Origin of the sequence: Phenylobacterium sp., assembly GCF_025934275.1 — a bacterium.
In the GTDB taxonomy this organism is placed as follows: domain Bacteria; phylum Pseudomonadota; class Alphaproteobacteria; order Caulobacterales; family Caulobacteraceae; genus Phenylobacterium.
This window is the reverse complement of sequence record NZ_JAICYI010000025.1, coordinates 1-45732: the sequence shown is the minus strand read 5'-3', so window position 1 is coordinate 45732 and position 45732 is coordinate 1. Positions and strand designations below refer to the sequence as shown.

Genomic DNA, 45732 nt, shown 5'->3' with positions numbered 1-45732 from the left:
TCGCCGCCGGAGCCGGCGTGCAGGGTGTCGTTCCCGAGGTTGCCGTAGAGGATGTTCTGGCTGGCGTGCGCGGTGATCAGGTCGTCGCCCTGGCCGCCCACCAGCCAGTCGCCGCCGCCCGCGCCCCCGTCGATCGTGTCGCCGCCCTTGTTGCCGTTGATGTCGTCGAAGCCGGAGCCGCCCTGGATGGAGTCGTTTCCGTCCCCGCCGCGCAGGTAGTTGCTGCCGGAGAGCGCGGCGATGACATCGTCCTCGGCCCCGCCGGCCACGGTCTCGTTCGAGCCCTGCAGATCGCCGCTGGTCAGCAGGTTCGCGCCCGCGTCATCGGCGGCCTGCAGCCGGAAGCCGCCGCTCATCACGCCCACGCCTGAGACCTGGATCGAGAAGGGGCCGCTCGCCGGGGCGGTGAACTGAAGGTGGGAATCCAGCCCAAGGCCGCTGTCGTCGTCCTGCGCCACGACCGCGCCCGAGGCGTCGAGGACGCGCAGCAGCGGATCGGCCAGCGAGCCCGCGCCGTTGCTCAGCGCCAGGACGTCGATGACGTAGCTGCGCCCCGCCACCAGCGAGGCGCTGAAGGCATCCGTGGCGCCGAGCGCCACCGTGGCCATCGCCTGCGGCCCGACGGCCGGCGCGAGGTTGTCGACGACCGGGCCGCCGCGCAGCGCATCGAGGATCTCGCCGGCGATCTGCGCGTGCGCCTGGGCGGAGGGATGCACCTCGTCGAAGAACAGGAACCCGCTGCCTATGGGATCGAGATGGCCGGCCTGAACGTCCATCCGCGCCTGGGTCACGTTGGAGAAACCGTGCGCCGCGGGGTCGGCGATGACGTCATGGGTGTAGCCCTGGAAGTCGTAGTCCAGGACCGTCGCCCCGGTGGGCAGCGTCAGGTTCGCGAGGTCCGCCTGCAGCCGCGCATCGGCGGTCTGGACGTACTGCGAGGCGAGCGCCCGCCGCGTCGCTTCGTCGGGGACGCCCGTATACTCCGGCGTCAGGCCGACGTCGGGGATGTCGGCGACCACGATGTGCCGCGCGCCGCGCGCCAGAAGGTGCGAGACCTCCTGGGTGATCTCGCCGGCGATCGCGGTCAGCTGCGCATCGGCCGCGGCGCCGGTCACGACAGCGCCGCCTGTCGGCACGAGCGCGCGGATGTCGTTCGCGCCGATGACGATCAGGTAGAGCGCGTTCGGATCGGCGGTGAAGTTGTCGTAGATGGCGACCTGGTCGTGCAGGTCCGGCGGCAGGCTGTCGGGCTGGATGGCCATCGCCCCGCCATAGGCGAAGCTCAGGTTGACGCCGTCGGGCTTGCTGAGGAACGGGACCGAGAGGCCGAGCAGCGGGTCCTTGATCCCGAACGCGAAGGTCGGCTGCGTCGGCTCGTGCAGCAGCTTGTTGGCGATCAGGTCGGCGCCGTTGTAGCCGTCGGTGAAGCGGCCCTCGAAGTAGCCCTTGTCGGCGGTCGGCGCGCCGTCCGGCACGCCCACGAACGGCAGGTCGCCGATGAGGTCGGCGGCCCTGAGGTCGTTGCCTGGATCGACGAGGCTGTCGCCGAACACATAGACGCCTGTGTAGGCCGGCAGGGCGGCGCTGGACGCGATCACTGAAGGCAAGCTGACACCCCGGCACGCGAACTGACCGGCCAAGAAGGCCTCATCGCCCGGCCGCCGGGAAGCGCGGTCTGCGGCCAAGCTTGATGAACATTTCTTGAGGGGTCGCCCGACCCTCCCTACCTTCGTCACATGGTCGAGACGGCGGGAAGCTCGAAGCTGGAGGGCGTGGCGGCGGCGGCGGCCAGGCAGGCGCCGGGCCGCGGGCTGCCGCCGGTGCACCTGTGGAACCCGGCGCACTCCGGCGAGATCGACATCGTCATCCGGCGCGACGGGAGCTGGTGGCACGAGGGCGCCCGGATCGGCCGCGAGCGGCTGGTGCGGCTGTTCTCGACGGTGTTGCGCAAGGATCCGGACGGGATCTGGCTGGTCACCCCCGTGGAGAAGATGAAGATCGCCGTCGAGGACGCGCCCTTCGTCGCGGTGCGCGTGGATCGGATCGAGGGCGACGACGGCGAGCCGGCGCTCAGGTTCCTCACCAACGTCGGCGACGAGGTGGAGGCCGGGGCGGAGAATCCCATCCGCGTGGCGACCGACGCGGCCGGCGAGCCCAGACCCTATGTGCACGTGCGGCGCGGCCTCGAGGCGCTGATCAGCCGGCCGGTGTTCTACGAGCTCGTCGAGATGGCCGAGGACCGCGGCGGGCGCCTCGGCGTGGCCTCGCACGGCGCCTGGTTCGACCTGGGCGCGGCGGAGGGCCGGTGAACGCGCACACGCCCTCGGAGGAGCTGCGCGCCTGGATCGGCCGCCACCTCGACCCGCTGGAGGACGCCGAGGCGGCCGACGGGGTCGCCGGCCGCTCCGACTTCGACCTCAATCCGGAGCAGTGGCCGGCCCCCGATGAGCCGCTGACCCCGGCCGCGGTCCTGGTGCCGCTGGTCGAACGGCCGGAAGGCGTCTCGGTGCTCCTGACGCGGCGGGCCGACACGCTGCGGCGGCACACCGGCCAGGTCGCCCTGCCGGGCGGCCGGCGCGATCCCGGCGAGACCGCCTGGCAGACGGCGCTCAGGGAGGCCGAGGAGGAGATCGGTCTGCACCCGAGCCATGTGACCCTGGCGGGCCAGTCGACGCCCTATCGGACCGGCACCGGCTACCTGATCACGCCGGTCGTCGGGTTCGTGCGGCCGACGCTCTCGCTCAGGCCCAATCCGGACGAGGTGGCGGAGATCTTCGAGACGCCGTTCGGCTTCCTGATGAACCCGGCGAACTACGAGCAGCACGAGCGCACCCTGCCCACCGGCGAGGTCAGGCGGTTCTACGCCATGACGCACGAGAACCAGTACATCTGGGGCGCAACCGCCGGGATGCTCAGGGCGCTCTACGACCGCCTCTATGGAGCGGCGCTTGCTTAGGGTGCTGATCGAGCGCGGCGGGCTGTTCGCGATCCCCTTCGTGATCTGGCTGGTCTGGGCGATGTGGGCGAGGCGCACGGGGCGGCCGATGGGCGCGACGCCCTGGCCCTGGCTGTTCGCGGCCGGCGCCTTTTTGTTCGGCCTCTCCTTGATGGCCGGCGCCATCTTCCATAGGGACAACCGCGACGAGACCTACGTGCCCGCCCAGACGCTGGCGTCCGGCCAGGTGAGCCCGGGGCGCTTCGAGAAGCGGGCGCCGGCGCCGAGGTGATGGGCGGACGATGAGCGATTCGATCGGCCAGCGCCCATGGATGACCCAGCCGGAGACGGCGGCGGTGATGGACGCCCTCGAGGCCGCCGGCGGCGCGGACTGCGCCCGTTTCGTGGGCGGCTGCGTGCGCAACACCCTGGTCGGCCGGCCGGTGGACGACATCGATATCGCAACCGTGCTGCGGCCCGAGGCGGTGAGCGAGGCGCTCGAGGCCGCCGGTCTGCGCGCGGTCCCGACCGGCGTCGAGCACGGCACGATCACGGCCATCTGCAAGGGCCGGCCGTTCGAGATCACCACGCTGCGGCGCGATGTGACCACCGATGGGCGCCGGGCGGTGGTGGCGTTCACTGAGGATTGGTTGGAGGACGCCCAGCGGCGCGACTTCACGCTGAACGCCCTCTATGCGCAGCGCGACGGGACTCTCCTCGATCCGACGGGGCGCGGCGCAGCCGACGCCGAAGCGGGACGCATCGCCTTCGTCGGCGACCCGGAGCAGCGCATCGGCGAGGACTACCTGCGCATCCTGCGCTTCTTCCGGTTCCTCGCCTGGTACGGCAAGGGCGCGCCGGACGGGCCGGCGCTCGCGGCCTGCACGCGGCTGAAGGACCAGGTGGCGACGCTCGCCGCCGAGCGGATCTCCAAGGAGCTGCTGAAGCTGCTGGCCGCCGACGATCCGCGTCAGGCGACGGCGCTGATGCTCGAGGCCGGCGTGCTGGAGATGGTGCTGCCGGAACCGATCAACCTGGATCGCTTCAAGGGCCTGGTGGAGATCGAGACCGACCTCCTGTTCGAGGCGGACGCGATGCTGCGGCTCGCGGCGCTGCTGCCGGACGACCAGCTGACGGCGACCCGGCTGGCGGAGACCCTGCGGCTCTCGAACGCGGAGCGCGACCGGATCACGGCCGCGCTCGCCCCCACGCCCAGGCTGAAGAGCTGGATGAGCCCGCGGGAGATCCGGCAGGCCGTCTACCGCGAGGGCAAGGCCGCCTTCCGCGACCGCGCGAAGCTCGCCTGGGCGGCGGCGAACCGCACCGCCGTGACGCCGCAGTGGCGCGGCATGATCGCGCTCGCCGAGGGCTGGACCGTGCCGCAGTTCCCGCTCACCGGCGAGGAGGTGCTGGCCGCCGGAGTGCCGAAAGGTCCGATGGTCGGGCAGGTCATGCGCGAGGTGGAAGCCTGGTGGATCGACCACGACTTCATCGACGACAAGCTCTCGGCGATCGAGAAGCTGAAGGCCGTGGCCCAGGGGATGGCGTATTGAAGCTCGGCATCCTGAAGACGGGGCGGCCGCCGAAGCCGGCGATCGAGCGGTTCGGGACCTATCCGGACATGTTCATGAACCTGCTGGGCCGCGACGCCTACGCCTGGCGGACCTATGCCGTCGACGAGGGCGAGCTGCCTTCGCGTCCGGAGGACTGCGACGCCTATCTGATCACCGGCTCGTCAGCCGGCGTCTACGACCCGCTGCCCTGGATCGAAGAGGCGGCGGCGTTCCTGAGATCGGCCAAGGGCAAGGCGGCGCTGGTCGGCGTCTGCTTCGGCCACCAGCTGATGGCGCAAGCGTTCGGCGGGAAGGTGATCCAGTCGCCGAAGGGCTGGGGCGTGGGCGAGCAGGTCTATGAGATCCTCGAGGCCGAGCCGTGGATGGACGCGCCGCCCTTGCGCATCCGCCTGCCCGCCTCGCACCAGGACCAGGTGATCGAGAAGCCGCCGGCTGCGGACGTGTTCGCCGGCTCGGAGTTCACGCCCTACGCGGGCCTGGTCTGGCGCGACCAGCCGGCGATCTCCATCCAGCCGCACCCGGAGTTCGAGCCGGCGTACGCCATCTCACTGATCGAGCACCGCCGCGGCGACCGCTATGCGGACGAGCAGGCGAACGCCGCCATCGCCTCCTATTCCGGCCCCGACGACCGGTTGCGGGTGGCCGGCTGGATCGAACGCTTCCTGGCGCACGCAACCTCTTGACCCGCAACCCGGTTGGGGCTCGAAACGCACGGGGCGAATCGTCGGAGACGGGCATGAATCGCTGGAGGCTGCTGATCGTCGCGATGAGCGCTGCGGCCGCGCTGGCGGTGGGGCTGGGCGCCCAGGCCATGCCGCACGTCGACGACATCGACATCGCCGCCATCCTGCCGTTCGGGATGGGGATCTAGCTCACGGCCAGGCGACCAACGGCGGCATGGAGGAGAGGATGGTGGCGATGTTGCCGCCGGCCTTGAGGCCGAACATGGTTCCGCGGTCGTAGAGCAGGTTGAACTCCACATAGCGGCCGCGGCGGACGAGCTGTTCGCCGCGATCGGCCTCCGTCCAGGGCTCGTCCATCCGGTGGCGGACGATCTTCGGATAGACGTCCAGGAAGGCCTCGCCGACCGCGCGGGTGAAGGCGAAGTCGCGCTCGAAGTCGCCGGTGTCGTGGCGGTCGTAGAAAATGCCGCCGATCCCGCGCGGCTCGCCGCGGTGCGGCAGGAAGAAGTACTCGTCGCACCAGGCCTTGTATTTCGGATACCACTCCGGATCGAAGGCGTCGCAGGCCGCCTGCATGGCCGCGTGGAAGAGCTTCGCGTCGTCGGCGTCCTGGCTCCGCTGCTCGTCCAGCATCGGGGTGAGATCGGCCCCGCCGCCGAACCAGCTGACCGCCGTCGAGAGGAAGCGGGTGTTCATGTGCACGGCAGGCACGCGCGGGCTGCGCGGATGCACGATCAGGCTGATCGAGGCGGAGACGTAGCTCGGGTCCTCCGCCGCGCCCGGCATGGCCGCGGCCATCTCCGGGGAGAATCGCGCGGTGGCCGCCGAGGTGTGGACGCCGGCTTTCTCGAACAGCCGGCCCGAGAAGAAGCCGCCGATTCCGCCGCCGGAGCCGGTCTCGCGGGTCCAGGGGCGGAGATCGAAGCGGCCCGGGGTCTCGGGATAGAGCGTCTCCGGCGCCTCGTCCTCCAGCCGCTCGAGCTCCGCGCAGATGCGCTGCTGCAGGGCCTCGAACCAGGCCTTGGCGCGCTCGCGGCGGGCTTCGATCTCGGACGTCAGGTTGGGCATCGCCGTCCTGCTAGCCGCTTTCGGCGGCGCTTGGGAAGTCGGACGTCTGGCGAAGCGCTTCGGCGAGCGCCGTGGCGCTCGCGGGGAGGCGCTGCGAGTCTCGGATTTCGTGAGAAATTCGCCGAACGAGGAATCGGCCTTGGCGCCATAATCCATCGCGGCGCGGGAAATCGCGCGCGCCCAATGGGAAGCCGCAAGGCTCGATCAGATCGAGGCTGACGCCCAGGCGGACGCCCAACGCGAGGGCCGCGCCGAGGTTTTGCGGAATGTGCGGTTGAAAAAGCGCCAAACGCATTCTAAGCGATCCGCCACGGGATGGACCGGGGGGGCGGAGAGACGAATCACGGACGCGCGGCGCGAGGTCTCGCAAGCGCTTCGGGAATATTCGTCCTGCCCCAAACGACCTCCCGGCCAGCGGCCCTTTACCAGGCCTCTGGACGGGTCCAAAGGCTTCAGCGTCCCCGCCCGGGGGCCAGGAATTGAAGGGTAGCTTTGGTGTCTGACACCGCTCTTGGCGCAAACCCCGATCCGCTTGCGTCATCCGACGATCCCAATCGCCGCGATTTCATCCACATCGTCACCGGAGCCGCGGCCGTCGGCGCGGTGGTGTCGCTGGCCTGGCCGTTCATCGACCAGATGAACCCGGCCGCGGACACGCTGGCGCTGGCGCAGATCGAGTTCGACCTGACCAAGGTGCAGGAAGGCCAGCAGGTGGTGGTCAAGTGGCGCGGCAAGCCGCTGTTCGTGCGCTACCGGACGCCCAAGGAAATCGCCGAGGCGGTGCACGACGACCACGCCGACCTGCGCGATCCGGCGACCGACGAGAGCCGCCACAAGCCCGGCAAGCCGCAGTGGCTGATCCTGATCGGCACCTGCACGCACCTCGGCTGCGTGCCGACCTTCGGCGGCGGCGAGTACGGCGGCTGGTTCTGCCCCTGCCACGGTTCGGTCTACGACACCTCCGGCCGGATCCGGAAAGGCCCCGCGCCGAAGAACCTGGCGGTGCCGGACTACAGCTTCCTCTCCGACACCAAGATCAAGGTCGGCTGACGACGATGAGCGGACATTCCACTTACGAGCCGAAGACCGGTTTCGAGCGCTGGCTGGACATGCGGCTGCCGATCATCCGGCTGGCCTACGACAGCGCCATCACCTTCCCGACCCCGAAGAACCTGAATTACTGGTGGACGTTCGGCGGCATCCTGGCGCTGTGCCTGGGCATCCAGATCGTCACCGGCATCGTGCTGGCGATGCACTACGTTCCGCACGTCGACTACGCCTTCAACTCGGTCGAGCGGATCATGCGCGACGTCAACTACGGTTGGCTGATCCGCTACATGCACGCCAGCGGCGCCTCGATGTTCTTCCTGGCGGTCTACGTCCACATCTTCCGCGGCCTCTACTACGGCTCCTACAAGGCGCCGCGCGAGGTGTTGTGGATCCTGGGCTGCATCATCTACCTGCTGATGATGGCCACCGCCTTCATGGGCTACGTGCTGCCCTGGGGCCAGATGAGCTTCCACGGCGCGGTGGTGATCACCAACCTCCTGGGCGCCTTCCCGCTGGTCGGCAACGCCATCACGACGTGGCTGTGGGGCGGCTTCGCGGTGGACGACCCGACCCTCAACCGGTTCTTCTCGCTGCACTACCTGCTGCCGTTCGTGATCGCCGGCGTCGTCGCCCTGCACATCTGGGCGCTGCACGTGCCGGGCAACAACAACCCGACCGGCGTCAACGTGAAGTCGAAGGCGGACACCGTCCCCTTCCATCCGTACTACACGGTGAAGGACAGCTTCGCGATCGCGCTGTTCCTGATCCTGTTCGCCTTCTTCGTGTTCTGGTTCCCCAACGCGCTGCTCGCGCCGGACAACTCGGTGCGCGCCAACCCACTGGTCACCCCGCAGCACATCGTGCCCGAGTGGTACTTCCTGCCGTTCTACGCGATGCTGCGTTCGGTGCCGAACAAGCTGGGCGGCGTGATCACGATGTTCGGCGCCATCGCGCTGCTGTTCGTGCTGCCGTGGATCGACACCTCGAAGGTGCGGTCGATGCGCTACCGGCCGACGATGCGGCTCTACTTCTTCATCTTCATCGCCGTCTGCCTGGTCCTGGGCTGGTGCGGCGCCCACGAGCCGGCCGACGCGGTGATCCCGAACGTCACCACCTTCACGCTCGGCGACTACGACCTGAACTCCATGGTCTGGCTGTCGCGGGTCGCGACGCTCTACTACCTCGCCTACTTCCTGATCATCACGCCGGTGATGGGGCTCACCGAGACGCCCCTGCCGATACCGGAGTCGATCTCCGAGCCGGTTCTGTCGCATCCCGCCAGCGGTCCCGTCGCGGCCGCCGCGGCCACCAAGAAGGGTTGAGCCTCAAGATGCTGCGCAAAGGTATCGCGCTCGCGGTGTTCGGGCTCGCCTTGGTCGGGACGCCGGCGCTGGCGGCCACCACCAGCGAGGAGCCGAAGGACATCCACTGGTCGTTCGAGGGCCCGTTCGGCAAGTTCGACGCCGAACAGCTGCAGCGCGGCTACAAGGTCTATCGGGAGGTCTGCTCGGCCTGCCACTCGATGGACCTGATGTACTTCCGCAACCTCGGCCAGAAGGGCGGCCCGTTCTACGACCCGAAGTACCCCAACCCGATCCAGAACCCGTACGTGAAGTCGCTGGCCGCCGACATCAAAGTCAAGGACATCGACTCCGAGACCGGCGACGACATCCAGCGCCCGGCGACGCCGGCCGACAAGTTCCCGGCGCCGTTCCCGAACGAAGCGTCGGCCGCGGCGTCGAACGGCGGCAAGGCGCCCCCGGACCTCTCGGTGATGGCCAAGGCGCGCGAGGGCGGCCCGGCCTACATCTATTCGATCCTGACCGGCTTCGTGCCGCCGCCGCGCGGCCTGAACGTCATGGCCGGCCGCTATTACAATCCCTACTACCCGGGCGACGTGAGCTCGTTCTGGACCGGGCCGAAGGACCAGGTGCCGAAGGGCGGTTTCATCGCCATGCCGCCGCCTCTCGCCCCCAACAAGGTGACCTTCGACGACGGCACGCCCTCGACGGTCGCCAACGAAGCCCGCGACGTCGCCGCCTTCCTCGCCTGGGCCGCCGAGCCCAAGATGGAGGAGCGCAAGGAGTTCGGCCTGGGCGCGATGATCTACCTGCTGATCTTCACCGGTCTGCTCTATGCGAGCTACCGGCGGATCTGGCGCGACGTCTCGCACTAGGACGGCGGTCCGGCGGCGTCGCCGGCGCGATCAGCAGGCGTCCGTGCGGGAAGTCGAACCGCAGGCGATAGCGGGCGAGCAGCGGCGCGCCGATCTGGCCGGCGAGCGCCGGATCCAAGGCTTTGATCAGGCCGGCCGGCAGGTCCTCGTAGAGATCGTCCGCGAAACCCAGGGCGCGCAGCTTCGGGCGCAGCACGCCGTAGGGATAGAGCTCCTTGGACGCGCCGGCGACAGGCGCCTGGGCCACCGCATCGCTGAGCCGGACCGGCGTGTCGCCGCCGGTCGCCAGCGCGAAGGCGCCGCGCCACGCCCGCGTCCCGTCCGTGACCGCGACCTCCGCCGTGGGGACCCCGGCGATCCAACGCAGCGGCAGGACGGCGCTGGCCGGAAAGCGGCGGCCGCGCCTGCGCCGCAGCGCCACGCGGCAGGGCGCGAAGCTGACGTCGAGCACGAAGTCCTTCAGCAAGTCCGCGCCGATCACACCGGCGATCGGCGTCGGAAGCGCGCCGGTGCGCAGGTCGAGGGTCGCGACCCCGACCGGGCGGTCATCGAGGGTCAGGCCGGCCAGGCGCACGCGACCGGTGAGCGCCGTCGCCGCGAAGCCGGCGCCGCCGGCCTGGGTGTCGGCGAGCTGCGTCGTGGGGGTGGCCGTGTCGAGCACGTAGTCGCCGGCGATCCCCAGCACCTCGGCCGGCACGACCACCACGCCATTGTCGAACCAGCACGCCGTCCCGCCCGCGCGGGCCGCGGGGGCGGCCGCCACGGCGGCCAGGACGAGAAGCGGGAGGGTGAGTCGCACCTGACCTTGGACGATAGCCAAGCGGGGCGCGCTCGGCGATAAGCGCTCCGACGATCCGCCGTTGGGGCGCTGCCTGATGGACCTGACCACACTGATCCGCACGATCCCGGATTATCCGAAACCCGGGATCATGTTCCGCGACATCACCACCCTGATGGGCGACGCCCGGGGCTTCCGGCGCGCCGTCGACGAGCTCGTGCAGCCGTTCGCCGGCATGAAGATCGACAAGGTGGCCGGCATCGAAGCGCGCGGCTTCATCCTCGGCGGCGCGGTCGCCCACCAGCTCTCCGCAGGCTTCATCCCGCTGCGAAAGCGCGGAAAGCTGCCGCACAAGACACGCGCCGTGGAGTACGCCCTGGAGTACGGGACCGACGCCATCGAGATGCACCTCGATGCGCTGACGCGCGGCGAGCGGGTGATGCTGGTCGACGACCTGATCGCTACCGGCGGGACGGCGCTGGCGGCCGTCGACCTCCTGCGCCAGGGCGGGGCCGAGATCGTCGCGGCCTGTTTCGTCGTCGACCTGCCCGAGCTCGGCGGGGCGGAGAAGCTCAAGCGCACCGGCGTGCCGGTCTCGACGCTGGTCGCCTTCGCGGGCCATTGACCGGGGCGCCTTAACGCCGCCCCAGCGGGCGCCTAACTAGCGGCCATGGCCTTCACGCGCGCCTGGCGCAACTTCAAGCGGATGCAGGACCTGACGGTCGCCACCGCGAGCCTGATCTATTCGGGCGCGGTGGTGCACGCCGTGGGCCGCCTGCCGGGCGGCGGCGAGGCGGTCGTGCGCTGGACCCTTCTGTGGCCCGCGGTGTTCCTGCTGGGTGCCCTGGTGATCCCGCTGGTGGTGCCGGTGCTCAAGCGATGGCTCGCCCGCTACGTCTGGCTGAGCTTCCAGGCCGGCTTCGGCCAGACGCCGGTCTCGATCGTCACCGGAGTGTGCCTGCTGCTCGGCGCGGCGATGTTCATCTACTGGCAGGTGGCGAAGGTCGCCGCGAGCGGCCAGTACCACGCCAACGTCTTCTCGGCCTACGCGGCGGGCATCGGCATCCTCGCCGCGCAGGCGATCCTGGTCCGCGCGCTCGAGCGGGCGCCCGAGGTGCGGAAAGTCATCGAGGAATGACGTCAGGATTCCCGGAGAAGAGCCGGGAATCGATGGACTTTCAAGCTGCGCTGCGGCCGCCGCCGTGGTTGGCGAACCAGGCCAGCGTGCGCAGGCGCGCGAGGCGGGCGGAATCGGCGTCGTAGTCGCTGCGGCGGTCGGAGACGAAGCCGTGGCCCGCGTCGTAGAGGTAGATCGGCACGTCGGGGTGGCGCTCGGCGATCTCCTCGATCCGCTCGGGCGGGATCGAGGCGTCGGTCTTGCCGAAGTGCAGGATGATGGGCGCCTTCGGCGTCTCGTCGTTCAGCTCGGAGATGCGCCGTCCGTAGTAACCCGCGGCCGCGGAGAGCCCCTCGCAGCGGCAGGCGGCCAGCCACGTCGCCGCCCCGCCCCAGCAGAAGCCGGTGACGAACACCGGCTCTGCGAGCGCATCGATGGCCGCCTGGGCGTCGCCGGCCACCTGGTCCCAGGGAGTCTCGGTCGAGTATCTCACGCCCTTCTGGGTCGCGGGCTGCGAGTAGTCGGCGGCGAAGCGGGGCTCGAGCCGGTCATAGAAGGCCGGCGCGATCACCTCATAGCCCTCCTCGGCGAAACCCTCGCAGAGCTCGCGGATGTGGTCGGTGACCCCGAAGATCTCCTGGATGAGCAGCAGGCCGCCGCGGCGGGCGTCCTGCGGGGCGGCGCGGTAGGCGGCAAGCTCAAAGCCGTCGAAGCGGCTCTTCAGGCTGATGGTCTCGCCCATCGCCTCACGCCGCCTCGAACAGCTCAAGCGTGCGGTGGCGCGCAAGGTCGGCCGCCTCGGCGTTGTAGCGCTCCGGGCTCTCGTTGTTGAAGCCGTGCCCGGCGCCTTCGTAGATGTAGACCGGCAGGTCCGGGTGGTGCTGGTGGAGCGCCTGGGCGACCTCGTCGGCGGGGATGCCGTGATCAGTGCGCCCGAGGTGGACTATGGTGGGACTCTTCGGCGTCAGTGCGGCGTTCGCCTGCACCATGGAGCCGTAGTAGCTGGAGGCGGCGGCGATGCCGTCGAGCTGGCAGGCCGAGAGCCAGGCGAGCGAGCCGCCGTAGCAGTAGCCGACGACGCAGACCTTCTGGGCGCCGTGGGCCTTCAGGAAGTCGCGGCAGGCGGCGATGTCGGTCAGCGCCTGCTCGATGGGCGTGGCGCGGGCGTTGGCGATGCCGGCCTGCATCCCTGCCGGGTCGTGCTCGGCGGTGAAGCCCCATTCGCGGCGGTCGTATAGCGAGGGCGCGATGGCGTCGTAGCCCGCCTTGGCCCAGCGGCCGACGTCGGCGCGGACGTGCCGGTCGATGCCGAAGATCTCCTGGATGACGATCACCCCGCCCTTGCGCGGCGTGAACGACGGCTCGTGGTAGGCGGAGAACTCGAAGCCGTCCGCGCCTGCGATTCTGATCGTTTCGCCCATCTCGCCCCTCCCTAGGGTGCTCTCGTCAGACGTTGAACCGGAAGTGCATCACGTCGCCTTCCTTGACGACGTAGTCCTTGCCTTCCGAGCGCAGCTTGCCGGCGTCGCGCGCGCCCGCCTCGCCGTTCAGCCGGACATAGTCATCGTAGGCGATGGTCTCGGCCCGGATGAAGCCCTTCTCGAAATCGGTGTGGATGACGCCGGCCGCCTGCGGGGCGCTGGCGCCCGCCGGGATGGTCCAGGCGCGCGCCTCCTTCGGACCGGCGGTGAAGTAGGTCTGCAGGCCGAGGAGTTTGTAAGCCTCGTGGATCAGGCGGTTGAGGCCGGGCTCGGCGAGCCCCAGCGTCTCCAGGAATTCGCCGCGCTCGTGCTCGTCGAGAAGCGCGATCTCGCTCTCTATCTTGGCGGAGATGACCACCGCCTTGGCCCCGTCCTGGGCGGCGCGGGCCGCCACCTGCCGTGAGAGGTCGTTGCCCGTTGCGGCGGAGGCTTCGTCGACGTTGGCGACATAGAGCGCGGGCTTGGCCGTCAGGAGCTGCAGCATGCGCCAGGCCTTCTGGTCCTCCGTCGAGACCTTGGCCACCCGCGCGGGGCGGCCCGCCTCGAGCTCGGCCAGCGCCAGCTTCACCAGGCGCAGGGTGACGACCGCCTCTTTGTCGCCGGTCTTGGCCCGCTTCTCGAGATTGACGACCCGCTTCTCCAGGCTCTCGAGGTCGGCCAGCATCAGCTCGGTCTCGATGATGTCGAGGTCGGCGAGCGGGTCGACGCGACCCTCCACATGGGTGACGTCGCTGTCCTCGAAGCAGCGGGCGACGAAGGCCACCGCGTCGGTGTCGCGGATGTTGGCCAGGAACTGGTTGCCGAGCCCCTCGCCCTTGGAGGCGCCGCGCACCAGGCCGGCCACGTCGACGAAGTTGGTGCGGGCGGGGATGATCTCCTTCGAACCGGCGATCCTGGCCAGCACGTCGAGGCGCGGCTCGGGCACGGCGACGTCGCCCACGTTGGGCTCGATGGTGCAAAACGGATAGTTCGCGGCCTGCGCCGCCGCGGTTTGGGTGAGCGCGTTGAACAGTGTCGACTTGCCAACGTTCGGCAGGCCGACAATCGCGACTTTCAAGGCCATGGGGTCCTTCAGACATCCTTAGAGGGCCGGGACCTAGCATGGGCGATAAGCCGCAGAGAACGGCTTTTGTCGCAGGCGACCCCCCTATCGGAAGGCGGGGAGAACCGCCATTTAGCGTACCGTGTCGGCCGAGCCAGAGATCCCCCGTCCATGAGCATGACTTCCGACGAACGCGGCCTTCGCGAGGCGCTGGCGCGCTACCAGCGGCCGAGCCACAAACGCAGCGTGCTGGAGATCGCGATCACCGCCGCGCCGCTGCTGGCGCTGTGGGGGGCGGCCCTGTTCGCGGTCTCGCACGGCTGGTGGTGGGGCGTCGCCATGACCCTACCGGCGGCGGCCTTCCTGGTGCGGCTGTTCATGATCCAGCACGACTGCGGGCATGCAGCGTTCTTCCGCTCGCGGACAGCCAACGAATGGACCGGCCGGCTGATCGGCGTCTTCACCATGACGCCCTACGACTACTGGCGGCGCACCCACGCCATCCACCACGCCACCTCCGGCAATCTCGATCGCCGCGGCCTGGGCGCGCTGGAGACCATGACGGTCGCGGAATACATGGCCAAGCCCGCCCTGCAGCGGCTGGGCTACCGGATCTACCGCAATCCGCTGGTGATCTTCCTGTTCGGGCCGGCCTACATGTTCGTCCTGCAGCATCGGTTGCCGATCGGACTGATGCGGCAGGGCCGCGCCTGGCTGAGCGTGCTCGGCAACAGCCTGGGCCTGGCGCTGCTCGTCTGCGTCCAGCTCTTGCTGGCGGGCCCGCGCGCGCTGCTGCTGGTGCATCTGCCGATCGTGGTGGCCGCCGCCTGCGTCGGCGTGTGGCTGTTCTACGTGCAGCACCAGTTCGAGACCGCCTATTGGGCGCGGCAGTCGGCATGGAACGCCGAGGACGCCGCACTGAAGGGCAGCTCGCACCTGATCCTGCCGCCGGTGCTGCGCTGGATGACCGCCAACATCGGCGCGCACCACATCCATCACCTCGGCAGCAAGATCCCGTTCTACCGCCTGCCGCAGGTGCTCAAGGACCATCCACGGCTGAACGAGACGAGCCGGCTCACGCTAGGCGAGGCGTTCACCTCGATGCGTCTGGCGCTGTGGGACGAGGCCCGCGGCCGGCTGGTCTCCTTCCGCGAGGCCCACCGCCGCATCCCGCAGCCCATCGCGGCCTAGAGCCGCGGCTCAGTCGTCCTTGCCGCGGGCGAGCGCGCGCGGATCGGCCTTCTCGGCGGGCGCCAGGCGCATGACTTCGGCCTGGTACTTCTCGTCCTCGCCGAGCGCCAGCAGCGGGGCTGCGTCGGCGCAGGCCGCGAGCAGCGGCTCGACCCACTTGAGCTCGGCCTTGTGGAAGTCGGAGAGCACGTGGCCCTGCACGAGGTCCTTGTGGCCCGGATGGCCGGTCCCCAGCCGGGCGCGGCGGAAGTAGGGCCCCACCTGGGAGGTGATCGAGCGGACGCCGTTGTTGCCGGCCGCCCCGCCGCCCGCCTTCATCCGGAAGCGCCCGGGCGCCAGGTCGATCTCGTCGTAGAACACGACCAGGTCGGCAGGCTCGAGCTTGAAGAAGCGCAGCGCCTCGCCCACCGCGTGGCCGCTGTCGTTATAGAACGTCTGCGGCTTCAGGATGAGCGTCTTGACGGGACCCTGCGGGGTCTCGATCTCGCCGGCGCAGGCCAGGCCCTGGAAACGCCGACGCTCCGGCCCGAAGCCCCAGCGGCGGGCGATCTCGTCCACCGCCATGGCGCCGATGTTGTGGCGGTTCCTGGCGTACTGCGGCCCGGGATTGCCGAGCCCTGCGATCAGCAGCATGGCGCGATCCCTCCCTTGGTGGCGGGGAGGGCGAACGAAGCGAAGCTTCGGCGGGGTGGGGAGATCCTACTCGTCGCCGGCTTCTTCGGTGGTCTCGCCTTCGGCGGCGGCTTCCTCGCCCTCGGCGGCCTCGCCCTCCAGCGCGCCCTCCGGCGCCTCTTCGACCACCTCGGCCATCATGCCGGTGACCGAGACCACCACGGTGTCCGTGTCGACCGCGGCCTTGGCGGCGGCCGGCATCCGGATATCGGACACCCGGACGTTGTCGCCGATCTCGAGGCCGGTGAGGTCGATCACCAGCTCCTCGGGGATCTGGTCGGCGGGCACCAGCACCATCACCTCGTGCAGGGCGACGTTGAGCGTGCCGCCCCGCTTCAGGCCGGGGCTCTCCTCGTGATTGCGGAAGTGCACCGGAACGGCGATCCGGATCTCCTGGTGCTCGTCCACCCGGTAAAGGTCGAAGTGGATCGGCTCGTCGGTCACCGGGTGCATCTGCACGTCCTTGGCGATCACCGGCTGGGTCTCGGCGCCGTACTTCAGGGTGACCAGGTGGCCCAGCAGCTTGCCGGTATAGAGCGCCTTGCGGAATTCCTTGGCTTGGATCGCGATGGAGACCGGCTGCTCATCGCCGCCGTAGAGGATGCCGGGGACCAAACCCGCGCGACGGGCGTCGCGCGCGGCGCCCGTGCCGGCGCGCTCACGGACCTCAACATTCAGAACGATCTCGGCCATGGCGCGCCTCAAAACGAAGCCGCCGCGCGATCGGCGCGCGGCGACGCAAAAATGGGTGCGCGTAGATACACAATAGGGCCGCCCGGCGCAACGGGGCCGGGGTCCTCAGTCGCGATGCTTGCGCCCGTGGCTGCGCTTGGGGCTCGCCCCGGTCGAGACCGGCGTCACGCGCGGGGTGTCGAACACCGGCGGCTCCGGATCGGCGGCGCCGACGCCGCGCAGCAGGCAGGCGCCGGTGTCCTTCAGGACGTGCTGGCCCAGGCAGAATACGTCCTCGTAGTGCGGCTTGGCCACCGCCAGGCACTGGTAGAGGTTGAGCTTGGACATGTTGAGGCACTCCGCCGAGTTCGGCTCGGCGGTCAGCGGCATGACCTGCTCGAGGCTCGTGTCGTCGGCGTAGCCGAGCGCCGCGAGCGCGGCGACCGCCATCGAGCGCACCACCAGCGGGGTGTAGGGCGGGGCGGCGCTGTTGGCCGGGAGGACCAGCCGTTCGGCGCCGGTGACCGCCTGCTGCAGCTTGGCGGTGATGTCGGTCGAGCCTTCCAACGGCGTCGCGGACAGCTGCTTGGCCATCGCCAGCCGCGCATCGCGGCCGGGCACATCGGCCTTGGACCAGGCGAAGTGCTGCACGTCGTAGGCCGCCTGCTTCACCGCCTTGCCGTCGTCGAACAGCTTCTGGCCGTCGCCGCCCAGCGCGTTGACCACCAGGCCGGCCGCGCCGGCCGAGCCGCTGATGCCGATCACGTAAGCCGGATCCTTCATGATCTCGTAGGCGACCTGGCGGCGCTGGTCGGGGTCCTTGGCGTAGATCCGCACGCCATCGCGGAAGCCGGAATCCTGCAGCGCCACCACCGCGCCGTAGGCGATAGCGCCGCGCAGCAGCTGGTCAGGCTCATAGGCCTCCCCCACCCTCAGACCCTGGGCCACGGAGGCGCCGTCGGTGAAGGCCGGCGAGATCCGGGCGGCGCGATCGACGTAGGCGCGGTAGGCGCTCGCCTGCTCGATGAGCTTCGGAGACAGGCTGACGCTGGGGATCGGCGCGGGCGGCGGCGGGGCGGCCACGGGCGGCGTCTCTTGCGCGCAGGCGCCGAGGGTGGCGGTCATGACGAGGGCGGCGAGCGCAAGCGCGCGGCGGGCGGGAACCTGGGAACTCATCGACGCGGCCTTCCTCGAGCGAGTGGTCAAAGAACTAGCACCTGCCCCCCGAGTGATTGTGGCCTTGCCCGGTAAACTCTTTCTGAGCAAGCGCGGCCGGTCGAGCCGCCGCCAAATCGCCTCTAGTCGAAGAGTTTGGAGACACTCTCCTCGTTGGCGATGCGGCGGATCGCCTCGCCGATCAGACCCGCGCAGCTCACCTGGCGGATCTTGCCCACCGCGGTGATGTGCTCCGGCTGTTCGATGGTGTCGGTGATCACCAGCTCCTTGAGCACCGAGCTCTTCACCCGCTCGCTGGCGGCGCCGGAGAGCACCCCGTGGGTGACATAGGCCGAGACCTCCTTCGCCCCCGCGTCGATCAGCGATTGCGCCGCCGAGCAGAGGGTGCCGGCGGAATCGGCGATGTCGTCGAACATGATCAGCCGTCGGTCCGCCACGTCGCCGATGATGTTGGCCACCTCGCTCCGGCCCGGCGCGGAGCGGCGCTTGTCGACGATCGCCAGGTCGGCCCCCAGGCGGCTCGCGAGCGCCAGCGCCCGGACCACCCCGCCGACGTCCGGCGAGACGATCATCAGCTCGCTGGTCTTGGCGTAGTGGGCCGCGATGTCCTGCGCCATCAGCGGCGCGGCCAGGAGGTTGTCGGTCGGGATGTCGAAGAAGCCCTGGATCTGGCCGGAGTGGAGATCCATGGTCAGCACCCGGTCGGCGCCCGCGCGGGTGATCAGGTTGGCGACCAGCTTGGCCGAGATCGGCGTGCGGCCGCCGGTCTTCCGGTCCTGCCGCGCGTAGCCGTAGTAGGGCATCACCGCGGTGATCCGCTTGGCCGAGGCGCGTTTCAGCGCATCGATGCAGATCAAGAGCTCCATCAGGTTGTCGTTGGCCGGATAGCTCGTCGACTGGATGACGAAGACGTCCTCGCCGCGCACGTTCTCGTCGATGGTGACCCAGACCTCGTTGTCGGCGAAGCGCTTGACCTGGGCGTGGGTGAGAGGCGTGCCGAGGTGTTTGGAGACGGCCTGCGCCAGGGTGCGGTTGGAGTTGCCGGCCAGCAGCTTCATCGGACCCCCATCACGAATTTGCGCAAGCTTTGCGGGCGCTTGTAGCAGCCATGGCGGCAGGGGCAAGGTCCCGCCCGGCGCGCGAGCCTCAGCGCTTGCGCCGATCGCCACATGAGGGAGGATGGACCGGCGAAGGAGTCCCCCGATGATCCGTCCCGCTATCCTCTCGGTCTTGCTTCTGTTCGCGACCACGCCGGCGGTGGCGGCGGGGGCCGGGGACAATGTCATCGCCATCCAGCCGAGCCACGTGGACGTGCCGGCGAAGCTGCCGGGCGATTGCCGCCTCGACGGCCGGGTGAAGGAGGTCTGGGCGGGCCAGGCCTTCCGCGTTGGCCAGACGGTCTCGATCAGCGTGCCGTGCTCCGACGGCAAGCCCAGGCTGGAGTTCAAGGACCCGAAGCGGTCGTTCCGCCGGGGCGAACCGCTGCCGCCGATCCCAGTGGACCCGGTGGTCTTGCGGCGGCGGCCGATCGGTGTCGCGCATCTCGATGACGCCGGCCATCTGATCTGGACACCCACGGCCAGGGCGTATGGAATGTGGGGACGGATCGCGGGCTACAAGGCGGGCGGCGCGGGAATCCTGCTCGATCAGGGACGCCCTGCGTAGCCGACCCGGCAGATCCGGCCGCCGCCGGCCGGCTCACCACACGCGGACCCGCTTGTCGGGCGGCAGGTAGAGCGTCTCGCCGGGAGTCACCTGGAAGGCCGGATACCAGGCGTCGAGGTTGCGCACTGTCTCGACGCGCCACTTGGCGGGCGCATGCTCGTCGCTCGCGACCTGGGCCCGGAGCGCCCGTTCGCGGGGCTTCGAGCGCCAGGATTGGGCGAAGGCGAGGAAGAAGCGCTGGTCGCCGGTCAGCCCGTCGATCACCGGCGCGGGCTTGCCGCGCAGCGAGGCGTGGTAGGCCTCGTAGGCGGCGGTGAGGCCCGCCTCGTCGGCGATGTTCTCGCCCAGCTCCTGCTCGCCCTTGAGGTGAAGGCCCGGCAGGGCCTCATAGGCCTCGTACTGCGCTGCGAGCGCCTTGCCGGCTTGCTGGAAGTGCGCGAAGTCGGCCTTGGTCCACCAGTTGCGCAGCCGCCCGACGGAGTCGAACTCGGAGCCCAGGTTGTCGAAGGTGTGGCTGACCTCGTGGCCGATGATGGAGCCCGCCGCGCCGTAGTTGGCCGCAGGGTCGAAGCGCGGGTCGAAGTGCGGGCTCTGCAGCTCGGCGGCGGGGAAGTTCAGCGCGTTCTGCAGCGGCAGGTTCACGGCGTTGAGCGTCTGCGGCGTCATCCACCACTCGTCGCGATCGGGGGCATGGCCGAGCTTGCCGAGGTGGTAGCGGTAGATGGCGAGCTCGGAGCGCTCCAGGTTGCCGAGCGGATCATCGGCGCGCACCGCCCAGGCCGGCCGCTTGCGCCAGCGGTCCGGATAGCCGATCCCAACCTTGATGGCGGCGAGCTTCTTTCGAGCCTCCGCGCGGGTCGAGGGCGCCATCCAGTCGAGCCGGGCCAGCCTCGCATCGAACGCCGCGACGATGTTCTTCACCATCTGCTCGATCTGGGCTTTCGACGAGGCCGGGAAGTAGCGGGACGCGTAGATGCGGCCGACCTCGTCGCCGAGCGCGGCGTTGACCGCGGCGATGGCGAGCTTGTCGCGGGGACGCTGCTGCCGGGTTCCGTCGAGCTGGCGGCCGAAGACCTCGAAGCGGGCGTCGTCGAAGGCCTTCGGCAGGACCGCCGCGGCCGCGTCGAAGCGGTGGAAGACCAGCCAGTCCTTCCAGCTCTCCAGCGGCTCGCTCGCGACCAGGCCGGAGAGCTTGGTGATCGCCGCCGGTTGCCAGGCGATGAAATCCTGTTGCCGGGGCAGGCCGGCCGCGGTCCAGAAGGCCGCCCAGTCCATCCCGGGCGCCTTGCGCGGGAAGTCTGCGCGGGTCCAGGGATTGTCGCCCCTGTGCGCGTCCTCGCTGGCGACGATGTCGGCCTGGGCGGCGGCGATCCTGGTCTCTAGCGCGAGCACCCGGTCGGCGCGGGCCTCGGGGTCTGAAAAGCCCGCCAGCCGGAACACCTTGGCCACGTAGGCGCGGTAGGCGTTACGCACCTCGAGCGTCTGGGGCTCGCTCGAGAGGTAGTAGTCGCGGTCCGGCAAGCCCAGTCCGCCCTGCATCAGGTAGGGGACGTTGCGCGTCGGGTGATTGAGGTCCTGCGAGACGAACAGGCCGAAGAGGTTGTGGCTGCTCGAGTAGTTGTTGTTGTTGAACGGATCGGTGTCGGCGCGGAGCCGCGCCCCCAGCATCGCCGACAGCGCGCGCCGGTCCTTGATGGCCGCGATCGCTCGCAGCGCCGGGCGGATCGGCGCAAGCCCGCGCGCCTCGATCCCGGCGGTGTCGACATAGGCGCGGTAGTAGTCGGCGATCTTGCGCCGGTCGCTGCCGGGCGCCGCCTTCGCCGCCAGCGCGCTTGCGATGATGTCGGCGTTGCGCGCCTCGTTGATCTTGGAAAGCTCCACGCCGAGGCCGGCGGAGCTCCGGTCGGGATCGATCTGGGCGGTCTTGCGCCAGGCGCCGTTGGCGTAGGCGTCGAAGTCGTCGCCGGGACGAACCGCGCGATCGATGTAGGCCTTGGTCACGCCGGAAAGCTTGCCGCCCCGGGGTTGCGGCGGCGCGGCGAGAGCTGCGGGGGCTGCGCTGAGGAGCAGCAGGGCGGCAAGGAAGGTGCGACGAGTCTTCATGGCGCTCGTCCTACCGAGCGCAGCGGCTGGCGCAAGTTACGGAACGGAAAGCCGCGCTCAGCCGAGCATGATCGCCGAGACCAGCCGGCCGTAGTCGGGCTCGCCGCGCTTGACCGCGCGGCGGTTGGAGAAGAACCAGGTCTGTTCGGCGCAGGTGTCGCGCTCCACCCACTCGCAGCGCTCGACGCCCGCCGCGCGCAGGCGGTCCAGCACGAATCCCGGCAGGTCGAACATCCGCTTGTCGTCCGTGGCGCCGCTCGCGAAGAAGCGGCCGAACGCAGGGTCCGCCTTGACGAACGCGGCGCGGAACTCCAGCCCGACCTCGTATGAGGCCGGACCGATGCAGGGGCCGACCGCGGCGCGCATCCAGCGGCGGTCGGCGCCCAGGCCCTCCATCCGCCGGACGGTCGCCTCCACGATGCCCGCCAGCGCGCCGCGCCAGCCGGCGTGGGCGGCGGCCACCACCTTGGCCTCCGGATCGGCGATCAGGATGGGCGCGCAGTCGGCGGCCAGCGCCGCGCAGACCACGCCCGGCGTGGCGCTCACCACCGCATCGGCTTGCGGCGGGCCGGCCGGCCAGGGGCCGTCGGCGGCCAGCGCGGTGGCCGAGTGGACCTGGTAGCAGGTGACGAGCTCGCCAGAGCCGAACCCAGCGGCGATGCGCCTCCGGTTCTCGGCGACCGCCTCGGGATCGTCGTTCGAGCCCGCGCCGGCGTTCAGGCTCTCATAGACGCCGGCCGAGACGCCGCCCCGGCGCGTGAAGAAGCCGTGGCGGACGCCTGGCAGGTCGAGCAGCGGCGAGGCGATCACGGGCAGGTCGGCCATGGCGGCTCAGGCGTCCTCGAAGGCCGGTGGCGTGAAGTCGGGCGCGTGAAGCGAGCAGGCCTTGAACAACTCGCCCATCTGGTCGGCGGCGAGCAGGCGATTGAGCTGGCGGCCGATCCGCGGCGCGGCCGCCGGCCGGCTGCGGACCAGCGCCTCGGCGCGCGCGCCGATCCCCATGCGGGCCAGGAACTCGGCCTGGGTCAGGATCGCGGCCGCGGCGCCTTCGGCGCGGGCCGCCGCCATCACCGCCGGAAAGTCCGCGTGGACGGTGAGGTCCGCTTCGCCCGGAGAGGCGAGCGGGCCGAGCTTCCGGTGCGCCTTGAGCGCCTGCAGGGTGTCGCCGAAGCCGGGCTCGTCACGCCCGTAGTCGACGAGGAGGGCCGCGCCGCCGTCGCGGGCCACCCGGGCGCCGATCTCCGAGCCGAGCGCGGCTTGCGCCGCCGATTGCTCATAGACCGCCCCCTCGGCGGCGTCGGGCAAGACGCCGGCCGCAGGCGTGGGACTAAGCACGAAACCGAGCCGCGCCTGGGGGTCGAGGCCCACCAGCCGCTCGGCCCAGCCCACGGCCGTGCGCACGAACTGGCGGGCGGGCAGACAATCCAGGAGTTCGTTGGCGATCAGGATGAGGGGCGCGCCTTCCGGGACGTCCGCCAGCGAGGCCGCCCAGCGGACGCGGTCCTCCAGGCGCTCCAACTGCAGCGTGCGCAAGGGCGGGGAGGTTTCCACCAGCCAGACGTCGGCGGCCCGCAGGAAACCCGGGGCCGCGCGGGCCGCGCGCAGCAGGTCCTGCATCAGCGTTCCGTCGCCTGGGCCAAGCTCGACCAGCCGGACCTGCGGCGGCTCGCCAAGCAGGCTCCAGGCCGAGGCCGCCCAGACCCCGATCAGCTCGCCGAACATCTGGCTGACCATGGGCGCGGTGATGAAGTCGCCGTCCTCGCCCAGCGCCGGCCGCGTGGCGTAGTAGCCGAACTGCGGATCGTGCAGGCAGGCGGTCATGTACTGGGCGACGGTGAGCGGCCCGGTCTCGCGGATCTGGCGCGCCAGCCGCTCACGCAGGCCCATCGGCCCTCTTGGCCTTGGTGGGCTTGGGGGTCGGCCCGGCCCCGGGGGGCGCGGCGGCGCGCGCCTCCGGCAGCGGCTCCTTCAGGCCGCGCCAGATGATCCAGCAGCCCACCAGGATCATCGGGATCGAGAGCAGCATCCCCATGGTCAGGCCGAGCGGGAAGTGCGGCATGTAGGCGTCCGGCTCGCGCACGTTCTCGAGCGCCGTGCGCGCGAGCCCATAGCCGGCGATGAACAGGCCCATGACCACGCCGCGCCGGTTCAGCCACTTGCGGGAATGGGTGGCCCAGCGAAGCACAAGGAACAGCACGATCCCCTCCAGCGCCGCCTCGTAGAGCTGGCTGGGATGGCGCGGCTCCGGCCCCGCGCCGGGGAAGATGATCCCCCAGGGCAGCGTGGTCGGCCGGCCCCAGAGCTCGCCGTTGATGAAGTTGGCGATGCGGCCGAAGAACAGGCCGATCGGAGCGCTGGCGGCGACCACGTCGCCGAGCCGCCAGAGATCCAGCTTGTTGCGCCAGGCGAAGACCAGGATGGCGATCAGCACGCCGAGCGCGCCGCCATGGAAGCTCATGCCGCCGTGCCAGGTCTTGAAAATCTCCAGCGGGTCCGTCCAGATCAGGTCCGGCGTGTAGAAGACGACGTGGCCGAGCCGGCCCCCGACGATGACGCCGAGCGTGATCCACAGGATCAGGTCGTCGACCTGCTCGACGGTCGCGGGCGGGCCGCGCAGCGCCCACAGGCCGGCGTTCCTGACCAGCCGCACGGCGTAGCGCCAGCCGAGCAGGATGCCCGCGACATAGGCGAGCGCGTACCAGCGGATCGCCAGCGGCCCCAGGTGCACGAGGACGGGATCGAAATCCGGAAAGGGCACGGGATCGGACGCTCCAGCGTTCAGCCAGACGAGAGGCTTTAGACGAGAAGGCCTTCGCTTTCACCCCCCGCGGGGCCATATATCATCCGAGGCCGCCGCCCGCCGCCGCAGAGCCGAGAGATGCAGACCCAGAACCCGTTCCTCGACGAGATGGCCAAGCTGACCACGGCCGCCATGGGCATGGCCCAGGCGGCGAGCGAGGAGGCCAAGGCCGCGTTCCGCAGCCAGGTCGACCGCATCGCCGCCGAGCTCGACCTGGTGCGGCGCGAGGAGATCGAGGCGCTCAAGGCCGAGATCGCCGCCCTGCGCGGCGAGGTGGCGGCCCTGAAGGGCGAAGGCGCGACGAAATCGCCCACCCCGCCGGCGGACGCCCCCTGAGCATCCACAGAAACACGCGAATGTGGCTCGCCCCAGGGAAGAACCGGGTGACGTTAAAGCCACGAAGCAGATTAATTTCAGTATCGCTGGCGATTCGAGGCCGCCCTCCGCGGTTTCGCCGGCAGCGAAAGGACCTCGGGTCTCATGGACACCACCCAGTCTGACGACAACGTCGTGATCGGAACCGATCCGCTCGATGTCGTGGAGCACGTGCTGACGGCGGAGAACCTGCCGTTCGACCGCACAGAAGATGGTGACCTCGCCTTTTCCCTGGCCGGCGACTGGAAGGACTATGAGCTGTGGTTCGCCTGGCGCCCGGAGGGGGAATGCCTGCAGCTGTGCCTCTCCATGGACCTGACCGTCGCGCCGGACCAGCGGCAGGCGGCGTTCGAGCTGCTGGCCTCGGTGAATCCCAGGGTCTGGCTCGGCCACTTCGAGGTCTGGGACGACGGCGAGATCGTCTTCCGGCACGGCATGGCGCTGATGACCGGCGAGCAGCCGAGCCTGGCGCAGGCCGCCGCCATGATCGACGTGGCGCTGGAGTGCGCCGACCGCTTCTATCCGGCCTTCGACTTCCTGGTGCGCGGCTCGAAGTCGCCGCAGGACGCCATCGCCGCCTGCATGTTCGAGACCGTCGGCGAGGCCTAGGGTCCCGCTCGTCCCGGCGGAGCCCGGGATCCATGCTGAGTTTGGGATTGATCTTTTCGGCCGATCACGGCTGAGAGGCCGCTTGGGTCCGGCTTTCGCCGGGAAGAGCGGTTGAGGGGCCGATGATCACCCCGATCCTGATGCTGGGCGCCGGGCGCATGGGCGGCGCGATGCTGGAGGGCTGGCGCCGGTCTGGCGCGTTCGCGGCCGCCGAGTTGATCATCTGCGACCCGGCCCCCAGCCAGCCGGCGCTGGCGGCTGCGCTGGAGGGCGCCAGGCTCAATCCGCCGCAGGCCGAGCTCGCGCAGGCGCGGACCGTGGTGCTGGCGGTGAAGCCGCAGGTGTGGGTGGAGATCGCCGCCGAGTACGTGGCCTGGCTCGCCGCCGATGCGGTGATCGTCTCGAGCATGGCGGGCGTGCGGGCCGCATCCGTTGGCAAGGAGTTCGGCGGCCGGGCCATCGCGCGCGTGATGCCAACCACGGCGGCGGCGATCAACCGCGGAACCGCCAGCCTCTATTCCGACGATCCGGCGGCGCTCGCCCGGGCGCACGCGCTGTTCGAGCCGCTGGGCGCGGTGGTCGACCTCGACGACGAGGCGCAGATGCATGTCGCCACCGCAGTCTCGGGCTCGGGCCCGGCCTATCTCTACGCCTTCGTCGAGGCGCTGGAAGCCGCGGCGGCGGCGGCCGGGATGCCCGCCAAGCAGGCCGCCCGGCTCGCCCGTTCGACGATCACCGGCGCGGCGGCGCTGCTCGCCGAGAGCGGCGGCGAGCCGGCCGAGCTCCGCCGGCAGGTCACCTCGCCCGGCGGCACCACCGAGGCGGCGCTCGAGGTGCTGCTTTCCGATCGGGGCCTCGCGCCGCTGCTGCGCGAGGCGGTGGCCGCCGCGGTCAAGCGCTCGAAGGCGCTGGGCGGCTAGTCGGCGCGCGTCCAGATCTGGGCCTGGCAAAGCACCAGCACGCAGCCCTCTACCTTAAGCTTGCCGCCGCCCAGCGCCGTCAGCCGGCCCCTGTAGCTGCCGCCGGTCTCCGGATCGTAGAGCCGCCCGCCCGTCCAGCGGCCCGGGCCGTCCGGCTTCATGTCCCGGATGACGGTGACGCCGATCACCGGCCGATTGCGGAGCGCCGGGTCGGGATTATGGATGTCGCGCACGGGCCGGCCGTCGTCGGCCTTCGGCTCCTTGAGCCAGGTGATCGATCCGCAGACCAGTGTCGGAGCGCCGCTGCAAGGCGCAATCAGCACCTTCCCTTCGCGATCCTGGTTGAGCCACTGGCCCATGATCGGTTCGGCTGCGACGGCCGGCGAGGCGACGACGGCGAGGAGGACGGCGAAGGCGAGGCGGCCCATGCCGTCATCTTAGCGCCCTTTCCCGACCGACCGCAAGGTGAAGTCTGTTTTGTCTGGAGACGAAAATATCATCGTTATTGTATAGTATGACGATTAAGCTTTGACTTTGCAGTAAAATTGTAGCTTATATTCCTGCCAAGCTGAAACCAAGCTCTATTGAAGGGGTTAGGCTCGCGATCCCCGCTCCCCGGGGACGTTGCAAGGAGAGCCAACATGGCCAATCAGCAAGGCGGACAGTCCTCAGGCCACTCCAACCGCGGCTTCGCGGCAATGGACGAGGACAAGCAACGTGAGATCGCCCGCAAGGGCGGCGAGAGCGTTCCCGACGACAAGCGCAGCTTCTCGCAGGACCGCAACCTGGCCTCGGAAGCCGGCCGCAAGGGCGGCGAGAGCGTTCCCGACGACAAGCGCAGCTTCTCGCAGGATCGCAACCTGGCCTCGGAGGCCGGCCGCAAGGGCGGCGAGTCGTCCGGCGGCGGGCGGCGCTAGCCGGTCCGGCAGGGAGGCCGGCGTCCGTCGGCCTCCCTGCCCCCCTCATTCACCCAGGCAGGCGCACGACGGCCCTGAGCCCGCCCAGCGGAGATCGCGCGAGGGTGATCTCACCGCCGTGGCCGCGGGCGACGTCGCGGGCGATCGCAAGCCCGAGGCCGACGCCCTTGGTGTTCTGGTTGCGCGCCTCATCCAGCCGGCCGAACGCCTTGAAGGCCTCCTCGTAGCGGTCCTCGGGGATGCCCGGGCCATCGTCGTCGACCACGATCTCCACCCCGCCCTGGCCGGTCGGCCGGACGGCCACCTCGACGCGCTCGCCGTGGGCGGCGGCGTTCATGACCAGGTTGGAAAGGGCGCGCTTGAGGGCGTTCGGCCTGACCCTCGCGGTGAGCTCCGGGTCGGCCGCGACGCTCACCTGGGCGCCGGCCCGCACGACGCCCTCGCTGACCTCCTCGATGATGTCGCGCAGGCGCACGGCCTCGACCGCCTCGCCCCCCTCGCCGCGAGCGAAGGCCAGGTACTCGTCGATCATGTGCTCCATCTCGGCGAGGTCCCGCTTCATCGCCGTCGTCCGCTTGGACGGCTCGGCGAGCGCCAGCGCGAGCTTCAGGCGGGTGAGCGGCGTACGCAGATCGTGGCTGACCGAGGCGAGCAGCGTCGTCCGCTGCTCGATATGCCGCTGGAGACGGCCCTTCATGGCGATGAAGGCCTGCGCGGCGCGGCGCACCTCCTTGGCGCCATGCGGCTTGAACGCCGGGGCGTCGGCGCCGCGGCCGAACGCCTCGGCGGCGTTGGCCAGGCGCTCGATGGCGCGCACCTGGTTGCGGATGAACAGGATGGCGATCGCGGTGAGCAGCACCGTGGCGACGGTCATCCAGAGCACGAAGATGTGGCCCTGGGTGGCGAAGGCGCGGTCGCGGGGCGCGAGCACCCGCATCACCCCGCCTGGAACCGCCACGCGGATGTCGACGTAGGCCGGGTAGCGGGTGGTGTCGAACCAGAAGGGGTCGTCCAGCCGGTCGTCCAGCGCGCGCTGCAGCGACTGGTCGATGGGGGCATGGAACGGCTCTTCCAGCACCGGGACGTCACGGCGGTTGGCGGGAAGCTTGCGGCCGGGCTGCAGGGCGATGGAGAGCGACATGGAGTCCTCGGCCCGCTTGGAGATCTTGCCGAAGGCGGCCGGACTCGGGTCCTGCTTGTAGCTCTCCACCGCCCAGGCGATGTCGCCGGCCAGCCCCTCCGAGAGGCGGCTGGTCACCGTCTTCCATTGGGCGTCGAAGAAGACATAGGTCACGGCGATCTGCATCAGCGCGATCGGCAGGACGATGATCAGCAGGCTGCGGCCGAAGAGCGTCTTCGGCATCTGCCGCTTGATCCAGCGGCCGAGCACGCGGCGCGGCGCCAGGCGCATCAGTCGGGCGCCAGCAGGTAGCCGACGCCGCGGACGGTCTGCAGATAGCGCGGCGTCTTGTGGTCGGCCTCGATCTTGCGGCGCAGCCGGGTGACCTGGACGTCGACCGCGCGGCCGGAGGGGTCGACCGAGCCGCGGGCCAGCTCGAGGCGATCGACAGGCTCGTGCGGCGTGCGGGCGAGCTGGCGGAGCAGGGCCACCTCGGCCTCGGTCAAACGCACCCGGTCGCCGTCGCAGGTGAGCTCGCCACGATCCGGATCGAACCGGCAGCGACCAAGCGAGAGCGATCCGCCGGAGGGCGCCCGCTCCTGGGTGCGCCGCAGGATCGCCTCGATGCGCAGCAGCAGCTCCTCGGGCTCGAACGGCTTGGGCAGGTAGTCGTCGGCGCCGAGCTTCAGGCCCTCGATCCGGTCGCCGGCCTCGCCCCGGGCGGTGAGCATCAGGACCGGCGTCCGCCCGGCCGGTCCGCGCTGGTCGCGCAGCCAGCGGGTGAGCGAGAAGCCGTCCTCGCCGGGCATCATCACGTCGAACACCGCCAGGTCGAACGCCAGGCTCTCGATCAGCTTGCGGGCCGGCGCCCCGCCAGCCGCCGCGGTCACCCGGAATCCGGCGCGGGCGAGGAACTCCTTGAGCAGTTCGCGGATGCGGTCGTCGTCGTCGACGATCAGCAGGTGGCGGCCCTGGCGGGCGGTCTCGGCGAGGGTCATGGCCGAGCCTCCCGCCCATTTCGTTTGACGCGGATCACGCGTGACGCTTCAACGGGCCGCCTACGAAAGGAGGTCGCACCCCCATGTCTATCCTGCCCTTCGACGACCGCGACGGTTGGATCTGGCTGGATGGCCAGTTCGTGCCCTGGCGCGAGGCGAAGGTGCACGTACTCACCCACGGCCTGCACTATGCGTCGGCCGTGTTCGAGGGCGAACGGATGTACGGGGGGGAGATCTTCGAGCTGACGGCGCATACCGAGCGTCTGTTCAAGTCCGCCGAGATCCTCGACTTCCAAATCCCCTTCAGCGTGGCCGAGATCGACCAGGCGTGCAAGGACACCTGTGCGAAGAGCGGGCTCGCCGACGCCTATGTGCGGCCGATCGCCTGGCGCGGCTCGGAGATGATCGGCGTCGCGGCCCAGAACACCAAGATCCACGTGGCGATCGCGGTCTGGGACTGGCCGAGCTACTTCAAGCCCGAGGAGAAGGCCAAGGGCATCCGGCTGACCTGGGCCAAGTACAAGCGGCCGAGCCCCGAAACCGAGCCGGTGCACGCGAAGGCGACAGGGCTCTACATGATCTGCACCCTCTCCAAGCACGCCGCCGAGCGGGAGGGGTTTGCGGACGCGATGATGCTCGACTGGCGCGGCTACATAGCCGAAGCCACCGGGGCCAACGTCTTCTTCGTCCGCGACGGGGTGATCCATACGCCGCTCGCGGACTGCTTCCTGGACGGCATCACCCGCCAGTCGGTGATCAAGCTGGCGCGCCAGAAGGGCTTCGAGGTCTTCGAGCGGCACATCGAGCCGCAGGAGCTCGCAGGCTTCTCGGAGTGCTTCATCACCGGGACGGCGGCCGAAGTGACCCCGGTCTCCGAGGTCGGCGAGCATCGCTTCCGGCCAGGCAACATCTCGCTCAGCCTGATGGACGATTACGCCAAGATGGTCCGCCGCGAGCTGGTGACCGCCTAGCGGCGCTACCAGACGCCCGGTGCGAAGCGCCATCGCACGCGCCGGGCGTACTCCGCGTAGCCAGGCAGGCCGGACCTGAGCGCCTGTTCCTCGCGCACCGCCCGCCAGCCGATGCCGACCATCGCCAGAGGCGCGGCGACGAGTCCCCAGAGCGAGCCCGCGACCAGCGGGGCGCCCAGGAAGATCGGCAGGGCGAAGGCGTACATCGGGTGGCGGACAATGGCGTAGGGGCCCGTGTCGATGACCGTCTGCTCGCGCTCGGACTGGATTCTCACGACCGGCGCGGCGAAGCTGTTGGTGCGGAACACCCAGCCGATCCCGACGTAGCTCCCGATCAGCGCGAGGGCGCCGAGCGCCTGCGCCCACGCCGGAGCCTGCGACCAGCCGAAGCGCCCCGCGTCGAGCCCGATCACGGCCAGCCAGCCGAGGAACGCCAGGACCGCCGCGCCCATGAACAGCCGGTCCCAGCGGCTCTGACCGCTCTGGACGGGCGGCTTCAGCCGTTCCTCCAGGAGGCCAGGATCGGTGACGAACAGCCACAGGCTGACCAGCAGGCTGAGCGCGCCGAACAGAACGATGAAGCGCCAGCCGCCCGCCCAGCGCCAGCTCCCCGCCGCGGCGAAGAGCACCGCGCCCATGAGCGTGAGCATCGCCACGAGCTCGACGATCAGCAGGCCGACGAGCTTTGGCCGCGACATGGGCCGCTCAAGCGATCAGCGCGTAGGGCCTCGGCATCGGCTCGTCGCGGGCCAGGAAGATCACCCCGATCACCGAGCGCACCGCGCAATAGACCAACGCCGCGGCCATGATCAGGCCGCCCAGCGCGATAAGTGGAATGCCGACCAGGATCAGGCTGAGGGGAATTCCCACCAACGCGATGATCCCGCCCACCACGAAGCCCAGCAACGAGAACCAGAAGGTGCGGATCAGCCAGGTGTAGTGGCTGCGCATCATCGGACCGGCGCCGTCGCGGTTGGCGTAGGCGATGATCAGGCCGATCACGGTCGTCAGGCCATGGGAGAGACCGACCAGATAGAGCGCATAGACGACGGCCGGCAGGGTGCGGTCCTCTGCGGCGGCGCGGTGATAGTCGGTGGTCATGGGTGTGCCCTCCCTGCGGGCGGATCATGCCCCATCCACGTGGGCGCGCCAGTGAAGGATTTGTAGGGTGGCCCGCGACTAGCGAACGAGGGTGATCTCCACGCCGGCGCCGACCGCATGCGGCGCGAGCGCCAGCGGCTTCTCCACACGCACCCGCGCGCGGGTGACGCGGGCGTCGTCCAGGCAGGCGCGCGCCAGCCGCTCGGCGAAGGTCTCCACCAGCCCGATGTGCCCCTCCGCGGCGACCGCCTGGGCGGCCTTCAGGATGGTCTCGTAGTTCAGCGTGTCGGCGAGCCGCTCGGCGCCGGCGGTGGGGACATCCAGCTCCACGTCGACCACCAGGGGCTGCACGCGTCCGATCTCGTGCCGGTAGACGCCGATCTGCGCCTGCACCTGCAGGCCGCTGACGAAGACCTTGGTCATGGCGACCTTGGGCCCGCTCATCGGCTCACCGCCGGGCCAGGTGCTGGCCGGAATCGACCGCGATCATCTGGCCGGTGACGGCGGCTGCGTCGATCAGGTACCTGAGCGCGCCCGCGACCTGGGCTGGCCCGACCGCGCGGCCCAAGGGCGTCGCGGCGGCCTCGGCGGCGAAGGCGGCCTGATCCTGATGGATCGAGGGCAGGGTCGGTCCGGGCCCGATGCCGTTCACCCGGATGCGCGGCGCGAGGTCCTGCGCCAGCATCTGGGTCGCCGCCCACAGCGCGGCCTTGGAGAGCGAATAGGAGAAGAACTCCGGCGTCGGCCGCCAGACCCGCTGGTCGAGCAGGTTGACGATCAGCCCTTCGCGATCGGCGGGCAGCCGGCGGGCGAAGGCCTGCGCGAGCACCAGCGGCGCGCGCAGGTTGGTCTCCATGTGCGCGTCCCAGGAGGCGCGGTTCATGTCCGAGAAGGCGTCGCGCTCGAAGACGCTGGCGCAGTTGACCAGCAGGGTGACCGCCCCGAGCTCGGCCTCGACCTCGCCGACCAGGGCGACGGTGGCGGACTCGCGGCGCAGGTCGCAGGCGAAGATCTGGGCCTTGCGGCCGCGGGCCCTGACGTCGGCGGCGGCCGCCTCGGCGTCGTCGTCCACCGCCCGCACGTGGACCGCCACGTCGTAGCCGGCGTCGGCCGCAGCCGCGACCAGCGCCCGGCCGATCCGCCGCGCGCCGCCCGTGACCAGCGCCGCGCCGCGGCTCGCCATCCGGGGAGGTCCCTACCGCCTAGTCGAAGCGGCCGAACTCGTAACGGTTCAGCGCCGCGATGACGATGAGGAAGACGACGATGGCGATGAAGGCCATGGAGGCTGTTCTCCAAACTGGATCGTCCGGGCTTTAGCGGCGCTGCCGGCGCCCCGCAACCGCCTTGTCGAACCCTGCGTCAGGCGCTCAAGGTCCGACCCTGCCGCAGAGGGAGATGAGGCCATGCCGCTCGCGCCGATACCGACCGAGGCCTTCCGCAAGATCGCCGTGGGCGTCGATCGCCCCGAGGACGTGGTGGCGGGCAAGGACGGCCGGGTGTTCGCCTCCGACCACCAGAGCGCGGTGGCGGAGATCTTCCCCGACGGCTCGTTCAAGCGGCTGGGGCCGAAGGGCGGCGCGCCCAACGGCCTCAACATGGACCGCGAGGGGCGGATCATCATCGCCAACTTCGGCATCTACGACCGCCAGGCGGGGCCGCTGCAGCGGTTCGATCCGCGGACCGGCGCGCACGAGACGCTGCTCGCCGAGGTCGGCGGCAAGCGGCTGACCTCGTCCAACTATCCGATCATCGATTCCGTCGGCAATATCTGGTGCGCCAACTCCACCCATGCCGAGACCTGGCCGCAGGCGCTGGACGGGCGCGCCGACGGCTTCATCTTCGTGCTCAGGCCCGATGGCTCGTCGGACATCGTCGCCGAGGGCCTGAAGTTTCCGAACGGGTTGGCGATCGCCGCCGACGAGAGCCAGCTCTACTGCGCCCAGACCTCGGGGGCGGACGTGATGCGCTTCCCGATCCTGGCGGGCGGCCGGCTGGGCGCAGGGGAGCGCTATGGGCCGGTGCTGGGCAAGCTGCAGGCGCCCGGCGATCCGCAGCACGACCCGAACGAGCTCGGCTACACCGACGGGGTCGGCATGGACGCCGAGGGCAATCTCTGGGTCTGCCTGCCGGCCGCCAACAAGGTCGTCGCGATCCGGCCGGACCTGACGGTGGTCACCGTGTTCCACGATCCGAGCGGCCAGACGATCAACCACCCGACGAACGTGACCTGGGGCGGCGCGGACCTGAAGGACCTCTACATCGGCTCGATACGGGCCGATTATGTGCTCAAGGCGCGGTCCCCGGTTGCGGGCCAGCCGCTTGTGCATCAAGTGTAATGACGGCGGGGCTTCCGAAGTTACCGCTGATCACTAAAATGCGCGTTTGAAGGTCGGGGCGGACGGCTCCGGCGGGCAGAAGCGAACGGTCCAGGAGGACGTCCATGCGCGAGTACCTCAAGTTCTACATCGATGGCCAGTGGGTCGAACCCAGCGAGAAGAAGACGCTGGACGTGATCAACCCCGCGACCGAGCAGGTCTGCGGCAAGATCGCGCTCGGCACGGCGGCCGACGTCGACAAGGCCGTCAAGGCGGCCAAGAAGGCCTTCCCCGCCTGGTCGCAGACCAGCCGCGAGGAGCGGATCGAGGTGCTGCAGCGCATCCTCGCCGAGTACCAGAAGCGCTTCGGCGACCTGGCGAACGCCGTCACCGAAGAGATGGGCGCGCCCGCCTCGCTCGCGCAGCGCGCGCAGGTGCCGGCCGGCATGGGCCACCTGGCCACCGCCGCCCAGATCCTCAAGGACTTCAAGTTCGAGGAAGACCGCGGCAACACCTTGATCGTGAAGGAGCCGATCGGCGTCTGCGGCTTCATCACCCCGTGGAACTGGCCGCTCAACCAGATCGCCTGCAAGGTCGCGCCGGCTATCGCCACCGGCTGCACCATGGTGCTGAAGCCCTCGGAAGTGGCGCCCTTCTCAGGGCATATCTTCGCCGAGATCATGCAAGCCGCCGGCGTGCCCGCCGGCGTGTTCAACCTGGTTCACGGCGACGGGCCGGGCGTCGGCGTGGCGCTCTCCAGCCACCCGGACATCGACATGGTCTCCTTCACCGGCTCGACCCGGGCCGGCATCGAGGTGGCCAAGAACGCCGCTCCCGGCGTCAAGCGGGTGGCTCAGGAGCTGGGCGGCAAGAGCCCGAACATCGTCCTGGACGACAGCGTCTTCGCCAAGAGCGTGGCGCGCGGCGTGCAGCACATGATGACCAACTCCGGCCAGTCCTGTAACGCCCCGACGCGGATGCTCGTCCCCTCCAAGCGGATGGCGGAGGCCATGGCGGTCGCCAAGGAGGCCGCCGATCAGGTCACGGTCGGCGATCCGAACGGCAACGCGATGCTGGGGCCGGTGGTCTCCGAGGTGCAGTTCAACAAGATCCAGGGTCTGATCAAGAAAGGCGTCGAGGAAGGCGCGACCCTGGTCACCGGCGGTCCGGGCCGGCCCGAGGGGCTCGACAAGGGCTATTACGTGAAGCCCACCGTGTTCGGGAACGTCACCAACGACATGACCATCGCCCGCGAGGAGATCTTCGGGCCGGTGCTGTCGATCCTGGGCTATGAGTCGATCGACCAGGCGATCGAGATCGGCAACGACACCGAGTACGGCCTCGCCGGCTATGTCAACGGCGCCGACCTCGACCAGGCCCGCAAGATCGCCCGGCGGATCCGCGCCGGTCAGGTCTCGATCAACGGCGGCTCGGACATGACCGCGCCCTTCGGCGGCTACAAGAAGAGCGGCAACGGGCGCGAGTGGGGCGACTTCGCCTTCCACGAGTTCCTGGAGACCAAGGCCATCCTCGGCTACGCGCCGAAGGAAGCGGCCGAGTAGGGATCACGCCGAGCCCTCTCCCCCTCGCGGGGAGAGGGTTGGGAGTGGGGTGTCGGGGCCGCACTGACCGGCGCGACGCTTGACCACAAGTCCGGCGGGGCGTGCGCGTCGACCCCCCACCCTGGCCCCTCCCCGCAAGGGGGAGGGGAGTTTAGGACGAGACCCTCATGTCCGAGATTGATCCCCATTTCCGGAGCCACCTCGAGGCGCAGGCGAAGCAGGCGGCGGACAACCCGCTGCCGCCGATCGACCAGCTGCCGCCCGAGATGGTCCGCGCCGGGTACCGAGCGCAGCGGCAGAGCCAGGACCAGAATGCGCCGAAGGACGTCGAGGTCCGCGACTTCGCGATCCCCGGCCCGCACGGCGAGATCCCCGTGCGCCTCTACGAGCCGCAGGGGCTCGGCAAGCCCTCGGGCCTGCTGGTCTATTTCCACGGTGGCGGCTGGGTGATCGGCGACCTCGAAACCCACGACGGCCACTGCCGCAGGATGGCGCGCTGGGGAAACTGCCGGGTGATGGCGGTGGATTACCGCCTTGCCCCCGAGCACCCCTTCCCCAAGGGCCACGACGACGCGCTGGCCGCGGCCAAGTGGGCTTTCGACCACGCCGGCGAGCTGGGCGTCGACCGCCAGCGGATCGCGGTGGGCGGCGACTCCGCCGGCGGCAACCTCGCAGCCACCGTCGCCATCGACCTGAAGGACGACCCCGACCGCCAGCTCGCCTTTCAGCTGCTGCTCTATCCGGCGACCACCTCCGAATGGACCACGCCGTCGCGCCAGACCCTCGACGGCCCGGTCCTGACGTTCCAGGCGATGCGCTGGTTCGAGAAGCTGCTGGCCGCAGGCGGACATCCTGAGGCGCACCGGCTCTCGCCCATCGACCGGGCGCTTCGCGGCGCCGCGCCGGCGCTGATCGTCACCGCCGGCCACGACTGCCTGAAGGACGAGGGCTACGCCTACGCCGAGCGGCTGAAGCAGGCGGGCGTCGAGGCCCGCCACGTCGAATACCCGCACCTGCCGCACGACTTCTACATCATGGCCGACATCTCGCCGGCGGTGATCGAAGCCTCGAGGCAGACGGCCGAGGCGCTGCAGGCGGCGATCGGCTGACTATTCGGCCGCGACGGCCTCGGCGTGGGCCCGGGTTTCCGTGACCCGCCGGCCGGCCGAGAGCGCGAGCCAGATGGCCGGGGCGACCACCAGCGCGCCCTGGATGTAGGGTCCGTCGATCGTGAGGCCGGAGAAGGACAGCCCCGCGCAGAACGGGCCGCCCACGCGCGCCGCGGCGCCCATGGCGTTGTTGAGGCCCAGGATCTGACCCTGCCGATGCGACTCGGCGGTCTGGGAGATCATCGCCGAGACGTTCGGCCAGGCGACCGACTGGCCGATGGCCGAGGCCGTCATCAGCGCGATGGTGTAGGCGCCGCCCGGCGACAGCGGCTGCAGGCCGATGCAGACCATGGTGATGGCCATGCCGATGGCCAGCATCGTCCCCTGGCCGAAGCGCTCGGAAAGCGGGCCGGTCAGGGTCATCTGGGTGATCGCCGAGGCGACGCCGACGAAGGCGAACGCGACGCCGACGTCGCGCGGGCCCCAGCCGAACTTGGCCTGGGTCCACAGGCCGAAGATGGATTCGATGCCGGTGAAGGCGAAGCCGACCATGAAGGTCAGCAGGAACAGCCGTCCGATGATCGGGTTGCGCACCGCCTCGCCGAACGCCGCCCAGCGGTTGGGGCGGTGGGTGTTGGTCTGGTCCCGCTGCCGGCTCTCGCGGATGAACAGCGCGATGCACACCGCTGAGGTCGCGAACAAGCCCGAGGCCGCGAACAGCGGCAGCTGGAACCCGATCGGTCCCAAGCTGGGCTTAGCGAAGATGCCGCCCAGCGTCGGCCCGACGATCAGGCCCACGTTCCACGAGGCGCTCATCCAGCTCATCACCCGGGTGCGCTTCTCCGGCGGGGTGACGTCGGCGAGATAGCCCTGCACGACCGAGCCGTTGCCGCTGGACAGCCCGCCGAGCAGGCGGATGAAGAAAGCCGCCGCCGCGCTCGGCGCAAAGGCGAGCGCGAAATAGCACAGACAGTTGCCGCAGATGGTGGAGATCAGCAGCGGCTTGCGGCCGTACTTGTCGGAGAGCCGTCCCCAGAACGGCTCGCCGAAGAAGGTGCCGATGGAGAAGGCCGAGAAGATCAGCGCGACCAGCCAGGCCGGGGCGTTGAACGACTTGGCGTAGAACGGCAGCAGCGGGACGACGATCCCGAAGCCGAGCTGGTTCAGGAAGATAAGGGCGATCAGCGACGGCGCCGCCCAGCGAGGCGGGGCCGCCTCCGGGGGCGTGCTGTCCGACATGGCGGACGCTGGTAATCTGCGCCGCCTCAGGGGGCAAGGATGGATCGGGGAAGGAGCGCAAACTCGCGGCCGCAACCCGCGCCCGCTTCTCAGCGGTTCCCACCACGACCACCCGGCGAAGGCCGGGGCGCAAGCGGCGGTTGGTTGGCTGCCAGCGCCCGTGCAGAAACCTGGACTCGGCTTGGATCCCGGCCATCGCCGGGATGAGCGGAGGACTACCTCGGCGCCAGGATCATGATCATCTGGCGGCCCTCCATGCGGGGCTCATATTCCACCTTGGCCACCGGATCGAAGTCGGCCTTGACCTTCTGCAGGAGCTTCATGCCGAGCTCCGGGTGGGCGAGTTCGCGGCCGCGGAAGCGTAGGGTGACCTTCACCTTGTCGCCTTCCTCGAAGAACCGATGCATCGAGCGGGCTTTGACATCGTAATCGTGGATGTCGATGTTGGGGCGGAGCTTGATCTCCTTGATCTCCACCACCTTCTGCCGCTTGCGCGCCTCGTTCTTCTTCTTCTGTTCCTGGAATTTGAACTTTCCGTAGTCCAGGATCTTGCAAACGGGCGGATCCGCGTTGGGAACGATCTCGACCAGATCGAGGCCCGCTTCTTCGGCCGCTTCGATCGCGGCGGAGGTGGGCATTACGCCCTGCTTCTCACCGTTTTGGTCGATGAGGAGGACGCGGGGGGCGCGGATGTCTTCGTTCATGCGCGGGCCGTCTTTGACGGGAGGCGCTTGCATGGGGCGGCGAATAGGCGGTGCTCCGTTCGTTGTTCCAACCAAAGCGCGCCGTCTCGTCGAAAGACGATCGGCGCGCCGCGCCAGTATATGGCGGAGGGTTACTACACTATCAAGCTGCGCCCGCGGTCTGGCCGAGCAGGGCGGAGGCCGCCTGCGCCACCTTGGCCACCGGCAGGTCCGCCAGCCGGTCCGACTGCAGGATGGTGACCCGGCCGCGCGGCGCCGTGAGCGCCGGATCCGAAGCCTTGGAGAACAGCACCACCGTGGGCGCGCCGGCCGCCGCGGCGAGGTGCAGCGGCCCGGTGTCGTTGCCGATGGCGAGCGCGGCCTTGGCGCCCAGCACGGCGATGCGCGCGAAGTCGGTGCGGCCGGTCAGGTCGCGGGCGCGCGGCGTCACCCGCTGGATGGCGTGCGCGAGCGGCGTCTCCTGCACGCCGCCGATGATCACGATGTCGAAGCCGCGCGCGTAGAGGATGCGCGCCAGCTCGGCGTAGTTCTCCACCGGCCACCACTTCTCCGGCCGATGCGCCGATCCGCCGGGGACGAACATCACATAGGGCCTGGGCCGCACCCCGCCCGCCACCGAGCGCTCGGCGGGCTCGTTCCTCCAGACCCAGGAAAGGTCCGGCAGGGGCGCGGCGCCTGGCGAGGTTGGCGCATCTGGCCAGATGCCGGCGTACATAAGCTGGTCGGCCTGGCGCTCCAGGGTGTGCATGGAGTTGCGCAAGGGGTTCTTGTGCGGCAGCGAGCAGCCGAGCGCGATCCCCGACCAGGACGGCGGACTGGGACGCAGCAGGTGGAAGATGCGGTTGGAGTGGTTGGAGGTCTGCAGGTCGTACACCCGGTCGTAGGCCGCGGTCCTCAGCCGTTTGCGAAGCGCGGCCCACTGGCCGAAGGTCTCGGGCCGCCCGTCGGTGTAGACGGCGTTGAAATAGGGGCTCGCCTTGCCCAGGCCCTCGAACGGCGGGGTGGTGAGCAGCGAGATGTGCGCCTTGCGATGCGCCTCGCGGATCTTCTTCATCGCCGCCAGCGCCAGGACGAAGTCGCCCAGGGCGGACAGCTTGATCACCAGGATCTTCTCGACGCCGCGGCGGACCATCAGGGGCGGGCCTCCAGCACCCGTTCGTAGGCTGCGAGCGTGGCGGCGCACATGGCGTCATTGCGATAGAGCTGGCGCGCCCGGTTCATCCCCGCCTGACCGATCGCCAGCCTGCGCCCCGGCCCCAGATCCATGGCCTGGGTCATCGCCTGCGCCCAGGCCTCAGGCTCCCCCGGCGGGACCAGCCAGCCGCTGACGCGATCGACCACCGTCTCGCTCTGCGCCCCGCAATCTGAGGCGATCACCGGCCGCCCCATGACCTGCGGCTCCACGGCGGTGCGCCCGAAGGCCTCCGGCGTGGTGCGCGCGGCGATGGCCACGTCGGCGACCAGGTACGCGGCCGGCATGTCGTCGCAATGGCCGAGCAGGCGCACGTGGTCCGAAAGGCCCGCCTCGTCGATCTGCCTGGCGAGCGCCTCGCGATAGCCGGTCCGGCCCTGATCGTCGCCCGCCACCAGCACCAGGAACTCGTCACGGCCCTGCTCGCGGATGCGACGCGCGGCCTCGATCACCGTGGCGTGGCCCTTCACCGGCGAGAGGCGCCCGGCCATGAGGAACACCGTGCGGCGGCCGTCCTCGCCGACGCCCCAGGCGCGTCTGAGCGCCTCGATCCGGTCGGGCGTGATCCAGGCGGGATTGAACCGGTCGAGGTCCACGCCGCGCGGGATGGCGACGACCTTGGCCGGATCGACATGGTGCTCCGCCAGGATGTGCCGGCGGGTGTACTCGGAGTTGGCGATCACCAGATCGCCGCGCGTCATCACCGCGTTGAACCAGCGCTTCGGCGTCGAACCGGCCGAATAGATGCCGTGGTAGGTGGTGACGAACGGCCGGCGGGTCGCGCGGGCCGCCCAGAGCGCCGAGAAGGCCGGCATGCGGGAGCGGGCGTGGACCAGGCTCACGGCTTCCCGCTGGATGAGCTCCGTCAGGCGGGCGGCGTTGCCAAGCACGGCCAGCGGGTTCTTGGCGTGGACCGGCATCTGGGCGAGCCGGCCGCCATCGGAGACCAGGCGCGCCGCCATGCGCCCGCCGCGCGTCGCGACCAGCGCCTTGCCGCCCGCCTCGATGACCGCGCGGGCGACGTCGATGGTGGTCTGCTCGGCGCCCCCGGTCTCGAGCTCGGGAACGACCTGCAGCAAGGTGAAGTCGGGCGGCAGCGGCACGTCCTTCGCTTACCTCGAAATGGGTGCGGCCACGCGGCGGCGCGCTGACGCGGCGGCGACCCCGCGCTATGAGCGATCCATGGCCGAGACGACAGGATACCTGACTCGCGACGATGGCGCGCGGCTCGCCTGGAAGCGCGTCGAGGGCCGGGGCCCGACGGTCGTCTGGCTGGGCGGCTTCAAGTCCGACATGGCCGGGACCAAGGCCCAGGCGCTCGCCGACTGGGCGCGGGCGAGCGGCCGCGCCTATCTCCGGTTCGACTATTTCGGCCATGGGATCTCCGACGGCGAGTTCCGCGAGGGGACCATCAGCCGCTGGCGGGCCGATGCGCTGGCGGTGCTCGACCATCTGGTTGAGGGCCGGGCGGTGCTAGTCGGCTCCTCCATGGGCGGCTGGCTCGCCTGTCTCGTCGCCATGGCCGCCCCGGCGCGGATCGCCGCCCTGGTGCTGGTCGCCCCCGCAGCCGACTTCACCGAGAAGCTGATGAGGCCGGGCCTGCCGCCGGACGGCCGCGCCGCCCTGGCTCGGGACGGCGTCTGGCTGCGGCCGTCGCCCTATGGCGAGGAGCCCTATCCGATCACCCGAGCTCTGCTGGAGGACGGCGCCCGCTGGTCGATCCTCGACTCCGAGGTCCCGATCGAGGCGCCGGTGCGCATCCTGCAGGGCGGTGAGGATCCCGATGTGCCGTGGCGCCATGCCCTGGAGATGGCGCAGGCGATCAAGGGTCGGGACGTGGTCTTCACGCTGATCAAGGACGGCGACCACCGCCTGTCGCGGCCGCAGGACATCGCGAGGCTAATCGCGGCGGTGGAAGAGCTGCCCTGAATTCCCCCGCGGCGGCTATTCCGCGGCGACCGCCGCCTCCGCGCCGAGGTCTGCGGTGGCCGCCGCCCGCTCAGCGTTCCAGGTCGAGACGCAACGGATCTTCGAGTGGTCCGCGCGCTCGGCAAAGCAGCGGGCGATCTCAGTCACCTCCAGCAGCAGGCCTTCCTCCAGGGTGATCGGCTCCAGGCCGTAGGACAGCAGCCGGCGGTTCTCCACCGCGAGCTCGTTCTCGTCGGCTTCCTCGCGCGGGTTCGGCAGGTAGGCGATCTCGGCGCCGGTGAGGCGAGAGACCATCTGCGCCAGGTCACGCACCCGCCAGCACTCGGTCATCTGGTTCATCACCTTGACCCGCTCGCCGCGGGTCGGCGGATGGGCGAGCGCCAGTTCGACGCAGCGCACGGTGTCCTGGATGTTGATGAAGGCGCGCGTCTGGCCGCCGACGCCGTGCACGGTCAGCGGATAGCCCACCGCCGCCTGCATCAGGAAGCGGTTGAGCACGGTGCCGTAGTCGCCGTCGTAGTCGAAGCGGTTGATCAGCCGCCGGTCGAGCCGCGTCTCGGCGGTCTGGGTGCCCCAGACGATGCCCTGGTGCAGGTCGGTGATCCGCAGCTTGTCGTTCCTGGCGTAGAACTGGAACAGCAGCGCGTCCTGGGTCTTGGTCATATGGTAGATCGACCCGGGGCTCGGCGGATAGAGGACCTCCTTCTCCACCCAGCCGGCGGGCGTCTCCACCTTCACCGTCAGATAGCCCTCAGGGATCGCCATCCCGACCGTGCCGTAGCCGTAGACGCCCATGGTTCCCAGGTGGGCGAGGTGGATGTCGAGGCCGGAATCGACGATCGCGGCCAGGATGTCGTGGGTGGCGTTGAGGTTGTTGTCGACCGTGTAGCGCTTGTGGCGCGCCGACTTCATCGAGTAGGGCGCGGCGCGCTGCTCGGCGAAGTGCACCACCGCGTCGGGCCGGAAGGTCTGCAAGAGGTCGAGGAGTTCGTCGTAGTCCTTGCCGACGGTGATCTGGTGGGCGCGGATTGCCCGCCCGGAGACCTCGCGCCAGGCGGCCAGCCGCTCGTCGAGCGGGACGATCGGAGTCAGCGAACCGGCCCGCAGCTCGCCGTCGATCCGCCGCCGCGAGAGGTTGTCCACGATCTCGACGGCATGGCCGCGCGCCGACAGATGAAGCGCGGTCGGCCAGCCGCAGAAGCCGTCGCCGCCGAGGATCAATACGCGCATCGCAACTCCACGACGTGGCCCCCCCGGCAAAGGGCTACCCTACGAAGGGCGCTTTCGCCAAGCCAAACTGCGACAGGCCGCCGCAGTCACAGGAGCGCCTGGATGGCCTTGCGGACGCTTTCGGCGAGCTCGGGGCGGCGCAGCGCAAAGGCCACGTTGGCGCGCAGGAGCCCGATCTTGTCGCCGCAGTCGTAGGTGGTCCCGTCGTATTCCAGGGCATGGAAGTCCTGGCTTTTCATGAGCTTGGACATGGCGTCGGTGAGCTGGATCTCGCCGCCGGCGCCACGCTCCTGGGTCTGCAGCGTCTCGAAGATCTCGGGCTGCAGGATGTAGCGGCCGGAGATGAACAGGTTGGACGGCTCGGCGCCCGGCGCGGGCTTCTCGACCATGCCGGTCATGCGGTTGAGCCGGCCCGTTCGCGTCGCGAGGGCGACAATTCCGTACTTGTGGGCCTCGCCCTCGGGCGCCGGCTCCACCACTACGATGTTGCCGCCGACCTCTTCGTGGGCGGCCACGGCCTGGGCGAGCGCCGGCGGATCGGCGGTCATCAGCATGTCGGACAGGATGACCGCGAACGGCTCATCGCCCACCACGTGGCGGGCGCACCACACCGCGTGGCCCAGGCCCAGCGGGGCCATCTGGCGAATGAAGCTCATCTCCCCCGGCGGACCGATGTCACGCCGGACATCGGCGAGGATCTCGGCCTTGCCCTTGGCCTCGAGCGCGCCTTCCACCTCGGGATTGGCGTCGAAATAGTCCTCGATGGCGCCCTGGCCGCGGCCGACCACGAAAACGAAGTGCTCGATGCCCGCCGCGCGCGCCTCCTCGACGATGTAGGACAGGATCGGCCGGTCGACGACGTTCAGGAGGTTCTTCGGCGTGGCCTTGGCGCCGGGCAACACGCGGGTCCCGAGCCCAGCCACCGGCAGCACGGCCTTGCGCACGCGTTGGGTCATTCATCTCTCCGAGCAGACGCCTTACGAGGGCCGAAGCCTGGTCGTCGCGCGGCCCTCACGCCTCGACGAGACCGCGCGATCCGTCTCGCGGACTAGAGGACGGCCGGACTGAAATCCACAGCTTGTTGCGGCAAAAATCCGCGCCGCACGGACGATCACGATTTCGCGAACTCACGAAGCCGTGTATGAGTTGTGTGTCGGGGGATAGTCCTCCAGGGGAGCAATCCATGAAACTGCGTATCCTGACTTCGGTTGCTGCGGCTGCGGTTCTCGCGGTGAGCCTGTCGGCCTGCCAAAAGAAGGCGGACAACACGGCCACGGCTGACACCAACGCCACCACGGCGACCGATACCAACACGACCACGACCACGACGGCCCCGGCGGACACCAACGCCACGGCTGGCGCGACGAACTCGACGGCCCCGTCGGACACCAACGCGACGGCCGGCGCGACGAATTCGACCACGACCACGAGCTCGATGTCCTCTTCGACTCCGGCGAAGAAGTAGGATCGACGTCTCTTATCGTGCGAACGGCCGCTCCTGGAGCGGCCGTTTTGCTTTTCGGGCCGCGGCTCAGCCCGTCGGCTCACGCCATCTCAGGATCAGCGAGCGGCCGCGCACCTCGAAGGAATCGAGCCGCCTGAGGAAGCTCAGTCCGAGCAGCGAGCGCCTCATCGGCGCCTGGTTCACCGACATCTTGAAATCGTCGAGTGCAATGGGCCCGACCTGAAGTCGGCGCGCGCGATAGGGCGCGCCATAGCCTTTGCCGTTGGCGGTCTCGGCCTCTTCGTCGAAGCGAAGTCCGGCGGGATCGATCCCGAGCCGGCGCGCATCGTCGAGGCTCAGCACCGTATCGGTCGAACCGGTGTCGACCAGGAAGCGGACCCGCTGGCCGTTGACCCTGCCGATCACCTCGAAGCCGCCGTCGCCGTCTTGCGGGATGACCAGCTGGTGATCGCCGACCGCGACCGGCTCGCCGTCGCTGAATGCGAGCCGCAGGTGCTGCGGCACGCCGCGGAGCTCGTCCCGATAGGCGAACCCGAGCGCCACCGCCGCGATGATCGCGAGCCAGATCGCCGCGTGCTTCAGACGCTCGGGAGAGCGGCCGCGCCCAGCCCGGAACACGCCTGCGGAAATCAGCACGACCAGCCCGGCGGCATAGGCCACGTCGGCCCAGTCGCCGCGGGTGCGGACCGCTTCGGGGAAAGCGCGGGCCAGCGCCAGCACCAGGCCGCCCAGCCCGACGATCAGCAGCAGCCATAGCCGCGCGCGTCGTGGAACTCGCGGCGGCGGCGGCGCGTCCCGCCCCCAGGGGCCGGTTTTGTCCGACATGGCTCCCCTTCGTTCCGCCGCGAGCCTGCCAGCGGGACGGCCCGACAGCTACTCCACGGTCACCGATTTCGCCAGATTCCGCGGCTGGTCGACGTCGGCGCCCTTCTGGACGGCGACATAGTAGGCGAGGAGCTGGATGGGCGGGGCGTAGACCAGGGGCGCCAGCAGCGGATCGCAGCTCGGTCCGACGATCAGCTTCACCCCAGGCGGCGCATTGGCCGCGCCCTCCTCGTCGGTGATCAGGATCACCTTGCCGCCGCGGGCCGCCACCTCGCTCATGTTCGAGATGGTCTTGTCGAACAGCGGGTCAGAGGGGGCGATCACGATCACCGGCGTGGTCTCGTCGATCAGCGCGATCGGCCCGTGCTTCAGTTCGCCGGCGGCGTAGCCTTCGGCGTGGATGTAACTGATCTCCTTGAGCTTCAGCGCGCCCTCCAGCGCCAGCGGGTACATCGCGCCGCGGCCGAGGTAGAGGACGTCGCGGGCCTTGGCGAGCTCTGGCGCGAGCGCGCGGACGTCGTCCTCCACCTGCGTCGCCTCGGCGATCAGGCGCGGCGCTTCCAGGAGCAGCCGCGTGTCGTGCGCCTCCTCGCCGGGCTTGAGCCGGCCGCGGGCGGCGGCGGCGGCGATGGCGAGCGCGGTGAGCGCCGCCACCTGGCTGGTGAACGCCTTGGTGGAGGCGACCCCGATCTCCGGGCCGGCGTGGGTCGGGAACAGGACGTCGGCCTCCCGCGCCATGGTCGATTCGTGGACGTTGACGACGGCGGCGGTGGTGAGGCCCTGGGCCTTGCACCAGCGCAGCGCCGCCAGCGTGTCGGCCGTCTCGCCGGACTGCGATACGGCGATGGCGAGGGTCGCGGGCGTCACCGCCGGCTGGCGGTAGCGGAACTCCGAGGCGACCTCGACCTCGCAGGGCAGGCCGGCCAGCTTCTCGAACAGGTATCGCGCGATCTGGCCGGCGTAGCTCG

General features: G+C 70.0%; 53 protein-coding genes. 23 read left to right on the top strand and 30 right to left on the bottom strand.

The genetic code is table 11. The features are described 5' to 3' along the window. A partial coding sequence (locus Q0W60_RS08530) for an SGNH/GDSL hydrolase family protein (protein ID WP_297694535.1) occupies nucleotides 1-1598 on the bottom strand: 1598 nt, incomplete at its 3' end. 138 nt (nucleotides 1599-1736) lie between these two features. Between Q0W60_RS08530 and Q0W60_RS08525 the strand changes: the two genes are divergently transcribed. The 6 genes from Q0W60_RS08525 to Q0W60_RS08500 are packed head-to-tail and all read left to right on the top strand — an operon-like array spanning nucleotide 1737 to nucleotide 5380. Further along, nucleotides 1737-2309 carry a DUF1285 domain-containing protein gene (locus tag Q0W60_RS08525; protein ID WP_297694529.1) on the top strand — a complete coding sequence of 191 codons (573 nt, stop codon included), beginning with the start codon at nucleotides 1737-1739 and terminating at the stop codon, nucleotides 2307-2309. Further along, nucleotides 2306-2956 carry a CoA pyrophosphatase gene (locus Q0W60_RS08520; protein ID WP_297694527.1) on the top strand — a complete coding sequence of 217 codons (651 nt, stop codon included), beginning with the start codon at nucleotides 2306-2308 and terminating at the stop codon, nucleotides 2954-2956. Before Q0W60_RS08525 ends, Q0W60_RS08520 begins: the two co-directional genes overlap by 4 nt. Next, on the top strand, nucleotides 2949-3227 hold the full coding sequence (locus Q0W60_RS08515; protein ID WP_297694525.1) for a hypothetical protein: 279 nt from the start codon (nucleotides 2949-2951) through the stop codon (nucleotides 3225-3227). The genes Q0W60_RS08520 and Q0W60_RS08515 overlap by 8 nt, the downstream gene beginning before the upstream one ends. Nucleotides 3228-3237: 10 nt before the next feature. Continuing rightward, nucleotides 3238-4488, top strand: a complete 1251-nt coding sequence (locus Q0W60_RS08510; protein ID WP_297694523.1) for a CCA tRNA nucleotidyltransferase — start codon at nucleotides 3238-3240, stop codon at nucleotides 4486-4488. Beyond that, nucleotides 4485-5192: a type 1 glutamine amidotransferase gene (locus Q0W60_RS08505; protein WP_297694521.1), complete on the top strand. Its 708-nt coding sequence runs from the start codon at nucleotides 4485-4487 to the stop codon at nucleotides 5190-5192. The genes Q0W60_RS08510 and Q0W60_RS08505 overlap by 4 nt, the downstream gene beginning before the upstream one ends. A gap of 53 nt (nucleotides 5193-5245) precedes the next feature. Then, entirely contained in the window at nucleotides 5246-5380 is a 135-nt protein-coding gene (locus tag Q0W60_RS08500) for a hypothetical protein (RefSeq protein ID WP_297694519.1), read from the top strand. Between the two features lies 1 nt (nucleotide 5381). Here the strand turns inward: Q0W60_RS08500 and hemF are convergent, their stop codons facing one another. After that, nucleotides 5382-6260: an oxygen-dependent coproporphyrinogen oxidase gene (hemF, locus tag Q0W60_RS08495; protein WP_297694533.1), complete on the bottom strand. Its 879-nt coding sequence runs from the start codon at nucleotides 6258-6260 to the stop codon at nucleotides 5382-5384. Between the two features lie 10 nt (nucleotides 6261-6270). Then, complete coding sequence (locus Q0W60_RS17390; protein WP_366075349.1) at nucleotides 6271-6555, bottom strand: hypothetical protein; 285 nt, start codon at nucleotides 6553-6555, stop codon at nucleotides 6271-6273. A 200-nt stretch (nucleotides 6556-6755) separates the two neighbouring features. On the opposite strand from Q0W60_RS17390, the gene petA reads away from it, so the two are divergent. Genes petA through Q0W60_RS08475 form a run of 3 tightly spaced genes read left to right on the top strand, consistent with a single transcriptional unit; the run spans nucleotide 6756 to nucleotide 9486 of the window. Continuing rightward, on the top strand, nucleotides 6756-7310 hold the full coding sequence (gene petA, locus Q0W60_RS08485) for a ubiquinol-cytochrome c reductase iron-sulfur subunit (protein ID WP_297694518.1): 555 nt from the start codon (nucleotides 6756-6758) through the stop codon (nucleotides 7308-7310). Between the two features lie 5 nt (nucleotides 7311-7315). Next, nucleotides 7316-8632: a cytochrome b/b6 gene (locus Q0W60_RS08480; protein WP_297694516.1), complete on the top strand. Its 1317-nt coding sequence runs from the start codon at nucleotides 7316-7318 to the stop codon at nucleotides 8630-8632. Between the two features lie 8 nt (nucleotides 8633-8640). Next, nucleotides 8641-9486, top strand: coding sequence for a cytochrome c1 (locus Q0W60_RS08475; RefSeq protein WP_297694514.1), 846 nt, complete (start codon nucleotides 8641-8643; stop codon nucleotides 9484-9486). Here the strand turns inward: Q0W60_RS08475 and Q0W60_RS08470 are convergent. Next, nucleotides 9431-10285: a hypothetical protein gene (locus Q0W60_RS08470; RefSeq protein WP_297694512.1), complete on the bottom strand. Its 855-nt coding sequence runs from the start codon at nucleotides 10283-10285 to the stop codon at nucleotides 9431-9433. The two genes, Q0W60_RS08475 and Q0W60_RS08470, sit on opposite strands and share 56 nt — an antisense overlap. Before the next feature lie 76 nt (nucleotides 10286-10361). Here Q0W60_RS08470 and Q0W60_RS08465 point away from each other — a divergent pair, with 76 nt between their 5' ends. Further along, entirely contained in the window at nucleotides 10362-10889 is a 528-nt protein-coding gene (locus tag Q0W60_RS08465; RefSeq protein WP_297694510.1) for an adenine phosphoribosyltransferase, read from the top strand. Between the two features lie 45 nt (nucleotides 10890-10934). Beyond that, nucleotides 10935-11402 carry a hypothetical protein gene (locus Q0W60_RS08460; RefSeq protein ID WP_297694508.1) on the top strand — a complete coding sequence of 156 codons (468 nt, stop codon included), beginning with the start codon at nucleotides 10935-10937 and terminating at the stop codon, nucleotides 11400-11402. 40 nt (nucleotides 11403-11442) lie between these two features. Here the strand turns inward: Q0W60_RS08460 and Q0W60_RS08455 are convergent, their stop codons facing one another. Genes Q0W60_RS08455 through ychF form a run of 3 tightly spaced genes read right to left on the bottom strand, consistent with a single transcriptional unit; the run spans nucleotide 11443 to nucleotide 13925 of the window. Further along, nucleotides 11443-12123, bottom strand: coding sequence for a dienelactone hydrolase family protein (locus tag Q0W60_RS08455; protein WP_297694506.1), 681 nt, complete (start codon nucleotides 12121-12123; stop codon nucleotides 11443-11445). 4 nt (nucleotides 12124-12127) lie between these two features. After that, nucleotides 12128-12802 carry a dienelactone hydrolase family protein gene (locus Q0W60_RS08450; RefSeq protein ID WP_297694504.1) on the bottom strand — a complete coding sequence of 225 codons (675 nt, stop codon included), beginning with the start codon at nucleotides 12800-12802 and terminating at the stop codon, nucleotides 12128-12130. A 25-nt stretch (nucleotides 12803-12827) separates the two neighbouring features. Then, nucleotides 12828-13925, bottom strand: a complete 1098-nt coding sequence (gene ychF / locus Q0W60_RS08445) for a redox-regulated ATPase YchF (RefSeq protein WP_297694502.1) — start codon at nucleotides 13923-13925, stop codon at nucleotides 12828-12830. Nucleotides 13926-14075: 150 nt separating this feature from the next. On the opposite strand from ychF, the gene Q0W60_RS08440 reads away from it, so the two are divergent. Next, on the top strand, nucleotides 14076-15095 hold the full coding sequence (locus tag Q0W60_RS08440) for a fatty acid desaturase (protein WP_297694500.1): 1020 nt from the start codon (nucleotides 14076-14078) through the stop codon (nucleotides 15093-15095). Between the two features lie 9 nt (nucleotides 15096-15104). On the opposite strand, the gene pth is transcribed toward Q0W60_RS08440, so the two are convergent. The 4 genes from pth to Q0W60_RS08420 form a co-directional block, all read right to left on the bottom strand. Further along, entirely contained in the window at nucleotides 15105-15728 is a 624-nt protein-coding gene (pth, locus tag Q0W60_RS08435; protein ID WP_297694498.1) for an aminoacyl-tRNA hydrolase, read from the bottom strand. 66 nt (nucleotides 15729-15794) lie between these two features. Further along, a complete protein-coding gene (locus tag Q0W60_RS08430) occupies nucleotides 15795-16460 on the bottom strand; it encodes a 50S ribosomal protein L25/general stress protein Ctc (RefSeq protein WP_297694496.1) in 666 nt (221 codons plus the stop codon). A 105-nt stretch (nucleotides 16461-16565) separates the two neighbouring features. Further along, nucleotides 16566-17615, bottom strand: coding sequence for a hypothetical protein (locus Q0W60_RS08425; protein WP_297694494.1), 1050 nt, complete (start codon nucleotides 17613-17615; stop codon nucleotides 16566-16568). Nucleotides 17616-17737: 122 nt separating this feature from the next. Then, entirely contained in the window at nucleotides 17738-18673 is a 936-nt protein-coding gene (locus tag Q0W60_RS08420) for a ribose-phosphate pyrophosphokinase (protein ID WP_297694492.1), read from the bottom strand. 145 nt (nucleotides 18674-18818) lie between these two features. Here Q0W60_RS08420 and Q0W60_RS08415 point away from each other — a divergent pair, with 145 nt between their 5' ends. Beyond that, nucleotides 18819-19280, top strand: coding sequence for a hypothetical protein (locus Q0W60_RS08415; RefSeq protein ID WP_297694490.1), 462 nt, complete (start codon nucleotides 18819-18821; stop codon nucleotides 19278-19280). A gap of 33 nt (nucleotides 19281-19313) precedes the next feature. Here the strand turns inward: Q0W60_RS08415 and Q0W60_RS08410 are convergent, their stop codons facing one another. Genes Q0W60_RS08410 through lgt form a run of 4 tightly spaced genes read right to left on the bottom strand, consistent with a single transcriptional unit; the run spans nucleotide 19314 to nucleotide 24141 of the window. Continuing rightward, nucleotides 19314-21383, bottom strand: coding sequence for a M13 family metallopeptidase (locus Q0W60_RS08410; protein ID WP_297694488.1), 2070 nt, complete (start codon nucleotides 21381-21383; stop codon nucleotides 19314-19316). 57 nt (nucleotides 21384-21440) lie between these two features. Next, nucleotides 21441-22208, bottom strand: coding sequence for a peptidoglycan editing factor PgeF (gene pgeF, locus Q0W60_RS08405; RefSeq protein ID WP_297694486.1), 768 nt, complete (start codon nucleotides 22206-22208; stop codon nucleotides 21441-21443). 6 nt (nucleotides 22209-22214) lie between these two features. Further along, nucleotides 22215-23270 (bottom strand): SAM-dependent methyltransferase, encoded by a 1056-nt coding sequence (locus Q0W60_RS08400; protein ID WP_297694484.1) that lies wholly within the window; start codon nucleotides 23268-23270, stop codon nucleotides 22215-22217. Further along, nucleotides 23257-24141 carry a prolipoprotein diacylglyceryl transferase gene (gene lgt, locus Q0W60_RS08395; protein WP_297694483.1) on the bottom strand — a complete coding sequence of 295 codons (885 nt, stop codon included), beginning with the start codon at nucleotides 24139-24141 and terminating at the stop codon, nucleotides 23257-23259. The genes Q0W60_RS08400 and lgt overlap by 14 nt, the downstream gene beginning before the upstream one ends. A gap of 120 nt (nucleotides 24142-24261) precedes the next feature. Between lgt and Q0W60_RS08390 the strand changes: the two genes are divergently transcribed. From Q0W60_RS08390 to proC, 3 genes are all read left to right on the top strand, one after another. After that, nucleotides 24262-24519, top strand: a complete 258-nt coding sequence (locus Q0W60_RS08390; protein ID WP_297694481.1) for an accessory factor UbiK family protein — start codon at nucleotides 24262-24264, stop codon at nucleotides 24517-24519. Nucleotides 24520-24663: 144 nt separating this feature from the next. Next, complete coding sequence (locus tag Q0W60_RS08385) at nucleotides 24664-25167, top strand: YbjN domain-containing protein (RefSeq protein ID WP_297694479.1); 504 nt, start codon at nucleotides 24664-24666, stop codon at nucleotides 25165-25167. A gap of 125 nt (nucleotides 25168-25292) precedes the next feature. Beyond that, a complete protein-coding gene (proC, locus tag Q0W60_RS08380) occupies nucleotides 25293-26087 on the top strand; it encodes a pyrroline-5-carboxylate reductase (RefSeq protein ID WP_297694531.1) in 795 nt (264 codons plus the stop codon). Here proC and Q0W60_RS08375 read toward each other — a convergent pair. Then, entirely contained in the window at nucleotides 26084-26515 is a 432-nt protein-coding gene (locus Q0W60_RS08375; protein ID WP_297694477.1) for a DUF2147 domain-containing protein, read from the bottom strand. The genes proC and Q0W60_RS08375 overlap by 4 nt on opposite strands. A 213-nt stretch (nucleotides 26516-26728) precedes the next feature. On the opposite strand from Q0W60_RS08375, the gene Q0W60_RS08370 reads away from it, so the two are divergent. Continuing rightward, the gene (locus tag Q0W60_RS08370) at nucleotides 26729-27004 is read left to right on the top strand and encodes a KGG domain-containing protein (protein ID WP_297694475.1); all 276 of its coding nucleotides are present in this window, start codon (nucleotides 26729-26731) and stop codon (nucleotides 27002-27004) included. A 49-nt stretch (nucleotides 27005-27053) separates the two neighbouring features. Here Q0W60_RS08370 and Q0W60_RS08365 read toward each other — a convergent pair whose 3' ends face one another. Both Q0W60_RS08365 and Q0W60_RS08360 read right to left on the bottom strand, forming a co-directional pair. Then, nucleotides 27054-28415 carry an ATP-binding protein gene (locus tag Q0W60_RS08365; RefSeq protein WP_297694473.1) on the bottom strand — a complete coding sequence of 454 codons (1362 nt, stop codon included), beginning with the start codon at nucleotides 28413-28415 and terminating at the stop codon, nucleotides 27054-27056. Further along, nucleotides 28415-29122: a response regulator transcription factor gene (locus Q0W60_RS08360; RefSeq protein WP_297694471.1), complete on the bottom strand. Its 708-nt coding sequence runs from the start codon at nucleotides 29120-29122 to the stop codon at nucleotides 28415-28417. The genes Q0W60_RS08365 and Q0W60_RS08360 overlap by 1 nt, the downstream gene beginning before the upstream one ends. A gap of 83 nt (nucleotides 29123-29205) precedes the next feature. Here Q0W60_RS08360 and Q0W60_RS08355 point away from each other — a divergent pair, with 83 nt between their 5' ends. Continuing rightward, nucleotides 29206-30093 carry a branched-chain amino acid aminotransferase gene (locus Q0W60_RS08355; RefSeq protein WP_297694469.1) on the top strand — a complete coding sequence of 296 codons (888 nt, stop codon included), beginning with the start codon at nucleotides 29206-29208 and terminating at the stop codon, nucleotides 30091-30093. A gap of 5 nt (nucleotides 30094-30098) precedes the next feature. Here Q0W60_RS08355 and Q0W60_RS08350 read toward each other — a convergent pair whose 3' ends face one another. The 4 genes from Q0W60_RS08350 to Q0W60_RS08335 form a co-directional block, all read right to left on the bottom strand. After that, nucleotides 30099-30791 (bottom strand): isoprenylcysteine carboxylmethyltransferase family protein, encoded by a 693-nt coding sequence (locus tag Q0W60_RS08350; protein WP_297694468.1) that lies wholly within the window; start codon nucleotides 30789-30791, stop codon nucleotides 30099-30101. Between the two features lie 7 nt (nucleotides 30792-30798). After that, on the bottom strand, nucleotides 30799-31194 hold the full coding sequence (locus Q0W60_RS08345; protein ID WP_297694466.1) for a hypothetical protein: 396 nt from the start codon (nucleotides 31192-31194) through the stop codon (nucleotides 30799-30801). 78 nt (nucleotides 31195-31272) lie between these two features. After that, a complete protein-coding gene (folB, locus tag Q0W60_RS08340; RefSeq protein WP_297694464.1) occupies nucleotides 31273-31638 on the bottom strand; it encodes a dihydroneopterin aldolase in 366 nt (121 codons plus the stop codon). A gap of 4 nt (nucleotides 31639-31642) precedes the next feature. After that, nucleotides 31643-32377, bottom strand: coding sequence for an SDR family oxidoreductase (locus Q0W60_RS08335; protein ID WP_297694462.1), 735 nt, complete (start codon nucleotides 32375-32377; stop codon nucleotides 31643-31645). Nucleotides 32378-32597: 220 nt separating this feature from the next. Here Q0W60_RS08335 and Q0W60_RS08330 point away from each other — a divergent pair, with 220 nt between their 5' ends. From Q0W60_RS08330 to Q0W60_RS08320, 3 genes are all read left to right on the top strand, one after another. Beyond that, nucleotides 32598-33530: an SMP-30/gluconolactonase/LRE family protein gene (locus Q0W60_RS08330; protein WP_297694461.1), complete on the top strand. Its 933-nt coding sequence runs from the start codon at nucleotides 32598-32600 to the stop codon at nucleotides 33528-33530. 104 nt (nucleotides 33531-33634) lie between these two features. After that, complete coding sequence (locus Q0W60_RS08325) at nucleotides 33635-35071, top strand: aldehyde dehydrogenase family protein (protein WP_297694460.1); 1437 nt, start codon at nucleotides 33635-33637, stop codon at nucleotides 35069-35071. 167 nt (nucleotides 35072-35238) lie between these two features. Continuing rightward, nucleotides 35239-36180, top strand: a complete 942-nt coding sequence (locus Q0W60_RS08320; protein WP_297694458.1) for an alpha/beta hydrolase — start codon at nucleotides 35239-35241, stop codon at nucleotides 36178-36180. Here the strand turns inward: Q0W60_RS08320 and Q0W60_RS08315 are convergent, their stop codons facing one another. From Q0W60_RS08315 to Q0W60_RS08300, 4 genes are all read right to left on the bottom strand, one after another. Then, nucleotides 36181-37419 (bottom strand): MFS transporter, encoded by a 1239-nt coding sequence (locus Q0W60_RS08315; RefSeq protein ID WP_297694456.1) that lies wholly within the window; start codon nucleotides 37417-37419, stop codon nucleotides 36181-36183. A gap of 215 nt (nucleotides 37420-37634) precedes the next feature. After that, the gene (infC, locus tag Q0W60_RS08310; RefSeq protein ID WP_297694454.1) at nucleotides 37635-38156 is read right to left on the bottom strand and encodes a translation initiation factor IF-3; all 522 of its coding nucleotides are present in this window, start codon (nucleotides 38154-38156) and stop codon (nucleotides 37635-37637) included. 109 nt (nucleotides 38157-38265) lie between these two features. After that, on the bottom strand, nucleotides 38266-39255 hold the full coding sequence (locus tag Q0W60_RS08305) for a glycosyltransferase family 9 protein (RefSeq protein WP_297694452.1): 990 nt from the start codon (nucleotides 39253-39255) through the stop codon (nucleotides 38266-38268). After that, a complete protein-coding gene (locus tag Q0W60_RS08300) occupies nucleotides 39255-40418 on the bottom strand; it encodes a glycosyltransferase family 4 protein (RefSeq protein ID WP_297694450.1) in 1164 nt (387 codons plus the stop codon). The genes Q0W60_RS08305 and Q0W60_RS08300 overlap by 1 nt, the downstream gene beginning before the upstream one ends. Nucleotides 40419-40497: 79 nt before the next feature. Here Q0W60_RS08300 and Q0W60_RS08295 point away from each other — a divergent pair, with 79 nt between their 5' ends. After that, nucleotides 40498-41244 carry an alpha/beta hydrolase gene (locus Q0W60_RS08295; protein ID WP_297694448.1) on the top strand — a complete coding sequence of 249 codons (747 nt, stop codon included), beginning with the start codon at nucleotides 40498-40500 and terminating at the stop codon, nucleotides 41242-41244. A 15-nt stretch (nucleotides 41245-41259) separates the two neighbouring features. Here the strand turns inward: Q0W60_RS08295 and Q0W60_RS08290 are convergent, their stop codons facing one another. Both Q0W60_RS08290 and Q0W60_RS08285 read right to left on the bottom strand, forming a co-directional pair. Beyond that, complete coding sequence (locus Q0W60_RS08290; protein WP_297694446.1) at nucleotides 41260-42474, bottom strand: NAD-dependent epimerase/dehydratase family protein; 1215 nt, start codon at nucleotides 42472-42474, stop codon at nucleotides 41260-41262. An 86-nt stretch (nucleotides 42475-42560) separates the two neighbouring features. Beyond that, on the bottom strand, nucleotides 42561-43430 hold the full coding sequence (locus tag Q0W60_RS08285; RefSeq protein WP_297694444.1) for a UTP--glucose-1-phosphate uridylyltransferase: 870 nt from the start codon (nucleotides 43428-43430) through the stop codon (nucleotides 42561-42563). A 227-nt stretch (nucleotides 43431-43657) separates the two neighbouring features. Here Q0W60_RS08285 and Q0W60_RS08280 point away from each other — a divergent pair, with 227 nt between their 5' ends. Continuing rightward, nucleotides 43658-43939 carry a hypothetical protein gene (locus tag Q0W60_RS08280; protein WP_297694442.1) on the top strand — a complete coding sequence of 94 codons (282 nt, stop codon included), beginning with the start codon at nucleotides 43658-43660 and terminating at the stop codon, nucleotides 43937-43939. A 66-nt stretch (nucleotides 43940-44005) separates the two neighbouring features. Here the strand turns inward: Q0W60_RS08280 and Q0W60_RS08275 are convergent, their stop codons facing one another. Together Q0W60_RS08275 and Q0W60_RS08270 are read right to left on the bottom strand one after the other, a co-directional pair. Further along, nucleotides 44006-44764 carry a TIGR02281 family clan AA aspartic protease gene (locus Q0W60_RS08275; protein ID WP_297694440.1) on the bottom strand — a complete coding sequence of 253 codons (759 nt, stop codon included), beginning with the start codon at nucleotides 44762-44764 and terminating at the stop codon, nucleotides 44006-44008. A gap of 48 nt (nucleotides 44765-44812) precedes the next feature. Then, the coding region (locus tag Q0W60_RS08270; RefSeq protein ID WP_297694438.1) for an isomerizing glutamine--fructose-6-phosphate transaminase at nucleotides 44813-45732 on the bottom strand (920 nt) is incomplete at its 5' end.

What these genes read in the sequence shown, in the direction of transcription:
- Q0W60_RS08525 (WP_297694529.1), top strand. Translation starts at nt 1,737, where the DNA reads ATGGTCGAGACGGCGGGAAGCTCGAAGCTGGAGGGCGTGGCGGCGGCG.
- Q0W60_RS08510 (WP_297694523.1), top strand. Translation starts at nt 3,238, where the DNA reads ATGAGCGATTCGATCGGCCAGCGCCCATGGATGACCCAGCCGGAGACG.
- Q0W60_RS08500 (WP_297694519.1), top strand. Translation starts at nt 5,246, where the DNA reads ATGAATCGCTGGAGGCTGCTGATCGTCGCGATGAGCGCTGCGGCCGCG.
- hemF (WP_297694533.1), bottom strand. Translation starts at nt 6,260, where the DNA reads ATGCCCAACCTGACGTCCGAGATCGAAGCCCGCCGCGAGCGCGCCAAG.
- Q0W60_RS17390 (WP_366075349.1), bottom strand. Translation starts at nt 6,555, where the DNA reads ATGCGTTTGGCGCTTTTTCAACCGCACATTCCGCAAAACCTCGGCGCG.
- Q0W60_RS08480 (WP_297694516.1), top strand. Translation starts at nt 7,316, where the DNA reads ATGAGCGGACATTCCACTTACGAGCCGAAGACCGGTTTCGAGCGCTGG.
- Q0W60_RS08475 (WP_297694514.1), top strand. Translation starts at nt 8,641, where the DNA reads ATGCTGCGCAAAGGTATCGCGCTCGCGGTGTTCGGGCTCGCCTTGGTC.
- Q0W60_RS08465 (WP_297694510.1), top strand. Translation starts at nt 10,362, where the DNA reads ATGGACCTGACCACACTGATCCGCACGATCCCGGATTATCCGAAACCC.
- Q0W60_RS08460 (WP_297694508.1), top strand. Translation starts at nt 10,935, where the DNA reads ATGGCCTTCACGCGCGCCTGGCGCAACTTCAAGCGGATGCAGGACCTG.
- Q0W60_RS08455 (WP_297694506.1), bottom strand. Translation starts at nt 12,123, where the DNA reads ATGGGCGAGACCATCAGCCTGAAGAGCCGCTTCGACGGCTTTGAGCTT.
- Q0W60_RS08450 (WP_297694504.1), bottom strand. Translation starts at nt 12,802, where the DNA reads ATGGGCGAAACGATCAGAATCGCAGGCGCGGACGGCTTCGAGTTCTCC.
- ychF (WP_297694502.1), bottom strand. Translation starts at nt 13,925, where the DNA reads ATGGCCTTGAAAGTCGCGATTGTCGGCCTGCCGAACGTTGGCAAGTCG.
- Q0W60_RS08440 (WP_297694500.1), top strand. Translation starts at nt 14,076, where the DNA reads ATGAGCATGACTTCCGACGAACGCGGCCTTCGCGAGGCGCTGGCGCGC.
- pth (WP_297694498.1), bottom strand. Translation starts at nt 15,728, where the DNA reads ATGCTGCTGATCGCAGGGCTCGGCAATCCCGGGCCGCAGTACGCCAGG.
- Q0W60_RS08430 (WP_297694496.1), bottom strand. Translation starts at nt 16,460, where the DNA reads ATGGCCGAGATCGTTCTGAATGTTGAGGTCCGTGAGCGCGCCGGCACG.
- Q0W60_RS08425 (WP_297694494.1), bottom strand. Translation starts at nt 17,615, where the DNA reads ATGAGTTCCCAGGTTCCCGCCCGCCGCGCGCTTGCGCTCGCCGCCCTC.
- Q0W60_RS08420 (WP_297694492.1), bottom strand. Translation starts at nt 18,673, where the DNA reads ATGAAGCTGCTGGCCGGCAACTCCAACCGCACCCTGGCGCAGGCCGTC.
- Q0W60_RS08415 (WP_297694490.1), top strand. Translation starts at nt 18,819, where the DNA reads ATGATCCGTCCCGCTATCCTCTCGGTCTTGCTTCTGTTCGCGACCACG.
- Q0W60_RS08410 (WP_297694488.1), bottom strand. Translation starts at nt 21,383, where the DNA reads ATGAAGACTCGTCGCACCTTCCTTGCCGCCCTGCTGCTCCTCAGCGCA.
- pgeF (WP_297694486.1), bottom strand. Translation starts at nt 22,208, where the DNA reads ATGGCCGACCTGCCCGTGATCGCCTCGCCGCTGCTCGACCTGCCAGGC.
- Q0W60_RS08400 (WP_297694484.1), bottom strand. Translation starts at nt 23,270, where the DNA reads ATGGGCCTGCGTGAGCGGCTGGCGCGCCAGATCCGCGAGACCGGGCCG.
- Q0W60_RS08390 (WP_297694481.1), top strand. Translation starts at nt 24,262, where the DNA reads ATGCAGACCCAGAACCCGTTCCTCGACGAGATGGCCAAGCTGACCACG.
- Q0W60_RS08385 (WP_297694479.1), top strand. Translation starts at nt 24,664, where the DNA reads ATGGACACCACCCAGTCTGACGACAACGTCGTGATCGGAACCGATCCG.
- Q0W60_RS08375 (WP_297694477.1), bottom strand. Translation starts at nt 26,515, where the DNA reads ATGGGCCGCCTCGCCTTCGCCGTCCTCCTCGCCGTCGTCGCCTCGCCG.
- Q0W60_RS08370 (WP_297694475.1), top strand. Translation starts at nt 26,729, where the DNA reads ATGGCCAATCAGCAAGGCGGACAGTCCTCAGGCCACTCCAACCGCGGC.
- Q0W60_RS08365 (WP_297694473.1), bottom strand. Translation starts at nt 28,415, where the DNA reads ATGCGCCTGGCGCCGCGCCGCGTGCTCGGCCGCTGGATCAAGCGGCAG.
- Q0W60_RS08360 (WP_297694471.1), bottom strand. Translation starts at nt 29,122, where the DNA reads ATGACCCTCGCCGAGACCGCCCGCCAGGGCCGCCACCTGCTGATCGTC.
- Q0W60_RS08355 (WP_297694469.1), top strand. Translation starts at nt 29,206, where the DNA reads ATGTCTATCCTGCCCTTCGACGACCGCGACGGTTGGATCTGGCTGGAT.
- Q0W60_RS08350 (WP_297694468.1), bottom strand. Translation starts at nt 30,791, where the DNA reads ATGTCGCGGCCAAAGCTCGTCGGCCTGCTGATCGTCGAGCTCGTGGCG.
- Q0W60_RS08345 (WP_297694466.1), bottom strand. Translation starts at nt 31,194, where the DNA reads ATGACCACCGACTATCACCGCGCCGCCGCAGAGGACCGCACCCTGCCG.
- folB (WP_297694464.1), bottom strand. Translation starts at nt 31,638, where the DNA reads ATGAGCGGGCCCAAGGTCGCCATGACCAAGGTCTTCGTCAGCGGCCTG.
- Q0W60_RS08335 (WP_297694462.1), bottom strand. Translation starts at nt 32,377, where the DNA reads ATGGCGAGCCGCGGCGCGGCGCTGGTCACGGGCGGCGCGCGGCGGATC.
- Q0W60_RS08330 (WP_297694461.1), top strand. Translation starts at nt 32,598, where the DNA reads ATGCCGCTCGCGCCGATACCGACCGAGGCCTTCCGCAAGATCGCCGTG.
- Q0W60_RS08325 (WP_297694460.1), top strand. Translation starts at nt 33,635, where the DNA reads ATGCGCGAGTACCTCAAGTTCTACATCGATGGCCAGTGGGTCGAACCC.
- Q0W60_RS08320 (WP_297694458.1), top strand. Translation starts at nt 35,239, where the DNA reads ATGTCCGAGATTGATCCCCATTTCCGGAGCCACCTCGAGGCGCAGGCG.
- Q0W60_RS08315 (WP_297694456.1), bottom strand. Translation starts at nt 37,419, where the DNA reads ATGTCGGACAGCACGCCCCCGGAGGCGGCCCCGCCTCGCTGGGCGGCG.
- infC (WP_297694454.1), bottom strand. Translation starts at nt 38,156, where the DNA reads ATGCAAGCGCCTCCCGTCAAAGACGGCCCGCGCATGAACGAAGACATC.
- Q0W60_RS08305 (WP_297694452.1), bottom strand. Translation starts at nt 39,255, where the DNA reads ATGGTCCGCCGCGGCGTCGAGAAGATCCTGGTGATCAAGCTGTCCGCC.
- Q0W60_RS08295 (WP_297694448.1), top strand. Translation starts at nt 40,498, where the DNA reads ATGGCCGAGACGACAGGATACCTGACTCGCGACGATGGCGCGCGGCTC.
- Q0W60_RS08290 (WP_297694446.1), bottom strand. Translation starts at nt 42,474, where the DNA reads ATGCGCGTATTGATCCTCGGCGGCGACGGCTTCTGCGGCTGGCCGACC.
- Q0W60_RS08285 (WP_297694444.1), bottom strand. Translation starts at nt 43,430, where the DNA reads ATGACCCAACGCGTGCGCAAGGCCGTGCTGCCGGTGGCTGGGCTCGGG.
- Q0W60_RS08280 (WP_297694442.1), top strand. Translation starts at nt 43,658, where the DNA reads ATGAAACTGCGTATCCTGACTTCGGTTGCTGCGGCTGCGGTTCTCGCG.
- Q0W60_RS08275 (WP_297694440.1), bottom strand. Translation starts at nt 44,764, where the DNA reads ATGTCGGACAAAACCGGCCCCTGGGGGCGGGACGCGCCGCCGCCGCCG.